This is a genomic window from Ruegeria sp. AB6, from assembly GCF_056542685.1.
The window spans coordinates 286,647-342,596 of the sequence record NZ_JBQGAD010000004.1 but is presented as its reverse complement, the minus strand read 5'-3'; the positions used below and the strand labels follow the sequence as shown (position 1 = coordinate 342,596).

General features: G+C 58.4%; 58 protein-coding genes (2 of these 58 running past the window's edge). 19 read left to right on the top strand and 39 right to left on the bottom strand.

Annotated elements, in window-relative coordinates; all coding sequences use genetic code 11:
• The 12 genes from ACR0DB_RS11605 to ACR0DB_RS11550 form a co-directional block, all read right to left on the bottom strand.
• On the bottom strand, positions 1–615 hold the 5' portion of the coding sequence (locus ACR0DB_RS11605; RefSeq protein ID WP_480550995.1) for a helix-turn-helix transcriptional regulator. Its footprint begins 306 nt before the window's first position; 615 of the gene's 921 nt are visible here — the first part of the coding sequence; the start codon lies at positions 613–615; its stop codon lies off the left edge, out of view.
• A 64-nt stretch (positions 616–679) separates the two neighbouring features.
• Positions 680–1,126, bottom strand: coding sequence for an acyl-CoA thioesterase (locus ACR0DB_RS11600; protein ID WP_480504021.1), 447 nt, complete (start codon positions 1,124–1,126; stop codon positions 680–682).
• Positions 1,126–2,316 carry a benzoyl-CoA 2,3-epoxidase subunit BoxA gene (boxA, locus tag ACR0DB_RS11595; RefSeq protein WP_480550993.1) on the bottom strand — a complete coding sequence of 397 codons (1,191 nt, stop codon included), beginning with the start codon at positions 2,314–2,316 and terminating at the stop codon, positions 1,126–1,128. Before boxA ends, ACR0DB_RS11600 begins: the two co-directional genes overlap by 1 nt.
• On the bottom strand, positions 2,313–2,480 hold the full coding sequence (locus tag ACR0DB_RS11590; protein WP_170783010.1) for a hypothetical protein: 168 nt from the start codon (positions 2,478–2,480) through the stop codon (positions 2,313–2,315). The genes boxA and ACR0DB_RS11590 overlap by 4 nt, the downstream gene beginning before the upstream one ends.
• Positions 2,481–2,560: 80 nt before the next feature.
• On the bottom strand, positions 2,561–4,012 hold the full coding sequence (gene boxB / locus ACR0DB_RS11585) for a benzoyl-CoA 2,3-epoxidase subunit BoxB (RefSeq protein WP_480550991.1): 1,452 nt from the start codon (positions 4,010–4,012) through the stop codon (positions 2,561–2,563).
• A gap of 33 nt (positions 4,013–4,045) precedes the next feature.
• Positions 4,046–5,704, bottom strand: coding sequence for a 2,3-epoxybenzoyl-CoA dihydrolase (gene boxC, locus ACR0DB_RS11580; protein ID WP_480550989.1), 1,659 nt, complete (start codon positions 5,702–5,704; stop codon positions 4,046–4,048).
• Between the two features lie 80 nt (positions 5,705–5,784).
• Positions 5,785–6,237 (bottom strand): DUF309 domain-containing protein, encoded by a 453-nt coding sequence (locus ACR0DB_RS11575; RefSeq protein ID WP_480550987.1) that lies wholly within the window; start codon positions 6,235–6,237, stop codon positions 5,785–5,787.
• Positions 6,234–7,052, bottom strand: a complete 819-nt coding sequence (locus ACR0DB_RS11570) for an alpha/beta fold hydrolase (RefSeq protein ID WP_480550985.1) — start codon at positions 7,050–7,052, stop codon at positions 6,234–6,236. The genes ACR0DB_RS11575 and ACR0DB_RS11570 overlap by 4 nt, the downstream gene beginning before the upstream one ends.
• Positions 7,049–8,587: a benzoate-CoA ligase family protein gene (locus ACR0DB_RS11565; protein WP_170771677.1), complete on the bottom strand. Its 1,539-nt coding sequence runs from the start codon at positions 8,585–8,587 to the stop codon at positions 7,049–7,051. The genes ACR0DB_RS11570 and ACR0DB_RS11565 overlap by 4 nt, the downstream gene beginning before the upstream one ends.
• A gap of 228 nt (positions 8,588–8,815) precedes the next feature.
• Complete coding sequence (locus tag ACR0DB_RS11560; protein WP_480550983.1) at positions 8,816–10,312, bottom strand: TRAP transporter large permease; 1,497 nt, start codon at positions 10,310–10,312, stop codon at positions 8,816–8,818.
• Positions 10,309–10,869, bottom strand: a complete 561-nt coding sequence (locus tag ACR0DB_RS11555) for a TRAP transporter small permease (protein WP_480550981.1) — start codon at positions 10,867–10,869, stop codon at positions 10,309–10,311. Before ACR0DB_RS11555 ends, ACR0DB_RS11560 begins: the two co-directional genes overlap by 4 nt.
• A gap of 82 nt (positions 10,870–10,951) precedes the next feature.
• A complete protein-coding gene (locus tag ACR0DB_RS11550; protein WP_480550979.1) occupies positions 10,952–11,980 on the bottom strand; it encodes a TRAP transporter substrate-binding protein in 1,029 nt (342 codons plus the stop codon).
• A gap of 247 nt (positions 11,981–12,227) precedes the next feature.
• Between ACR0DB_RS11550 and pobA the strand changes: the two genes are divergently transcribed.
• The 6 genes from pobA to ACR0DB_RS11520 are packed head-to-tail and all read left to right on the top strand — an operon-like array spanning position 12,228 to position 17,061.
• Positions 12,228–13,397 (top strand): 4-hydroxybenzoate 3-monooxygenase, encoded by a 1,170-nt coding sequence (pobA, locus tag ACR0DB_RS11545; RefSeq protein WP_480550977.1) that lies wholly within the window; start codon positions 12,228–12,230, stop codon positions 13,395–13,397.
• A 26-nt stretch (positions 13,398–13,423) separates the two neighbouring features.
• Positions 13,424–13,804 (top strand): 4-carboxymuconolactone decarboxylase, encoded by a 381-nt coding sequence (pcaC, locus tag ACR0DB_RS11540; protein ID WP_480550975.1) that lies wholly within the window; start codon positions 13,424–13,426, stop codon positions 13,802–13,804.
• Positions 13,801–14,517 carry a protocatechuate 3,4-dioxygenase subunit beta gene (gene pcaH, locus ACR0DB_RS11535; protein WP_480550973.1) on the top strand — a complete coding sequence of 239 codons (717 nt, stop codon included), beginning with the start codon at positions 13,801–13,803 and terminating at the stop codon, positions 14,515–14,517. Before pcaC ends, pcaH begins: the two co-directional genes overlap by 4 nt.
• Before the next feature lie 2 nt (positions 14,518–14,519).
• Positions 14,520–15,119, top strand: coding sequence for a protocatechuate 3,4-dioxygenase subunit alpha (pcaG, locus tag ACR0DB_RS11530; RefSeq protein WP_480550971.1), 600 nt, complete (start codon positions 14,520–14,522; stop codon positions 15,117–15,119).
• The gene (locus ACR0DB_RS11525; RefSeq protein ID WP_480550969.1) at positions 15,112–15,963 is read left to right on the top strand and encodes a 3-oxoadipate:acetyl-CoA acetyltransferase; all 852 of its coding nucleotides are present in this window, start codon (positions 15,112–15,114) and stop codon (positions 15,961–15,963) included. The genes pcaG and ACR0DB_RS11525 overlap by 8 nt, the downstream gene beginning before the upstream one ends.
• A 36-nt stretch (positions 15,964–15,999) precedes the next feature.
• Positions 16,000–17,061 (top strand): 3-carboxy-cis,cis-muconate cycloisomerase, encoded by a 1,062-nt coding sequence (locus tag ACR0DB_RS11520; protein ID WP_480550967.1) that lies wholly within the window; start codon positions 16,000–16,002, stop codon positions 17,059–17,061.
• Positions 17,062–17,550: 489 nt separating this feature from the next.
• Here the strand turns inward: ACR0DB_RS11520 and ACR0DB_RS11515 are convergent, their stop codons facing one another.
• From ACR0DB_RS11515 to ACR0DB_RS11500, 4 genes are read right to left on the bottom strand one after another with little or no spacing between them, the layout of a single operon-like run.
• Positions 17,551–18,336 (bottom strand): arginine deiminase family protein, encoded by a 786-nt coding sequence (locus tag ACR0DB_RS11515; RefSeq protein WP_170771697.1) that lies wholly within the window; start codon positions 18,334–18,336, stop codon positions 17,551–17,553.
• 3 nt (positions 18,337–18,339) lie between these two features.
• On the bottom strand, positions 18,340–19,944 hold the full coding sequence (locus ACR0DB_RS11510; protein ID WP_480550965.1) for a 5-guanidino-2-oxopentanoate decarboxylase: 1,605 nt from the start codon (positions 19,942–19,944) through the stop codon (positions 18,340–18,342).
• Complete coding sequence (locus ACR0DB_RS11505) at positions 19,941–21,125, bottom strand: pyridoxal phosphate-dependent aminotransferase (protein WP_480550963.1); 1,185 nt, start codon at positions 21,123–21,125, stop codon at positions 19,941–19,943. The genes ACR0DB_RS11510 and ACR0DB_RS11505 overlap by 4 nt, the downstream gene beginning before the upstream one ends.
• Positions 21,122–21,778: a TetR/AcrR family transcriptional regulator gene (locus ACR0DB_RS11500; RefSeq protein ID WP_480550961.1), complete on the bottom strand. Its 657-nt coding sequence runs from the start codon at positions 21,776–21,778 to the stop codon at positions 21,122–21,124. Before ACR0DB_RS11500 ends, ACR0DB_RS11505 begins: the two co-directional genes overlap by 4 nt.
• Positions 21,779–21,855: 77 nt before the next feature.
• Here ACR0DB_RS11500 and ACR0DB_RS11495 point away from each other — a divergent pair, with 77 nt between their 5' ends.
• From ACR0DB_RS11495 to ACR0DB_RS11480, 4 genes are read left to right on the top strand one after another with little or no spacing between them, the layout of a single operon-like run.
• A complete protein-coding gene (locus ACR0DB_RS11495) occupies positions 21,856–22,653 on the top strand; it encodes an ABC transporter ATP-binding protein (protein WP_480504004.1) in 798 nt (265 codons plus the stop codon).
• Between the two features lie 33 nt (positions 22,654–22,686).
• Positions 22,687–23,451, top strand: a complete 765-nt coding sequence (locus ACR0DB_RS11490; RefSeq protein ID WP_480550959.1) for a transporter substrate-binding domain-containing protein — start codon at positions 22,687–22,689, stop codon at positions 23,449–23,451.
• A gap of 9 nt (positions 23,452–23,460) precedes the next feature.
• Positions 23,461–24,213 carry an ABC transporter permease gene (locus ACR0DB_RS11485; RefSeq protein ID WP_480550957.1) on the top strand — a complete coding sequence of 251 codons (753 nt, stop codon included), beginning with the start codon at positions 23,461–23,463 and terminating at the stop codon, positions 24,211–24,213.
• Positions 24,210–24,998, top strand: coding sequence for an ABC transporter permease (locus ACR0DB_RS11480; RefSeq protein ID WP_480504003.1), 789 nt, complete (start codon positions 24,210–24,212; stop codon positions 24,996–24,998). The genes ACR0DB_RS11485 and ACR0DB_RS11480 overlap by 4 nt, the downstream gene beginning before the upstream one ends.
• A 215-nt stretch (positions 24,999–25,213) precedes the next feature.
• On the opposite strand, the gene ACR0DB_RS11475 is transcribed toward ACR0DB_RS11480, so the two are convergent.
• Genes ACR0DB_RS11475 through ACR0DB_RS11440 form a run of 8 tightly spaced genes read right to left on the bottom strand, consistent with a single transcriptional unit; the run spans position 25,214 to position 32,320 of the window.
• Positions 25,214–25,612 (bottom strand): cupin domain-containing protein, encoded by a 399-nt coding sequence (locus ACR0DB_RS11475; RefSeq protein ID WP_170783197.1) that lies wholly within the window; start codon positions 25,610–25,612, stop codon positions 25,214–25,216.
• A gap of 58 nt (positions 25,613–25,670) precedes the next feature.
• A complete protein-coding gene (locus ACR0DB_RS11470; RefSeq protein ID WP_480550955.1) occupies positions 25,671–26,531 on the bottom strand; it encodes a phosphoenolpyruvate hydrolase family protein in 861 nt (286 codons plus the stop codon).
• A 1-nt stretch (position 26,532) separates the two neighbouring features.
• Positions 26,533–27,741: a Tm-1-like ATP-binding domain-containing protein gene (locus ACR0DB_RS11465; protein WP_480550953.1), complete on the bottom strand. Its 1,209-nt coding sequence runs from the start codon at positions 27,739–27,741 to the stop codon at positions 26,533–26,535.
• Positions 27,742–27,752: 11 nt separating this feature from the next.
• Entirely contained in the window at positions 27,753–28,469 is a 717-nt protein-coding gene (locus tag ACR0DB_RS11460) for an ABC transporter ATP-binding protein (RefSeq protein WP_480550951.1), read from the bottom strand.
• Positions 28,459–29,232, bottom strand: coding sequence for an ABC transporter ATP-binding protein (locus ACR0DB_RS11455; RefSeq protein ID WP_480550949.1), 774 nt, complete (start codon positions 29,230–29,232; stop codon positions 28,459–28,461). Before ACR0DB_RS11455 ends, ACR0DB_RS11460 begins: the two co-directional genes overlap by 11 nt.
• A complete protein-coding gene (locus ACR0DB_RS11450) occupies positions 29,223–30,461 on the bottom strand; it encodes an ABC transporter substrate-binding protein (protein ID WP_480550947.1) in 1,239 nt (412 codons plus the stop codon). Before ACR0DB_RS11450 ends, ACR0DB_RS11455 begins: the two co-directional genes overlap by 10 nt.
• Before the next feature lie 27 nt (positions 30,462–30,488).
• On the bottom strand, positions 30,489–31,457 hold the full coding sequence (locus ACR0DB_RS11445; protein WP_480550945.1) for a branched-chain amino acid ABC transporter permease: 969 nt from the start codon (positions 31,455–31,457) through the stop codon (positions 30,489–30,491).
• Complete coding sequence (locus ACR0DB_RS11440; RefSeq protein ID WP_480550943.1) at positions 31,454–32,320, bottom strand: branched-chain amino acid ABC transporter permease; 867 nt, start codon at positions 32,318–32,320, stop codon at positions 31,454–31,456. Before ACR0DB_RS11440 ends, ACR0DB_RS11445 begins: the two co-directional genes overlap by 4 nt.
• A 189-nt stretch (positions 32,321–32,509) precedes the next feature.
• On the opposite strand from ACR0DB_RS11440, the gene ACR0DB_RS11435 reads away from it, so the two are divergent.
• From ACR0DB_RS11435 to ACR0DB_RS11410, 6 genes are all read left to right on the top strand, one after another.
• Positions 32,510–33,151, top strand: a complete 642-nt coding sequence (locus tag ACR0DB_RS11435) for a phosphoenolpyruvate hydrolase family protein (protein ID WP_170783205.1) — start codon at positions 32,510–32,512, stop codon at positions 33,149–33,151.
• On the top strand, positions 33,148–34,872 hold the full coding sequence (locus ACR0DB_RS11430) for a phosphoenolpyruvate hydrolase family protein (RefSeq protein WP_480550941.1): 1,725 nt from the start codon (positions 33,148–33,150) through the stop codon (positions 34,870–34,872). The genes ACR0DB_RS11435 and ACR0DB_RS11430 overlap by 4 nt, the downstream gene beginning before the upstream one ends.
• A 484-nt stretch (positions 34,873–35,356) precedes the next feature.
• Entirely contained in the window at positions 35,357–36,355 is a 999-nt protein-coding gene (locus tag ACR0DB_RS11425) for a TRAP transporter substrate-binding protein (protein ID WP_480550939.1), read from the top strand.
• A 4-nt stretch (positions 36,356–36,359) separates the two neighbouring features.
• Positions 36,360–36,833, top strand: a complete 474-nt coding sequence (locus ACR0DB_RS11420) for a TRAP transporter small permease (protein WP_480550937.1) — start codon at positions 36,360–36,362, stop codon at positions 36,831–36,833.
• Position 36,834: 1 nt separating this feature from the next.
• On the top strand, positions 36,835–38,094 hold the full coding sequence (locus ACR0DB_RS11415) for a TRAP transporter large permease (RefSeq protein WP_170783209.1): 1,260 nt from the start codon (positions 36,835–36,837) through the stop codon (positions 38,092–38,094).
• 668 nt (positions 38,095–38,762) lie between these two features.
• Entirely contained in the window at positions 38,763–39,971 is a 1,209-nt protein-coding gene (locus tag ACR0DB_RS11410; RefSeq protein WP_480550934.1) for an iron-containing alcohol dehydrogenase, read from the top strand.
• Between the two features lie 185 nt (positions 39,972–40,156).
• On the opposite strand, the gene ACR0DB_RS11405 is transcribed toward ACR0DB_RS11410, so the two are convergent.
• The 9 genes from ACR0DB_RS11405 to ACR0DB_RS11365 form a co-directional block, all read right to left on the bottom strand.
• Positions 40,157–40,531 carry a nitrile hydratase accessory protein gene (locus ACR0DB_RS11405; RefSeq protein WP_170771717.1) on the bottom strand — a complete coding sequence of 125 codons (375 nt, stop codon included), beginning with the start codon at positions 40,529–40,531 and terminating at the stop codon, positions 40,157–40,159.
• Positions 40,518–41,180, bottom strand: coding sequence for a nitrile hydratase subunit beta (nthB, locus tag ACR0DB_RS11400; RefSeq protein ID WP_480550932.1), 663 nt, complete (start codon positions 41,178–41,180; stop codon positions 40,518–40,520). The genes ACR0DB_RS11405 and nthB overlap by 14 nt, the downstream gene beginning before the upstream one ends.
• Positions 41,181–41,189: 9 nt before the next feature.
• The gene (gene nthA, locus ACR0DB_RS11395) at positions 41,190–41,777 is read right to left on the bottom strand and encodes a nitrile hydratase subunit alpha (protein WP_480550930.1); all 588 of its coding nucleotides are present in this window, start codon (positions 41,775–41,777) and stop codon (positions 41,190–41,192) included.
• Positions 41,778–41,784: 7 nt separating this feature from the next.
• Entirely contained in the window at positions 41,785–42,570 is a 786-nt protein-coding gene (locus ACR0DB_RS11390) for an ABC transporter permease (RefSeq protein WP_170771721.1), read from the bottom strand.
• On the bottom strand, positions 42,567–43,406 hold the full coding sequence (locus ACR0DB_RS11385; RefSeq protein ID WP_170755831.1) for an ABC transporter permease: 840 nt from the start codon (positions 43,404–43,406) through the stop codon (positions 42,567–42,569). Before ACR0DB_RS11385 ends, ACR0DB_RS11390 begins: the two co-directional genes overlap by 4 nt.
• A 10-nt stretch (positions 43,407–43,416) precedes the next feature.
• Positions 43,417–44,475, bottom strand: a complete 1,059-nt coding sequence (locus ACR0DB_RS11380) for an ABC transporter ATP-binding protein (protein WP_480550928.1) — start codon at positions 44,473–44,475, stop codon at positions 43,417–43,419.
• 72 nt (positions 44,476–44,547) lie between these two features.
• Positions 44,548–45,624, bottom strand: coding sequence for an ABC transporter substrate-binding protein (locus tag ACR0DB_RS11375; protein WP_480550926.1), 1,077 nt, complete (start codon positions 45,622–45,624; stop codon positions 44,548–44,550).
• Between the two features lie 22 nt (positions 45,625–45,646).
• A complete protein-coding gene (gene speB, locus ACR0DB_RS11370) occupies positions 45,647–46,609 on the bottom strand; it encodes an agmatinase (RefSeq protein WP_480550924.1) in 963 nt (320 codons plus the stop codon).
• A 93-nt stretch (positions 46,610–46,702) separates the two neighbouring features.
• Entirely contained in the window at positions 46,703–47,581 is an 879-nt protein-coding gene (locus tag ACR0DB_RS11365; RefSeq protein WP_480550922.1) for a LysR family transcriptional regulator, read from the bottom strand.
• 159 nt (positions 47,582–47,740) lie between these two features.
• On the opposite strand from ACR0DB_RS11365, the gene ACR0DB_RS11360 reads away from it, so the two are divergent.
• Entirely contained in the window at positions 47,741–48,523 is a 783-nt protein-coding gene (locus ACR0DB_RS11360) for a carbon-nitrogen hydrolase family protein (RefSeq protein ID WP_480550920.1), read from the top strand.
• Positions 48,524–48,538: 15 nt separating this feature from the next.
• Positions 48,539–50,197, top strand: coding sequence for an amidohydrolase (locus ACR0DB_RS11355; RefSeq protein ID WP_480550918.1), 1,659 nt, complete (start codon positions 48,539–48,541; stop codon positions 50,195–50,197).
• Here the strand turns inward: ACR0DB_RS11355 and ACR0DB_RS11350 are convergent.
• The 6 genes from ACR0DB_RS11350 to ACR0DB_RS11325 are packed head-to-tail and all read right to left on the bottom strand — an operon-like array spanning position 50,187 to position 55,665.
• On the bottom strand, positions 50,187–51,218 hold the full coding sequence (locus tag ACR0DB_RS11350) for an alcohol dehydrogenase catalytic domain-containing protein (RefSeq protein ID WP_480550916.1): 1,032 nt from the start codon (positions 51,216–51,218) through the stop codon (positions 50,187–50,189). The two genes, ACR0DB_RS11355 and ACR0DB_RS11350, sit on opposite strands and share 11 nt — an antisense overlap.
• Complete coding sequence (locus ACR0DB_RS11345; RefSeq protein WP_170783220.1) at positions 51,215–51,949, bottom strand: MBL fold metallo-hydrolase; 735 nt, start codon at positions 51,947–51,949, stop codon at positions 51,215–51,217. Before ACR0DB_RS11345 ends, ACR0DB_RS11350 begins: the two co-directional genes overlap by 4 nt.
• Positions 51,949–52,998 carry an ABC transporter ATP-binding protein gene (locus ACR0DB_RS11340; RefSeq protein WP_480550913.1) on the bottom strand — a complete coding sequence of 350 codons (1,050 nt, stop codon included), beginning with the start codon at positions 52,996–52,998 and terminating at the stop codon, positions 51,949–51,951. The genes ACR0DB_RS11345 and ACR0DB_RS11340 overlap by 1 nt, the downstream gene beginning before the upstream one ends.
• Positions 52,995–53,768: an ABC transporter permease gene (locus tag ACR0DB_RS11335; protein WP_480550911.1), complete on the bottom strand. Its 774-nt coding sequence runs from the start codon at positions 53,766–53,768 to the stop codon at positions 52,995–52,997. The genes ACR0DB_RS11340 and ACR0DB_RS11335 overlap by 4 nt, the downstream gene beginning before the upstream one ends.
• The gene (locus tag ACR0DB_RS11330; RefSeq protein ID WP_480550909.1) at positions 53,765–54,610 is read right to left on the bottom strand and encodes an ABC transporter permease; all 846 of its coding nucleotides are present in this window, start codon (positions 54,608–54,610) and stop codon (positions 53,765–53,767) included. The genes ACR0DB_RS11335 and ACR0DB_RS11330 overlap by 4 nt, the downstream gene beginning before the upstream one ends.
• 2 nt (positions 54,611–54,612) lie before the next feature.
• Entirely contained in the window at positions 54,613–55,665 is a 1,053-nt protein-coding gene (locus tag ACR0DB_RS11325) for an extracellular solute-binding protein (protein WP_480550907.1), read from the bottom strand.
• 126 nt (positions 55,666–55,791) lie between these two features.
• Between ACR0DB_RS11325 and ACR0DB_RS11320 the strand changes: the two genes are divergently transcribed.
• Positions 55,792–55,950: the 5' end (the start) of a TetR/AcrR family transcriptional regulator gene (locus ACR0DB_RS11320; RefSeq protein ID WP_480550905.1), read on the top strand. 474 nt of this gene lie beyond the right edge of the window; 159 of the gene's 633 nt are visible here — the first part of the coding sequence; the start codon lies at positions 55,792–55,794; its stop codon lies off the right edge, out of view.

The window sequence follows — 55,950 nt, the reverse complement described above, 5'->3', positions numbered from 1 at the left end:
CACGCGGTCATAGTTTTCGATCACTCGGTCCAGCGATCCAGCCTCAAGCTTGCGGTACCCTTCTTGCCCGTAAAGGGCGAGGATTTCATCAATCGGCATTCCGCCGTGCAGGGCGATTTCCTTGTTCAGCTCCAGAAACGGCGCATCCAGTTGTTCAGCGGCCCGTTTGCCCAGCGTCGATTTCCCGGCACCACGCAACCCGATCAGACAGACGCGCTGTGCCCGACCCGCCTGATCGCTGTCGGGTGAAAGGGCCTGCAACACCTGATCACGCGTTTCGCTGTCGGCGGCAGAGAACAATTCGGCCACGCGCAGGCTGGTGGAGTTCCACGGGTCTTCGGCACCCACGAACCACTCGATCCGGTGATCCAACGAATGCGCCACACGTTGCAGCAACCCGATCGATATATTCCCCGTCCCGGATTCAAGCTGCGCCAGATAGCGCTGTGACACGCCCGAGCTTTCGGACAGAACCCGACGAGAAATGCCCTTGCGTTCACGCGCGCTCCGGACCCGTTCGCCCACCTGCACCATCAGCGCCGAGATGCTGCGTTCGATCTCGGATTCCGTGTCGATCTGGGTCGACACCCCGCTGAAGGTTGTAATTTCCGCCATGTTCCGCAATTCCGAATGTGTATAATAATGCACAATACGTTCGCCGGACCAAAAAGGAAAACGGTTATGTCCCGGTCTGCCCGGCGTCATGCAAAAACGGAGCCAACAGGTCTTGGATATCCTGCGGCGGTTGGCGTTTTTCAAACGCGTCCGCCACGATGAAGACGCTGACCGTTTGGGCCGAAAAGCATATTTGGCTGTCCTGTTCGCCATCGACGCGAAACGTGATGGAGGATGTGCCCAACCGACTGGGCCATACGTGACAGGCCAGCGTGTGCCGGGGCGTGACCGGCGCTTTGAAGTCCATCTCAAGTCGGACGAAGGGCGTGCCGACATTGCGGTCCAGTTCCAGCTGGTACCAGCCCTGACCCAGATGCTCTTCCCACCAGGCGTTGATCGCATCCAGCGTGAACCATGGCAGGCGCCCGGTATAAGCGATGCGGGCTGGGTCGCAATCGCCCCATGTCACCCGTATATCATGTCGATAGGCCGAGGCTGGCCGGGCCGACATCAATACGTCTCCACGTGGTACCGACCGGCGTCGCGCATCTGGTCCCGTAGCGCGGTCCAGTCCTGCCCTACGCCCGCCGCAATTTCGGTCAGGGCCTGCTCAACCCCGTCCTCCATATCCCTAAGGCCGCAGATATAGACATAGCTGTTGGAGTCTTGCAGTAAGTCGGCGACGATGTCCCGTTTGGCCAGCATCCTGTCCTGAACATATTCCTTGTCCTGACCCTCTTGCCGGCTGAATACCAGGTGCTGAACCAACAGCGTCTTGGGCACTTTCTGCAACGGCCCGAAATAGGGCAAACTGTCGGGCGCTCTCGCCCCGAAGAACATCGTCATGCCACCGTGGATCGTGCCCACCTTGCGCTGACGGCGCATGGTAAAGGCGCGCATCGGGGCCGAGCCGGTGCCGGTACAAATCATCAAGATACGTGCGTCGGGATCATCAGGCAGCAGAAAGGTCGACCCGAATGGACCTGTGACATTGACCGCATCACCCTTTTTCAGATCACAGACATAGTTCGAGCAAACGCCGCCCTCTTCGCGTTTGACGGTCAGTGAGACATTGTTGAAACCGGGCCGTTCGCCATCCCGCGGGCTGGACACGGAATAGAGCCGCGGCAGATGCGGTTGCCCCTCGCCTGTGGTTCCGGGCGGAATGATCCCGATCGACTGGCCTTCCAGAACCGGCATAGGGTGACCTTGAAAATCCAGAATGATATGGCGCACATCACTGTCCGAGGACGCCTCGGTCAGGCGGTAATTACCCTGCACAACGGCCTGAACAGGTTTACCCAAATTGTACAGGTTGATCGTGGGTTTCGATGCCGTGGCCGGGGCCTTGGACTTGCCACCAGCACCCTTATGGGCATCGGCCAGCAACGCGGCCATCGCATCATCCAGCGCCTCTATCCCGGTGTCGGCGTCATCCGAGCCCAGATCCTCCTGTTCCGGCAACTCCTCCCACTCATATTGCTGTTCCAGGCTGTAAGGTTCGGTCACCACGCGCCATTCGTCGATTGAGCCGGTCGGACAGACCGGGATGCAATCCATGCAGAAATTGCACAGGTCGGCGTTTACAACCACGTTGTTGTCGTCATGTTCGATGGCCTGTTCGGGGCAGGTCATCTCGCACGTGTAACAACGGATACAGATTTCCGGGTCGATCAGGTGCTGTTTGATGGGTTTGTTCATGATTTATGCCGTCGCTGGATAAGGGCGGGAAGGGTCATGGCGTCGATAAGTGCAGCGCAGATTCCGGTGCAGGTGTCACAGCCAAGACAACGCCCCCGGATCACCGAGTGATTGGGCTGTATCTCGGCCTTGTCTGCGCTGAGTGCGGAACGTTCCGCTGCCATCATCCATGTCCTTCCCGCGTTGGCTGGCAAGATGCGGCGGGCAGAGGGGGTCCCCACTACCCTGCCAAACAGGCCCAAGATCAAGCCATGTGCAGTTTCACATATTCGAAATCGCCGGGCTTATTGTCGATCCCGACCTTCGGGGCCGAGATCCAGCCTGCGTATTTGCCGGGCTCATAGCACGGCACCATAAGCGACTGGATATAGGCCCCATCTTCCTTGGACGGCAGCCATTTGTCGGCATTCGCGGCCCATTCCGCTTCAGAGATGATATCACCTTCGGGATTGGCCTTGATCGCGGCAAAGACGCCGATCTGACGGTGGAACGCCTCGTCTGGCAGGGCCAGATTGAACTCGATCCCGGCTTTCTGAATGATCTTGTTCCAACGCCCGACGCCGCCCGAGGCATCGCGGACATAGTCGTCGCGCAACCGCATGTTGATCGCCGTCAGCGCGGGCACATCCTGCGTCACGATCGCCCCATCAACAATGGATTTCACTGTATAAGTGTCGCTTTGCAGCATGTGGTCGTCGTCGATACGGTTCTCCATATACCGGCCCTTGATACCCGCGTTGAAGGCGTTCGCGGCATTGGTCGAGACCTCCTGTCCGAATAGGTCCAGCGACAGCGAGTAGTGCAGGTTCAGTTTTTTCTGGATCGTCGGCAGGTCGATCACGCCCAGATCGCGTACTTTGCCGATATCGTAGGGGTCGGTCAAACCGGCCTCGTTCATCGCCTCGCAGGTGCGTTGCACGATACGGCTGACACCGGTTTCGCCCACGAACATATGGTGGGCCTCTTCGGTCAGCATAAAGCGACAGGTCCGGCTGAGCGGGTCAAACCCAGATTGCGCAAGGCTTTCCAGCTGCATCTTGCCGTCTCGGTCAGTGAAATAGGTGAACATAAAGAAGGATAGCCAATCGGGTGTTTCTTCGTTAAAGGCGCCCAGCATCCGCGGCGCTTCTTCGGAGCCCGAGGACCGGATTAGCAGGTCATCTGCCTCTTCCCGGCCATCCTTGCCAAAGTATTTCTGCAGCAGATAGACCATCGCCCACAGGTGACGGCCTTCTTCCACGTTGACCTGAAACAGGTTCCGCATGTCATAAAGCGATGGCGCGGTCAGACCTAAGAACCGCTGCTGTTCGACCGAGCCCGGCTCGGTATCGCCCTGAATGACAATCAAACGTTTAAGCATGTTGCGGTATTCGCCCGGCACCTCTTGCCACGCTTTTTCGCCCTTGTGCTCACCCATAGGAATGATGCGCTCTTCAACCTGCGGGGCCAGCAAAACGCCCCAGCGGTATTCCGGCATTTTCACATAGTCGAACTTGGCCCAGCCTTTGGGGTCAACACTGACGGCGGTCCGCAGGTAAACCATCGAGTCCTGAAAATTCTGCGGGATCAGCTTGTTCCACCAGTCGATATAGCCGGGATGCCATTTCTCAAGCGCTTTCAGAACCTTGCGGTCCTGGCTCAGGCCGACATTGTTGGGGATCTGAGTGTCGTAACTTACGTTGATGACGTCTAGCATGTCTTTCTCCTGATGAAGCTCGGGGGGAACCTGTCACACACGTTCCATGTCATATTCGCCGCGCAACCCGGTGCCGTACCGTTGCAACGCGCCATCGGGACCCACCGCATTGGGACGGTTGAAAATCCAGTTCTGCCACGCGGTCAGGCGGCCAAAGATGCGAGTTTCCATGGTTTCGGGACCGGCGAAACGCAGGTTCGCCTCCATCCCGGTCATCGCATCAGGGCTGAACGAGGCGCGCTCTTCCTCGAAGATGCGGATCTCGTCTTCCCAGTCGATGTCATCCAGGATCATCGTCACAAGGCCCAACTCGTCGGCGGCTTCGGCATCCAGCGCGGTGTTTTTATGGTCTTCCATCTGGCCAGCCGCATCGGGCGTGCCATAGAACCGGGTTTCAAGCCGGGTCAGATCATTGCCCATAGGCAAAGGTCCGAAATTGGCATCGGTCAAAGTGACCGTCGCCAAGGGACGATTGTCGCCCTCGAACTCGTCTTCCATCATATACGTACGATCCACCGCCCACAGGATTTCGGCCAGAACACCCGTAAAGCACGAGCCATGTTCGACCAGCGCGGACATCGACCGCGAAGTGACGTCGATCCGTTTCAGTAGGCGCTTCCAATATTGCAGCACCTCATTAGCCAACCAGTGATCGCGATTGGCCAGCAACAGCGCCTCATGCGCCTGAAACAGCTCGGGGTCGCCTTGGGTGCGGAAGACCAGCAGGCCCAACTCCATTTCGTTCAGGCGCAGATGCAAGATGGCATCGTCCAGTTCGCGTGCCAGCCGCAACAGATAGGCCTGATCCCCTTGCGCCGTGAACGCGGCCATGTCCTGCGGCGCGTCGGCATCCGGGCCGCTGATCGTTACGGTCGCCTTGCGGACATCCCGATCAACAGCCACTTCAATCAGGCTATACGTGACCGAGCCATCTTCGCCGACCGTCTTGTCCATCGGACCCAGAACAACCCCGGCAGCATCCGGCTTGGACATCGCAGCGGCGAATTCGCGGGCACGTTCTTGCACGGTGGCGTCGAACTTGGAGTTCGGCACGACCTCATCCACCAGACGCCAATCCAGTGCCCGCTTACCTTTGACCCCTTCTTCGGTCGAGCAGAACACATCGGCCAGATCGCGCCGCACCTTGCGTTTGTCCGTCACCCGCGTCAGCCCACCCGTGCCGGGCAGAACCGCTAGCAGCGGCACCTCGGGCAGTGCGACCGAGGAGGTGCTGTCATCGGTCAGCATGATGTGGTTGCAGGCCAGCGCCAGCTCATAACCACCCCCGGCGCAGGCGCCTTTGACGGCAGCAATATATTTCTGGCCACTGTCTTTTTCGGCGGCTTCGTAGGTGTTGCGCGTCTCATTGGTGAATTTGCAGAAGTTCACCTTGTGGCTGTGGGCAGCCCCCCCGAGCATGCGGATATTCGCGCCCGCGCAGAACACCCGGTCCTTACCGGATTGCATGACAACCACTTTCACCTCGGGGTGCTCAAAGCGCATCCGTTGCACGATATCGGCCAGTTCGATATCGACGCCCAGATCGTAAGAGTTCAGCTTGAGTTGATACCCCTCGAACAATCCCTGATCCTCGTCGACATCCATAAACAGGTTCGCAACCGGCCCATCATATTCCACCCGCCAGTGGCGATATTGCGATGGATCGGTCTGAAAATTGATGACCTTGGTCATGTGCAACTCCTAAGTTCAGTCATGCAGAATAGTGCGCTGCATGTATCGAGTAAAGGAATGAGTGCAAAATAACGCATCTTCTAGATACATTTTTTGCCCTTCTCATCCCCCAATTCTACTATTCTGTGCATTATCTTGCACATTTCACCATGCAAACCCAGAACAGCCCCTCCTGCCCGGTCCATCGCCTCGCGAGCCAGATCGTCGGATAAGGTCATTAGACGCGCCATCGCGCGAGGCTGCCCCATCCGGCCTTTCAGACAGGCGTTTGCGTATTGAATAACCGCCTGCACCATCAGACGTTCTGGCGAATTGGGCGGGCAGGCCAGCCAGACGGCCTCGAGCACCTCATGCGCCTCCCAAAAATACCCTTCGCTCAGAAAGGCCAAGCCGCTGGTCCAGGCAGATGTACCCACCAGATCAGACGGCGCAACATCCGACAGGCCGGTTTTCAGAGGGTCAAACAGACCTTCGGGGTGACGCTCTGTCTGACCCGGTACGTAAGCGTGTGGTGGCCAACAGTCGCTGATCATGCCATTTCAGGCATTGCCTGTTCCAACCGCTCAAGCCGGGCGGTGAACTCTGCGATTGCTGTCAGGGTTGCTGTGGGTTGATCAAATTGAGGGGCGTGTCGACAATTGTCCAGTATGGCTGTTTCGACCGGGGCATAGCTGCGGGTTTCAACCTCGGCAATCTGAGCCAGTGTGCCATACTGATCATCACGCCCCTGAATCGCAAGCGTCGGAATGCGCAGGTAGTCGATGACATCCGCCACGTTCCAGTTGCGGAAACCGGGGTCCAGCCACGCATCACACCAGCCATTAAACATCGCCGCCGGGTCGCGGTGATAAGACGCCAGCCGCCCTGCTAGGTCGCCGGTATCAAACGCCTCCCGCGCGGCGGCAATCGAAGCCAACCCCATCTCTTCGGTAAAGAAATGCGGCGCCATCAGGATTAGCCCCCGCACCCGCTGGTCCGAAACCGAACCCGCATAGATCGCCGCAATCGTCGCACCGTCGGAATGGCCCAGCAGAACCGCCCGCTGAATGCCAGCCTGATCCAGAACGGGACCTAGAACCTGCTGCGCTTCGACGGTCATGTAGTCCAGCGGGCGCGGCAATTCTGCTGGATCGGATTGGCCATAGCCAGCACGGGAATAGGCCAGAACACCAAAACCGGTTGCCGCCGAAATCTCGGCCGGGAAATCCCGCCACATCGCTAAACACCCCAGCCCTTCGTGCAGCATCACGATGGTCGGCGCATCCTGTGGCGCAGGGCCCCAGATGCCGTATTCCAATTCCCTGCCGTTCACATCCATGCGGCCCGAGCCGCCATCCTGCCAGATCATGCGGTTTCCCTCAGTTTGAAACGTTGGATTTTGCCGGTTGCGGTTTTGGGCAGATCGTCCACCACCTCGACCCAGCGCGGATATTTCCACTTGCCGATCCGGTCTTTGACAAAGTCCTTCAGATCCCCGATCGCATCCGCGCTTTGACCATCTTTCAGAACGACAAAGGCGCGGGGCTTGTCCAAGCCTTGCTCGTCGGCATGGGCCACAATCGCGGCCTCCAGAATGGCGGGATGTTCGATCAGCGTCTGTTCAATCTCGAACGGGCTGACCCATATGCCGGACACCTTGAACATGTCATCCGTGCGCCCGCAATAGATATAGCGACCCTCGGCTGTGCGCTCATACTTGTCGCCGGTCCGGGTCCAATGCCCTTCGAAAGTCGCGCGCGATTTCTCGCGCCGGTTCCAATAGCTTTCGGCAGAGGAAGGACCCCGCACCAGCAACTCGCCCACTTCGCCATCGCCCACCTCGTGATCGGCTTCGTCGACCAGACGCACGTCATAGCCCGGCACTGCCGTGCCGGAGGTTCCATAGACAATGTCGCCGGGCCGGTTTGACAGGAAGATATGCAGCATCTCGGTAGAGCCCACGCCATCTACGATCTGCGCGCCCATATTCTTCTCCCATGCTTCGCCCACCTCACGCGGCAGCGCCTCGCCAGCCGATGTACACAGGCGCAGATTTGGTTCGCTTTGTAGATCGCCCGCCTCGAACCGCGCATTCATCGCGGCAAAGAAGGTGGGCACGCCGCAAAACAGCGTCGGCTTGTGCGCGGCGATGATCTGAAACGCCACATCCGGCGTTGGGCGGCCACCCAGCAGGATCGTCGTTGCCCCAACCGACAGCGGAAAGGTCAGCCCGTTGCCCAACCCATAAGCAAAGAACAGCTTGGCGACCGAGAACACCACGTCCTCTTCCCGGATACCCAGCACCTGCGCCCCGAATGTGTCGGCGGTAGCCCGAAGGCTGGACTGCACATGGCGCACACCTTTGGGCAAACCCGTCGAGCCCGAGGAATAGAGCCAGAACGCGGCCTCATCACTTTCCGACGTAACGGTTTCCACTGGCGTGGCCCCATCCATGAACGCCTCAAGGCTGGTGGTGCCATCGGGCGCGTCGCCTATGACAATCACCTGCCGCAGATTTGTGTTGCCTTGGATCGCAGGTGCGACCGTGTCCCACATCTTGGCCGATACGATCAGGACCGTCGCGCGGCTATCGTTCAGGGTCGCGGCGTAAACCGGCGCGGATAGCAATGTGTTGATCGGCACGGGAATGGCCCCGGCCTTTATCGCGCCCCAGAACAGGATCGGAAATTCGATCTGATCCAGCACGACCATCGCGACGCGCTCTTCCCGGCGCACGTCATGGCGCGCCAGCGCGCCCGCAAACCGTGCGCTTTCCTCGGCCAAGGCGCGATAGGTCAGGGTGCGTTGCTGTCCGTCGGCCTCGTGAAATGCCACTTTGTCACCGCGCCCTTCGCGCAGGTGACGATCCACAAACCAAAGGGCTGCATTCTGGTTTTCTGACACGGGTTCCTCCTCCCCTCGACAGGCCAGCGGCTGCTTGCCGGAAAAACAATCACCCTGCTGCGCGACCCATCTCCCCTATGGGTCGCCTCGTTCGGGGATCATTCGAATCGAGGTTTTTGGAAAATTCCGCCTCGACGCCTGAAATATGCGTTATAATGCACATCTCCCGGATATGTTTGCAACAGTGTTTTTTGCGTTTGTGCATTTTCTTGCACAACTCAGCAAAGGTCAGCCAAATGGGATCAGGAATAGGGTGATCGCCGGGAACAGCACCAAAAGGACAACACGCAGGATGTCAGATCCGACAAAGAACAGCACGGCCTTGTAGGTCTCGGTCATGCGGGTTTCACGGTCCATCGTGTTGATCACAAACAGATTCATCCCGACCGGCGGCGTGATCAACCCTACCTCTACTACGATCAGCACGAGGATACCGAACCAGATGGCTGTGCGCTCTTCGGCGATGCGGTCCGCCATGCCTTGTGTGATGCGGATATCGATCTCTTTCTGCAAATCGCGACTAATCTCGGCCCCCGAAGCCATCAGGGCTTCGACTTCAGCAAGAATCTCAGGAGCGATGTCGGCAGCTCCGGCCATCGCAGCACGGGCTGCATCATGTTGCATCGCGATCAGGTCGACCAAGCCGAAATCCAGCACAGATATGACCGGGTAAAAGATGGGAATCGTCAACAGGATCATGCTGAGGCTATCCATTACGCAGCCCAGGATCAGGTAAAACACTAGGATCAGAGCCAGAATTGCCCAGGGGCTGAAGCCCTGGCTCAACACGAAATTCGCCAGTTCCTGCGGCACATTCGTCAGCGCCAGAAACCCGTTATAAAACCCCGCGCCCAGAATGATGAAAAAGATCATCGCGGTGGATTTGGCTGTGGTGGTGAAACTGTCTTTCAGCGTCGACCATGTCAGCCCCCCATTCGCAAGCGCGATCAAGCCAGTTCCAGCCGCCCCTACAGCGGCGCCTTCCGTGGGCGTGAACCACCCCGCATAAATGCCACCAACAACGCCGCCAAAGACAACGAGCACGGGCCAAACGTCCAGCAACAACCGAAACCGTTCACGGTAGGGCACGGCAGGACGGGTTCCGGCGCTGTCTGGGTAAAGGCGCACATAGACCGAGACGGCAATCACATAACCCAAAGCCGCCAGAACGCCGGGGATAAATGCGGCCAGAAACAGCTTGGCGATATTCTGTTCGGTCAGGATCGCGTAGATCACCAACACGACCGAAGGCGGGATTAGAATACCCAACGTCCCCCCTGCGGCCAGCGTGGCGGTAGAAAAGCCACCGGCATAGCCATACCGACGTAACTCAGGCAGCGCCACGCGCCCCATCGTGGCCGCCGTTGCAAGCGACGATCCGCAGATCGCCCCGAACCCCGCGCAAGCTCCGATCGCGGCCATGGCCACGCCGCCCCTGCGGTGACCCAGAAAGCCCTCGGCAGCCTTAAACAAGGCCGTAGACATCCCGCCCAGTGTGGCAAAATACCCCATCAGCAGGAACATCGGCACAATCGACAGCGAGTAGCTGGAGAAGGTCGTGTAGGTCTCGGATTTCAACCGGCCCAACGGAATGTTCAGGTTTCCGGTGACGGTCACGATGCCGACCAGACCGGTGACGAACATTGCCAACCCAATCGGCACGCGGGCGAAAATCAACAAAAGCAGAGCGGGAAAGGACAGCAACCCGATGGCGAGATCGCTCACGGCAGGAGTTCCTTTCCTGTCGCGCATTCGCGGATGCGGATGCCCGCCATATAAAGACCAACGACCGCCGCCACTACGGCTGCGCAAAAGCTGGCGGCGTAACCCCACCAGACGGGGAATTGCAGGATAAACGTATTCTCGCCAAACCGTAGCTTCGCCATCATGCCCCCAAACAACTGCACCGCTATCAGTAACAAAACGGCGGCAAAGACCACCTCGGCCAACATCCGCAAGATACGGTCAACCCGAGGCGATAGTTTCGAGGTAAAAATATCCACGACCGCATGACCCGAATTCAACTGGCAGAGCGGCAGAAAAGCAAAGATAGCAAAGGCCACACCCGCCTCGACAATCTCAAAATCGCCATTGATGGGCCCGACGCCCAACCCTAGCGCCCATTCGGAAAAGCCCGGTGCAACCTGCCCGAGCCACCCATGCAGCAATGTATTGAGGGACCGGCCCAGAACCGAGATACAGATCAACAAGATCAAAGCCGTCAGAACCGCCCCGCCCAGCAATGCCATGCCGCGCGCCAGCTTTTCTATCGTTTGGTGCATATCCCCTCCACCAACGGTGCCGATGCAGATTTTGGTGTAAATACCGCGCGGCGCTCAGACTGCGCCGCGCGGAAGGTCCGGCTTAGCTGCCGTACTCGTTCATCAACGCTTTGGCCCGATCGATCAGGGCCTGACCGTCAATGCCCTTTTCGTTCATCTCGGACAGCCAGGTGTCATAGACAGGCTGTGCGGCCTCGGCCCAGGCGGCGGATTGTTCGGCGTCCAGAGTCACCACGTTATTGCCGCGATCCAGCGCGATTTCACGTGCGGGCTCATCATAGGCCTGCTGGACTTCGCCTGCGAACATGGAAAACTTCAAACCCGAGTTGTCGTCGATGACAGCTTTTAGGTCATCCGGCAGTGCGGCGTATTTATCCTTGTTCATGGCCAGAACGAAGGTCACGGTATACATCATCGGCCCGGTGAATTCGGTGTGATTTTCCACCAGTTCCGGCACTTTCAGCGCCTTGGTCACTTCCCACGGAATGGTCGTGCCGTCGATCACACCCTTGGACAGCGCCTCGGGCACCGCGGGCACAGGCATACCCACCGGGGTCGCGCCCAATGTGCTGAGCAAGGCATTGACCTGACGCGAGGCGCCACGGATTTTCATGCCGTTGAAATCGTCTGGTGTCAGAACCTCTTTGTTGGCGTGGATCATGCCGGGGCCGTGGACCCAGCCACCCAGAACCTTAACGTCCGAGAATTCACGCGCGGCGATGTCTTCTTCCAGCAAGGTCCAGAACGCGGCCGAAGCGGGCTTGGCGTCATTCACCAGGAAGGGCAACTCAAACACTTCGGTCGACGGGAAGCGGCCCGGCGTATAACCGATGACGTTCCAGGTCATGTCAATCACGCCGTCGATCACCTGATCCAGAAGTTCCGGCGGCTTGCCGCCCAGTTGCATCGAGGGATAGCGGGTGATTTCGATGCGTCCGCCCGAATCCTCTTCGATCTTGTCGGCCCAGACGTCGATGATTTTCGATGGAATCGTCGCCTGCGCAGGCAAGAAGCTTTGCAGGTTGAATTCATACTCGGCCGCGTTTGCCGCCGTTCCCATGCCAAGGGTCAAAGCCCCCAACGCCCCGATGAGCGTGCGTTTGATCTTCATTGGTTCCTCCTCCTCTGCGCGGTGCGCCATGATGCAGTTTAATGCATAACATGCATAATATCGCAACTTTTTTGTCGCTGTTTTTGTCGCAAGGTCAAAGCCTTTGAACCTGCACGGTCCGTATCCGGCAATCGCATAGGGTCATGTATGGCCCCCTTATGCTTTAATCGCAACGGTATGCTGGCATCCATGCGTTGCGAAACCCTGTCTGCAATGCAATCCTGCGCAGCGGGGACAGGAGGATCAGATGCGGACACAAGTTCTTGTGATCGGCGGCGGGCCGTCAGGTTTGCTGTTGTCACAGCTTCTCGCAACGCAGGGAATCGACAGCATCGTTCTGGAACGTCGAACAAAGGACTATGTGCTGGGACGCATCCGCGCCGGTGTGCTGGAACAGGGCTTTGTCGACCTGATGGATCAGGCAGGCGTCAGCGCGCGCCTGCACGCTGAGGCAATTGAACATAGCGGCACATTGATCGCGGTCGAAGAGGATTGCTTCCGAGTCGACTTCCAGCACCATACCGGCACCCCGGTTCTGGTTTACGGCCAGACCGAAGTGACCCGCGACCTCTATGACGCGCGCGAAGCCGCAGGTGGCGCGCTGATCTTCAACACCGAAAACGTCACCATTCATGACGCCGAAACCGACGCCCCCTATGTGACCTTCACCGCCGATGGGCAAGATCAGCGCATCGATGCGGATTTCGTCGCGGGTTGCGACGGATTTCACGGGGTCAGCCGCCAAACCATTCCGCTGTCGATCCGGCGTGAATACGAAAAGATCTATCCTTTTGGTTGGCTGGGCATTCTGTCCGAAACCCCGCCTGTGCATCACGAATTGATCTATGCCTCGTCCCATCGTGGCTTTGCGCTGTGCTCCATGCGCAACGAGGCGCTCAGCCGTTACTACATCCAATGCTCCCTGTCCGATCACCCCGAAGATTGGACCGATGCCGCCTTTTGGGCCGAGCTGAAACGCCGCATTCCACAGGAATATGCCGATCGCCTTGTAACCGGTCCGTCGATCGAAAAATCCATCGCGCCACTGCGTTCCTTCGTGACCGAGCCGATGCGCTGGGGGCGGCTGTTTCTGTGCGGGGATGCGGCGCACATCGTGCCCCCGACCGGGGCCAAGGGGCTGAATACGGCAGCCTCGGACGTGCACTACCTTTTTCAAGGTTTGAAGGACTATTACCGCGACGGGTCTGAAGCCGGGATCGACGCTTATTCACAAAACGCTCTGGCGCGGGTTTGGAAGGCCGAGCGGTTCAGTTGGTGGTTTTCATCACTTCTGCACCGCTTTCCCGACCAATCCGAATTTGACCTCAAAATGCAACGGGCCGAGATTGACTTTCTGCGCAGCAACGAAGCCGCGCAAAAGGCGATGGCCGAAAACTATGTAGGGTTGCCCTATTGAAGATGACCGACGAAAAGGGGAACGCGATGGATCGCCATGCAACCGGCATGTCCGTGCGCCGCAAGGTTCTGGGCGACGCCCATGTGGATCGCGCCGAAGCGCGCAAAACCGCCTTTGACACGCCGTTTCAGGACATGATCACCGAAACTGCGTGGGGCACGCTGTGGGCGGACGACACGATCACCCCGCGCGAACGGTCTATGATCACGCTGGCGCTGCTGGCCGCGACGCGGAACTTTGACGAGATCCCCATGCATGTGCGCGCCTGCGCCAATACCGGGGCTTCGAAAGACGATATCCTTCAGGCTTTCCTGCACGCCGCCGTCTATGCAGGCGTTCCCTGTGCCAATCGGGCCATTGCCCTTGCCAAACAAACCTTTTCCGAGATGGAGGACATGGCGGAATGACCCAGCTTTTCCCACGCGACCGGGCCTGGCATCCGCAAGCCTTGGACCCCAACTATAAAACCAGCGTGACACGGTCTCCGAAACAGCCACTCTTGTCACTGGAAGGGACCGCAAGCGAGCTGTCCGGCCCGACCTTTGGCCATAGTGACATCGACCCGCTGGACAATGACTTGCTGCGCAATTTCGCAACAACCGGTGATCCGGTGGGTGAACGTATACTGCTGCACGGACGGGTGCTGGATGAAAACGCCCGCCCGGTGCCCAATACTCTGGTCGAGATCTGGCAGGCCAATGCAGGCGGGCGGTATCGTCACAAGAAAGATACCTATCTGGCCGCCATCGACCCGAATTTCGGCGGCTGCGGTCGAACGCTGACCGATGATCAGGGTTACTACCAGTTTCGCACCGTCAAACCCGGCGCTTATCCTTGGCGCAACTGGGTCAGCAGCTGGCGGCCTGCGCATATTCACGTGTCAGTCTTCGGAACCAGCTTTGCTCAGCGCCTGATCACGCAGCTTTACTTTGAAGGCGACCCGCTGATTGCCAAGTGCCCGATCATCAACACGATCCCCGACCCGCGCGCGATTGACCAACTGGTGGCCGCGCTGGATATCTACGCCTCCGTTCCCTTCGACTGTCTTGCCTATAAATTCGACATCGTGCTGCGCGGGCTGCGGTCGACCTATTTTGAAAACCGGCCCGAGGGGAACTAACCATGGTGCAAAAGCTGGACTATCTCAAGGAAACGCCCTCACAGACCGCGGGGCCCTATGTGCATATCGGGCTGGCCCCCGGAGACGCCGGGTTTGATATCTACCGGCACGAGTTGGGCCGTGACATCGCGGGTCCAGATGCGTCAGGGACGAAGATCACTGTGCGCGGTGTGGTGCGCGACGGAACCGGCGCGCCGGTCAAGGATGTACTGATTGAAACATGGCAGGCGGATGCAAATGGCGTCTATCCCAGTCAGGGCTCTGTTGATCCGGGCTTTCGTGGCTGGGGCCGTGTAATACCGGATTTCGACACGGGGGAATGGGCGTTCGACACAATCAAACCGGGCCCCGTGACAGACCAAACCGGTACAGTGATGGCCCCGCATATCAACTTGTGGCTCGTTGCACGCGGGATCAACGTAGGCCTCAACACCCGGCTTTATTTCCCCGATGAAATGGCGGCAAATGCGTCAGACCCAGTACTGAACCTGATTGAGCAGCCCGTGCGCGGGCAAACTCTGATCGCGGAACAGGTGGAAGGCGGCTACCGGTTCGATATTCAATTACAAGGCCCCTCAGAAACGGTGTTTTTCGATGTCTGATCCTGTCTCACAAACCCCCTGCATCATCTGTGTGGCGATCACCGGATCGGTGCCGACCAAGGCCGATAACCCGGCCGTTCCCATCAGCGTGCCGGAGCAGATCGAAAGCACTCATGAAGCTTTCGAGGCCGGAGCCTCCATCGCTCATTGCCATGTGCGCGACGCCGAGGGCAAACCCACCTCGGACCCCGACCTGTTTGCGGCGCTGAAGGACGGGATCGAAACGCACTGCCCCGGCATGATAGTGCAGCTTTCCACCGGAGGTCGTTCGGGTGCGGGCAAGGCGCGCGGGGGTATGCTGCCGCTGTCCCCGGACATGGCCTCGCTTTCGGTGGGATCGAACAACTTTCCGACGCGCGTTTATGAAAACCCGCCCGATCTGGTGAACTGGCTGGCCAGCGAGATGGTAAAATACGGCGTCAAACCTGAGATCGAAGCCTTTGACCTGTCGCATATCCTGCAAGCGGCCCGGATGCACCGCGAGGGACAATTGCCTGATACACCCTATATTCAATTCGTCATGGGCGTCCGCAATGCTATGCCCGTGGATCGAGATGTATTCGACTTCTACGTCAAAACCGTGCACCGACTGTTCGGAGACGTCCCGTGGTGCGCCGCCGGGATCGGGGCTGGGCAGATTCAATTGAACGAATGGTCCATCGCGGCGGGCGGGCATGTGCGCACGGGGCTGGAGGACAACGTGCGTCTGGATCGCGAAACGCTTGCCCCGTCCAATGCAGCGCTGGTGCAGAGAGCCGTCGATCTATGCCACGCCCACGACCGCCCAGTTGCGAGTGTAGACCAGGCGCGCGCCATTCTGGGTCTGCGCTCGGCTGCGGCCTAACGCTAGGCCGGACGACCCAAGATAAGGACGTAGACTATGACCGATCTGTTCTCGCACCCCTGGTTTTCGGGCCTGTTCGGAGATGCCGCGGCACAAGAGATCTGGTCGGCGGAGCGGTCACTTACCCATATGTTGGCCTTCGAGGCCGCGTATTCGCGCGGCTTGGGCGCAACCGGCAAAATCCCCGCCGACCAAGCAGACGCTGCTGCCGCATGGATTGAACAAGCCGTGCCCGGTATGGATACCTTGCGCGCTGGCACCATGGCGGATGGGCTGCCTGTACCAGCACTGGTTCAGGCCCTTAGATCGGATGCAGGACCACTGGCCAAAGCCATTCACACCGGGACGACCTCGCAAGACGTGATGGACACGGCCTTAGCGTTGACCTTGCGCGAGACCACGAACCTGTTGCAAGCGCGCCTGTCGCAGCTGTCGGACGTGCTGGGCGATCTAAGTGAACAGTTTGGCGGACGCAAAATCATGGGACGCACGCGAATGCAGGCTGCCCTGCCCGTTTCGGTCGGTCACCGGATCGAAACCTGGCGCGATCCGCTGCGCAGCTATCGCCAAAGCCTATCCAACCTGCGCCCGCGCGTGGAATGCGTGCAAATGGCCGGACCCGTCGGGGATGGTCAGACCATTGGGCTTGCGCAGCACGATTTTGCGAAGCATATCGCCGATGCCCTTGGGCTGCATGTGGCAGATCAAAGCTGGCACACCACCCGCGACAGACTGGTGGCGTATGCCGATCTGCTGTCGCGCATCTCGGGGTCACTGGGAAAGATGGGGCAGGATGTTTGCCTGATGGCCCAACAAGGTGTGGACGAGATCAGGCTGTCCGGTGGCGGAACATCCTCGGCCATGCCACATAAACAGAACCCCATTCTGGCTGAGCTGCTGGTGACACTGGCGCGGTTCAACGCCGTACAGGTGTCCGGGATGCACCATGCTATGGTGCATGAACAGGAACGATCCGGCAGCGCGTGGGCATTGGAATGGATGATCCTGCCGACCATGGCCCAGACCACGGCTCGGTCACTTGCTGCGGCCACCACATTGTGCACGCAGATCATTTCAATCGGCGCAACGCCCGACTAACGCTTCAACAAATCCAATGTGGATCTGCTCAATTCGGATGCCCGTTGTGTGACTTCAACTCGGGCAAACTGTTCCGTCAGTTGGCGCGGGCCACGAGCTGATAACCTGGCTTGGCAATGGCTCGAACCTTGGTAATCGGCGCACTATTAATCCAAGTCATGCCCTTCATTCTGATCCAGATCTTTGCAGTCGTCGTCATATGATTCTTGCCCACGATCGCAACTTTTCTACCAAAGCTTCTTTTCTTGGCACGTTTTGGAGAAGGTCCGGCGCGACGGCGGCATCCTCTCACCGAACCTAGGGCGGAACGCCGCCGGGACCGATTCAGATGGCTTGCCGGTTTACCCCCGCCGGAAGATGCCGCAGGGAAATGGCCGGTCGGCTTAGACACAAATTCGCAACGCATCTTCTGGGTCGACAGACGTTACTTTAGACGCAAGCCCAATACATATAGGCCAGAGTTTGCGACAGAACTACTTGGCGATACCTCTAGGGAAGCCTTAGAGACAGGCATGACATACCACCGTCCAACTTGGCACAATCGGTATTGTCTATCTCGACAACTTCATAGCCTGCGCGGTCCAGCATATCGGCCGTTCGAGGGAAGCCCGCGGCCATCAGCACCAGATTGTTGAAACGGATGGCATTGGCAGCGGCTTCTTCTCCTTCGGCGACATGTAACACACGGTAGCCGTCAAAACAGCCTGATGCGTCCAGTCGGTGGGTGGACAGGATGGTCTCGGCATCCATCAGCGAACAATCTGTTTTGAAGTGCAGCACACCTTTGGGCGTGAAGACTTCCCGCAGCTTGTGTCCCCAATCAGAAGTTATCCTTGCCAGTTCAGCGACACCTTCCGCGTCGGTACGATCTGATCGGCCCACCAGAATTTCCCGACCGGTTACAATAATATCACCGCCTTCGATATGACCAGGGCCTTCGATCGCACGTACCGTATCGTAGCAGTCATGAAGGGTCGGAGCCATTTCGGCGACTTCGCCCATGCGCGATGGCGCACCAGGCCGCATCAGAACCACGCCTTGAGGGAGGCAAAGAGCAGTGTCTTCGACAAATTGTGCGTCTGGAAAGGTATCGAGCGGACCAAGCTCGATCACCTCTGCACCCGTGCTCTTTAGGGTGGCTACATATGCCTGATGCGCTGCCAACATCCCATCAAGATCTGGATCGCCGACATCCTCAGCGCGCAGCCCGTTTGCGATTGTGGATGCAGGGCGACGGGTGATGGCGCGTGAAAACTCGAAAGTGGGGTCTGTCATGGGTCAGTCTTTCGTGGGTGCAAGTTTTGCGGCAGTGATTTCGATCATGGACGGTCCTTTCACGGCGACAGCGTCGCGTAACTTTCGCGCGACCACTTGTGGTTCCGCACGAGCTTCAAAATACGGAATGCCAAAAGACTTTGCGGTTGCCGCAAAATCGGGAGGCGTAGGATTGCAACCGATCACTGTTACACCGACGTCCCTCATCGACGTTGCAATTTCTCCGTACCCGCTATTGTTCCAAATCACGAAGATGACAGGCAGGTTTTCGTCGACGGCGGCCATGATTTCAGGAAGGGAAAACTGGGCGCCACCATCCCCGACAATACACACCACAGGGGTGGAAGGGGCGGCGATTGCAGCTCCGACCGCCGCAGGAATTCCGTAGCCAAGCGCACCATATCCGGTTGCAGCATTGAACCAGCCACCCGCACGGTCGTGGTCATAGTACAGGTTACCCGCATAAATCGGTTGGGTTGAGTCCCCGATCACAAGCGCATTGGGCACCGCATCGCGGATCGCATTGAGAATATCAACTATTTCGCGATAGTCCGGGCCAATTTCGTCCAACGCAGCGGTGCGTGCAAGCTTGGCCCGCATTTCACCTTCGCCCTTTTTTGCCGTTTTTGGCAATGACGCGGCCAGCACAGGTGCGACCAGTTCGACATCTCCGTGAATCGCAACCTTGGCTGTATGGCGGGCCAGTTGATCACGGCATCGGTCCACCCGGATCAGACCGTGCATCTCTGCCATCTGGCCGGTTGCATACATGTCGAAATCGGTGGGGCCAAGTTCGGTTCCCAATGCCAGCACGCAATCTGCGTCTTCAATCAAGTTGCGCACGGCCGGCAAGCTGGGGCTGGCAGGCACAGTCAGCGGATGACCATGCATTAGGCCTCGGGCGTTGACGGTTTGCACAACCGGCGCGTCAAGCGCTTCGGCCAACGCTTGCAAAGCACCCTCTGCGCGCTTTGCACCACCACCGGCGACAATTACGACGCGCCCAGCCTCGGCCAGTCGGCTTGCAGCGTCACTGATCAGATCAGTACCTGCCTGACACTCGGTGTGGGAAAGGGCAATGGGCGCCGCGACATAGGGATGGGCAGCCACATCCAAGGGAACCTCGATATGCACAGGCCCGGGCCGCTCGGTGGTCAAGCGCTGAAAGGCGCGTTCTACGACCGGGTCCAGCTGATCGGCGTCGGAAACCTGTTCAGAAAGCAACGCGACTGTTTGCGCAAGTTTCAGTTGATCGGGCAGCTCGTGCAGATGCCCCATGCCCTTTCCAAGCGATGCCGTCGGGTTAACACCGGACACCACCAACAAGGGCACTGAATCCGACCGTGCCTGGGCCATAGGGGTCAGCGTATTCGTCAAACCCGGCCCGGTTATCACAAAAGCTACGCCCGGCTTACCCGATACACGTGCATGGCCATCCGCCATAAACCCTGCGCCCTGTTCGTGCCGAGGGGTAACATGTCGAATGCCAGATGCCGCAAGACCGCGGTACAGCTCGATGGTATGGACACCCGGAATACCGAACACACAGGCCACCTCTCGGCGCCGAAGCTCTGCGACCAAAGCTTCCCCAACTGTCAGAGCGCTCATGCGACCTCACGCGGTATGTTGTTGGCATGATCAACAATGCGGGTGATGGCGGTGGCGAAATCATCGTCACTGATCGTCAATGCCACACGCACCCAGTTCTTCAGGCTGTCGCCGAAGGCCGAGCCCGGCATGACAGCAACTCCGGCTTGCAACAAGCGCCATGCGTAGGCCTCACCATCAAGACCGGTGTTCGCAACATCAATGAGTGCGAACATCCCAGCCTCGGGACGGTGCACAACAAGTTCAGTGTCGGCCCCCAAGCGATCCGCCAGCAAACTGGCCCGGCGCGCGAACCGTTTGGCCATGCCAGAGGCAACCTCTGACCCGTCACGGATCGCCTTCTCGGTCATATCCGCGATGAAGGGCTGATTTCCGAACAGCAAGGTTTCAGAATAAGGCAGCAGTGCCTCGCAGAAGTCGGATGGACCGACACACCAGCCACTGCGGAAGCCGGGCGCAGCGTGTGACTTCGAAATGGATGAAACTCCGATGACGCGATCCGCAAATTCCGTATACGCAAGGGGCGAGACAAATTGTGACCCTTCAAAGACCAGGTCTTCGTAAACCTCGTCCGTTATGATCCACAAATCATGCGCGATTGCCAATTGCCCGATCTCCGCAATTTCTTGCGCAGTCAGGATCGCACCGGTTGGGTTGTGCGGCGTCGTCAGCAAGATCGCACGGCTGCGCGGCGTGATCCGTTTGGCGATGTCTTCAGCCTGAAGGCGAAATCCATGCTCGGGTCGCAAGGGAACGGGCACCATGTCTGCTCCTGACGCGCGCACGACACCTTCGTAGGTGGCATACATCGGATCGCCGACCAGAACCTCGTCGCCAGCCTCAGCAACCCCGGCCATAACCGCGAAAAGGGCGGTTTGCGTGCCGGGAAAACAGAGGATGTTTTCAGATTTAAAACTGCGTCCCCGGCGGAGCGAATATCGCTCGGCCAACGCATCCAACAGGCCCTCTTCTCCACGACCATTGGAATATCCCGTCCGCGCTGCATGCAGCGAATGTACCGTAGTCTCGATCAGAGAGGCGGGCACAGGAACATCCGGCTCACCTATCGCCATCTCGACGATATCAGCACCTGCTTTGACAAGTTCGCGGGCTTTCAGGTGTACGCTCCATTTGGCGCCACCCAAACCCGCCAACCGAGCTGTTACTGCTGAGGTTCTCATGACTCTGCTGCCTCATTGTTCAACGTGATACCTAGAATTGCGCCGACCGAGTCTAGGCCGATCTGGGGCAACTGGCCTTCGGCAAACGCATCCGGAAGCGCACCGCCCTCCAGCCAGAGGCCGTCGATCACCGCGTTGCACGCGATCGCCAACTGTTTCGCCTCGAAGGGTTCCACATCGCGCCGGGTTTCCTTGAGCGCAGCGACGATGAGCGCTTCGAGATGGTCTCGGAAGTAGTCATAAGTGCGCTGGTGGACATGTTGCATTTTGGGGTCCGTCTGGACCTTGTTCAGAAATCCGGCCCAAAGGGCGACGACCTTGGGATCGACAATTGGTGGCCGCAAAGACGCATCGACAAAGTTCGACAACCGAGACACCGCCGTCCCTTCCCCGGTATAGGCGGCCGTTTTGACGGTCAGCGTATTCATATGATGCTCGTAGGCCGCGTGCACCAATTCGTCTTTCGAGGTGAAATAGTGTCGGATCAAACCTTGGGTCACGTTTGCACGCGCCGCGATCTCACGCACAGTTGCGCCACGCACCCCCATCTCGGCGATCAGGTCCAGAGTTGCCAATATCAATGCCTCGCGCCGATGCTCGGCGGACTCACGCGTAAATTTTCGGCTATCGTCCTGCACCGCGGGCATATCCATGACATGAAGTTATTATACACTTGCATAATCACGAGATTCGGGGCTTACTGCAAGCTGAAATCAGAAGATGCCTGGATATGGACGCAGCCAAAGCCGCTACACCCGTAAATCATACGACAGAGAATGACGAAGCGATTAAGGTTGAAGACCTGCACAAGTCCTTCGGCCCGCTAGAGGTTTTGAAAGGCGTGTCCTTGACGGCGCATAAAGGCGATGTCGTCGCAATCATCGGGGGGTCGGGATCTGGCAAGTCGACAATGTTGCGCTGCATCAACTTTCTGGAAACTCCGAGTTCGGGCAAGATCACGATAGGTGGCGAGCAGGTCGAGATGCACGACGATGGCAGCCCGTCCAATCGTCGACAGATCGAGCGTATACGCACCCGTCTGGCGATGGTTTTCCAGCAGTTCAATTTGTGGACCCATCGTACGCTTCTGGAGAACGTGATCGAAGTGCCGGTGCACGTACTCAAGGTTCCTAAAGCTCAGGCCATCGCGCGTGCGCATGAGTTGCTAGAGCGCGTGGGGCTGGGCGACCGGGCCGACACTTACCCTGCATATCTATCCGGCGGACAGCAGCAGCGCGCGGCAATTGCGCGAGCGCTGGCCGTAGATCCTTCGGTCATGTTGTTTGACGAGCCGACCTCGGCGCTGGATCCCGAACTGGTCGGTGAAGTGCTGACCGTGATCCGCGATCTTGCGTCCGAAGGGCGGACGATGCTGCTGGTGACCCATGAGATGAAGTTTGCGCGCGAAGTCGCCAATCACGTCGTCTATCTGTATCAAGGCCGAATTGAAGAGCAGGGACCACCTGCCGAGGTTTTCGGTAACCCCAAGTCTGAACGATTGAAGCAGTTTCTAAGTTCGGTCGCATAGTCCAACAAAACAAAGCCAACAGGGAGTAACATAATGAAAATCAGTAAAATATTTGCATCCAGCCTTGCTGCTGCATTTCTTTCAGCTGGCGTCGCCAGTGCCGAAGAGGTCAAGATTGGCATCGCTGCCGAACCCTATCCGCCATTCGCGTCGCTTGACAGCTCCGGCACCTGGGTCGGCTGGGAGATCGACGTGATCAACGCTGTTTGCGCGGCGGCCGAACTTGATTGCGTCATCACTCCGGTTGCGTGGGACGGTATCATCCCGTCGCTGACGGGTCAGCAGATCGACGCCATCATGGCCTCGATGTCGATCACCGAGGAACGTCTGAAAACCATTGATTTCAGCGATCCCTACTACAACACTCCTGCGGTCATCGTCGCAGATAAGTCGATCGATATCGATGCAACTCCGGAATCCTTAGCGGGCAAAGTTGTTGGCGTGCAGGCTTCGACCATCCACCAGGCCTATGCACAAGAATACTTCAAAGATGCGGAACTGCGCGTCTATCAAACTCAGGACGAAGCTAATCAGGACCTGTTTGCGGGCCGGATCGACGCCACACAGGCCGACAGCATCGCAATGGCGGACTTTGTGAATTCCGACGCTGGTGCCTGCTGTGAAATCAAAGGGGCCGTTAAAGATGATCCTGCCATTCTGGGGCGCGGCGTTGGGGCCGGTGTCCGCAAAGGGCAAGATGATCTGCGAGAGGCGTTGAACAGGGGTATCGCTGCCATCCTGGCGGACGGAACACATGAAAAGATCACCTCGAACTACTTCTCCGCCAGCATCTACTAAGCCATTAACGTGACCGGGCTACTGGAATCGCTAGGTTTGGCGCAGAGCGCAGATCTGCTGTCGCTCTCGCCTCCGGGATGGGGCGGCAATCTGCTGCGCGGTTTGTCCAATTCATTGCAAATCGCCTTTGGTGCTTATGCGCTCGGCCTAGTGATCGGACTGTTCGGAGCTTATGGCAAACTATACGGCGGGAAGGTCACACGCGATCTTCTTGCCATTTACACGACCGTTATCCGGGCTGTGCCGGAATTGGTCCTGATCCTGATCCTGTATTATGTAGGGTCGGATATTATTAACAAGATATCCGCAGCCATAGGTGGCGGACGGGTCGAGATCAACGGAGTGGCCGCTGGCATCTGGGTGCTGGGCGTTGTTCAGGGGGCTTATGCCACCGAAATTCTGCGCGGGGCCATTCAGGCCGTACCGCCCGGCCAGATCGAAGCTGCCAAGTCCTATGGCATGCCAGCCTTCATGACCATGCGCCGCGTAACGATACCAGCGATGATGAGCTTTGCCGTGCCCGGTCTGGCCAATCTATGGCTGATCGCCACCAAGGACACCGCGCTGCTTGCAGTCGTTGGCTTCAACGAACTGACCCTTGAAACCCGACAAGCCGCCAGCAGCACCCGCGCCTATTTTACCTTCTTCTTGTCTGCCGGGTTTCTGTACCTCATGGTCACCCTGTGCTCGGGCGTCATTTTCGGCCGGATTGAAAAATGGGCCCGCCGTGGCCAGCCCTCTCTGACAGGGGGTAGTAAATGATCAGTCTTAGATCTCTGATGCAACCGCATCGCGTCGTAATGATGCTGATTTTCGCAGGGATCGTCATCTGGTGTGCCGTCTCGCTGCAATGGGACTGGCTGCCGAAATACGCTCCGCTGGCCTTGCAAGGTATTTGGACGACAATTTGGCTGCTGGTCGTCACGGTCGTACTTGGGTTCTGTCTTGCGGTGCCTCTTGGGTTGGCGCAGGCTGTTGGACCTTGGTATCTTGCTGCCCCGGCCAAAGCGTTTTGCACCATCATTCGCGGCACGCCCTTGCTGCTTCAACTTTGGCTTTTGTACTACGGTCTCGGGTCACTGTTCCCTCAGTTCCCGTGGATACGCTCGTCTGAACTCTGGCCGTATCTGCGGCAGGCCTGGCCCTATGCGGTTTTGGCGTTGACCCTGTCCTATGCAGGCTACGAGGGCGAGGTTATGCGCGGGGCCTTCAAAGGTGTTGCCAAGGGGCAGCTAGAGGCCGCCAAGTCGTTCGGCATGCCCAGACTGACGATGTTCCGCCGCATCTGGTTGCCACAGGCAATCCGCAATGTGTTGCCGACTTTGGGCGGCGAAACCATATTGCAGATGAAGGCGACACCTCTGGTGGCGACCATCACTGTTGTCGACATTTATGCAGTTTCATCGCGGGTGCGTTCGGACACGTTCATCATCTATGAACCACTGCTGTTGCTGGCGGTATTCTACATTCTGGTCGCTGGCCTGATCGCAGTTGCCTTCCACTGGCTGGAGGTCAAGGTGCTTGGGACCGGGCAGGAACGACGCTAGGCTCAGGGCTCACAGTCAACAGACGATCAAAGCGTCGAGGGCAGTTGCTGTGAGGAAAACGTCGTACCGCTTCGCGACAGGTGCCAGCCGCTAACGCAGCCAAACATGATCTCGCATTGTGGGCCTTCACCATCCAGCGTCTGGACCTGCTCACCAAGTCCAGAAGTGATAAGGCTGCACTCTTGTGCGAAAATCCTAGGCGCTTTTTCTGCAATCTAACGCAGACCGTTCCAAGGCACCTTGTCCGCGACATCTTCGATCTCGTACCCCATATCTCCGACACATGGTCCCAGAATTGCCAGAAGAGTCGCTTCGTGATCGCCAATGTTAAACGTGGCGTGGACCACATCCGCGCCAATAAAGACGGAGTCCCCTGGTCCCATCACCCGCTTTTCCTTGCCAAGCCACTGTTCGACCTCACCCGCGACGCAGTAGATAACTTCCTCCTGATCGGGGTGTTTGTGAAAATTGTGGCCGTGGCCCGGAGCCAGGCTGACCTCAATCACCGTAAGCTGTCCGGCGCCTGTAGCGGGCGGACTGCTCATCCACTTCAACTTACCCCAATCAAGCGTTTCCTGCGGCGTATCCGCCGAAAGCATGAATTTTCCGATCATCCCTATTCTCCGGTCGTGTTTTGATTGCGCACTAGTTCTGCAAGTTGGTGTTTTGTCGTCATGCGACCCCTTTAGAGCGTTCAACCCCCCGCCGCAGCTTTCCGAATTCTGCAGTCTGAGCTGTAATCGCCCTTTCGGTGGGCAGACGCTCCATCGATGATGCTCCGTAAAAGCCATGACAGTCCGGGCAGAGGTCCAGGAACTTCTGTGCATCCTCGGGTTCTGCTAATGGGCCGCCATGGCAGATAAAGATCAGGTCGTCGCGATAAGCGCGCGCCGCTGCGGCCCATTCGTCGTAAAGCCGTGCGCATTCGGCTATATCCGGTGCGCTGTCCCCGGCTCCGATGGTTCCGCCCGTGGTCAGACCGAAATGTGCGACGATGACATCCGCGCCCGCCTTCGCCATTTCGGCAGCGTTGTCAGCACTGAAAACGTATGGCGTGGTCAGAAGGTTGCGCTCATGGGCCTTGGCGATCATTTCGACCTCCATGTCATAGGACATGCCGGTGGCCTCAAGTTCGCGCCGGAAGCGGCCGTCGATGATGCCCACCGTGGGAAAATTCTGCACGCCTGCGAAACCCATTGCCCCCAAATCATCCAGAAACTTGTCCATTAGACAGAATGGGTCGGTGGCGTTTACCCCTGCCAGAACAGGGGTGTCCTTGACGACCGGCAGAACTTCGCGCCCCATATCGACAACGATCTCATTCGCGTTGCCGTAAGACATGTAGCCCGCCAGAGATCCGCGCCCGGCCATGCGATAGCGACCCGAGTTGTAGATGACGATCAGGTCGATGCCGCCGGCCTCTTCGCATTTGGCGGACAGGCCGGTGCCTGCACCGCCACCTATGATGACTTGGCCAGCGGCTATCTTTGCCCGCAAGCGGCTGAGGATGTCTGCGCGTCCCGTGACTGCCATATCAGGTATCCTTCTTGGTGTAGATTTCTTTGAAATTGGCGATCGCCGCCTCGGCAAAGTCGGGATCGTTGATGTGCATGTCCAACTCGATCAGTTGTCGGTCGGGGGTCTGTGTCACCGTATCGCGCAGCGCCTGAAACAGTGCGTCATTGGCTGCCGGGTCGTGGAAGGCTCCACCTTCGATATCCAGCGCCGAGACGCCCCGCAGGGGCAGCAGGAAGCGCACCGGACCGTCACAAGCGTTCAGCTTGTTGCCGATCCACGCGCCTATCTGTGCGCATTCTTCCGCTGTGGACCGCATCAGCGTGACCTGCGCGTTGTGGTGATAGAAATTGCGCCCTTTGAACTGTGCGGGCACCGTATCGGGTGCCCAGAAATTCGCCATATCCAACGCGCCGCACGAGCCAACATAAGGGAGTTTGCTGCGGGCAATGCTGTCGAGCCGCTCTTCACCTGCACTGAGCATCCCACCCACGATCAGGTCGCAGATTTCGGTGGTGGTGATGTCCAGCACCCCGGCAACGTCACCCTGATCGACCAGTTGCTCCATCGACCGGCCCCCGCTGCCGGTGGCATGAAAGACCAGGCAGTCGTAGTCATCGGCCAGTCCTTCGGTGATGGCCTGGACGGCGGGGGTGGTGACACCGAACATCGACAGAACCAACGCGGGGCGATCATCGGTGTTTTCGGGGACTTCATTCGCCATCATCCCTGCCAGCGCGTGCGCCGCATTGCCCAGCAATCGGCGCGAGACGCGGTTCAACCCCGATACATCTGTTACAGGATGGAACATGTTCACATCCGATGCACCAACATAGGCCGAGACGTCACCCGACGCGAGGGTGGAAACCAGCACCTTGGGTACCCCAATCGGCAAAGCCTGCATGGCCGGAGCAATGATCCCCGAGCCGCCCGAACCGCCCAGCCCGATGATGCCGCCCAGATCGTCGCGGCCCAGGACAAAGGCGGTCAGTGCCCGCGACATCTCGGTCACGGCCTGCCCGCGATCATTCACGAACACCGCCGCCGGCCCGTCGGGATGGCAGGCGGCGACACTGGCAGCAGTCACTTCCATGCCGGTCTCGCCGCCCTTGGTGCCAACGTTGACCAACACGGTTTCCATCCCCGCTGCGTCGATCAGATCGCGCACGTATCGCAATTCCGGCCCTTTGGTGTCGGCGGTTCCGATCACGTAAGCTCTTTTTGTCATCCTTCCCTCCCTTAGCCCGACTGCCCGGGTTCCAGCCCCAGATGGCGCTTTTGCATCGCCGGATCGTTTTCCAGAGCCTCTGCCGTCATCCGCTCGACCACTTCTCCGCCGACCATGATGGCCACATCCTGCACGGCGGCCAAAGCCGCGTGCATGTTCTGTTCGACCAGCAACACCGCAATGCCTTCGCCTGCGATCAACTCGATCAGATCAATCACGTCCGAGACGATGGCGGGGGCCAGCCCCTCGGTCGGCTCATCCAGCACCATCAGGCGCGGGTTCAGCAGCAGCGCACGGCCAATCGCCAGCATCTGCTGTTCGCCCCCAGATAGACGGTCGCCCAAATTGCGGCGGCGTTCTTTCAGGCGCGGGAACGTCTGGTAAACCCGTTCAATCGACCACGCAACGCCCTTGCGTTCGACGATCCGCAGATGTTCCTCGACCGTCAGAGACCGGAAGACGCGCCGCCCCTGCGGCACATAGCCGATCCCCATCTGCGCACGTTTTTCGGGCGGCAGTCCGGTCATATCGACGCCATCAAAGCGGATTTCCCCCGCCGAATGCGGATGCAGACCCATGATCGCGTTGCACAGGCTGGTCTTGCCCATGCCGTTGCGCCCCAAAATACCCAGCGGGCGGTCCGAGACGTTCAGGCCGACGCCATGCAAGACGTGGCTTGAGCCATAGCGCAGGTCCAGCCCGCGGATTTCCAGCAGATCAGTGGCCATGGGCGCCTCCGATATAGACGCGATGCACATCCTCGTTGCGCATGATGTCGTCGGGCGACCCTTCGGCCAACGTCCGCCCGTTATAGAGAACCGAGACACTCTCCGAAGTCTGCAGCGCGATATCCATATCGTGTTCGATCAGCACCACGGTCACATCCTTGGGCAGTGACATCAGCAAGGCGCTAAGCTTGGGCCGCTCGGCTGGCGACAACCCCGCCGCCGGTTCGTCCAGCAGCAAAATCTTCGGGTTTTCGGCCAGCGCGATCCCAATCTCAAGCTGTCGCCGCTGACCGTGGCTCAGTTCCGAGGTCTCGCGGTCCAGCACATCCGCCACGCCTGCGGTTTCGGCCAGATGTTCGGCCTCGGCCAGACGGGCATCGCTGGCGCGCAGGGGCAGCACCTGCCGCCAACTACCGCGCAATCCGGCAACGGCCAGAAACAGCGTGTCACGCACGGTCAGGCCGTTGAACAGATGGGCGTGCTGATACGTCCGGCGCAGCCCACGTTGAATTCTCTTGTTGATCGGCTCACGGGTCACACTGTCGCCAAACAGGGTGATCTGGCCGGTCGTGGCACTGGTATCTCCGGTCAGCACGTTGAACAGGCTGGTCTTGCCCGCCCCGTTCGGCCCAAGGATCGCCCGCCGCTCGCCGGGGCGGACGGTCAGGTCGATATCCTGCACCGCCCAGAACCCGCCAAAGCGTTTGCCAATGCCCCGGACCTCCAGGGCATTGGCGGTGTTATGTGAGTGGTTTACGGGCACGAGGGGTTGTCCCGGCTGACCGGACCCGAGGCCAGAAACGCCTCTTCGTCCTGTCCCAGCAGCTGATCCACATCGCGCACAACCTTGACCACGCGGTTGCCAAGCGTGCCATCCTCACGCTCGTAGACCTCGGTGACAAAGTTGTCGATCACGCCATTGCGGTTCTTATCCAGCCGCATGGTGCCGCCGGTGGGGGTGGTGAAAGTCAGATCGTTCAGCGCCGCGCGGAAGGCCGCCTGATTGTCGGACAAGTCGCCATCAACCTCATCCAGCGCCAGCATCGCAGCCTTTGCGCTCATGTAATAGTGATGCGCAAAGATCGAGGGGGCCGAGAAGCCATCGGGGAAGGCTTCGGTGTAGCTGGCGGTAAAGGCTTTCCATTCGTCGCCGTCATAATCGCCAACGGTCGGGGTGCCCGCAGGCGCACCCACCAGCAGCTTTTTGAACGGGCCTTTGCTGTCCAGAATGGACTGGTCGATGGTGATCGAGCCGCCGATGATCGGCTTGTCGCCGCCCGCCTGGCTGTATTGCGTCAGGAAGTTGACCGCATCCGCGCCACCCAGCGCCACGAACAGAGCATCAATATCCTGCGGGATCGAATAGACGACCGAGGAGTAATCCTTGTTGCCAATCGGCGTCCAGAACTTCTCGGGCACTTTGCCGCCCGCCTCGCAGAACTCTGTCATGAAACCCAGAACCTGAGTGTAGGGGAAAGAGTAATCCTCGGCGATCACAGCCACGGATTTGTAGCCCAGGTCGTTAAAGGCATAGTCGCCCACGCCCACCATCCATTGCGCCCCGTCGCCGCCAAAGCGGTAGAAGTTGTCAGAGCTGTCGCGCAGGGTTGTATCCTGTGCCGCCGACGATCCGTTCAGGAAGGTCACGCCAGGATAGGATTTCGACAGATCGCGCAGGGCCAGACCCTCGGACCCCGACAGCGGGCCAACGATGATATCCACGCCGTCCTGCTCGATCAGTTTGCGGGCTGCGTTCACAGCACTGTCGGGGCTGGCGTCGGACGACATTGTGATGACTTCGATCTTATTGCCGTCGACCTCTCCACCGGTTTCCAGCACCGCCAGTTCCGCACCGCGGATCCCATCCTGACCCAAAGCAGCAAACGCGCCTTCGAGAATTGAGATCACGCCGATCTTGACGTCTTCGGCAGATGCAGGCACCGCCATTGCGCAGAGCGCCAGCGCGGATGCAGCCATTTTGAGCTTTTTCATTTTTCAGGTTCCTCCCTATGAGTTTGCTCAGACAGTTGATTTCTTTGGGGCCTCGGGACGGCGCAGCCGCGCCATCCAGTCGCTTGCCAGTTGTTGAAGCCCACCGGGGGCTACGATCACGATGAGCAGCAGCACGACGCCGATCAGTGTGTTGAACCGCTCGCGGTCGATCAGGTCGACGGCAAAGGTGTCCAGCAGGACAAAGACCACCGCACCCACAAACGCCCCGCCCGGATGGCGCAAGCCGCCGATGACCGAGATGATGAGGATGTCGATGATGGGCCCAAGGCCGACTGAAAAGGATGAGATGCGTTCCTGATACCAGACGTTCAGGATGCCCCCTGCTCCGGCCAGCAGGCCCGAGAAGGCAAAAGCCGCAACGATGGGTGTGGTAACGGAAATCCCCAGCGCCAGCACCCGTCCCGGCGCGTCACGCACCGCTTGAATGGTCAGGCCCAGCGGCGAACGGACAAAGCCGCTGACCAGTGCAAGCGCCAGCGCAGCGACGCCTACAGACAATAAGTACAAGGGCAGCGGATCGCGCAGACTGAGGCCAGCAATCTGCGGCGCGCGGACGCCGGAGAAGCCGGTCCAGCCATTGAAAAGCGTATAGTTCTGGCGGGTAAAGTAGAAGAACGCCACCCCAATCGCCAACGTGATCATGATGGCATAGATCCCCCGCGACCGGCGCGCGATCAGACCAATCAGCCCCCCGGACACCACGGCCAGCGTCAGCGCCAGCGGGATCGAGACCCAGAACGGTAACTGCACGCCGATCCCCACGCTGTTCGGTCCGAAAAAGGCGATGGTATAGCCCGCCATCCCGGCCATTGTGGCCTGCGCAAAGGACACGACGCCCAAATAGGTGGCCAGAAAGCTCAGGCTTAGCGCCATGATGCCCAGGATCAGTGATCGTGTGGCCACCTGCGTCAGCCAAAAGTCGTTCAACACGAAGGGCAGGATCAGCAGTGGGACAAGGATCAGCGCCTGTTTCATTGCTCGGCCTTTCCCAGCAAGCCCTGCGGCCGCACCGCCAACACCAGCACCATGATCGCAAAGGTAAACACCACGCCGTAGGTGGGTGCGTAGGCTAGACCGTATTGTTCGGCCAGACCGACCAGCAGCGCACCGAGCGCAGCCCCGCCGATCGAGCCCATACCGCCAACGATAACCACCACCAGCGAAGACAGCAGGAATTGCAGGTCCGTGCCCGGCGCAATCGACAGCGCGCTGGCGGCGACGACCCCGGCCATTCCGGCCAACATGCCGCCCAAGGCAAACACAACGACAAAGATGCGGTTGATCGGATAGCCAAGCGCCCGCAGCATGTCCTGATCATCCACGCCCGCGCGGATCACAGCACCAAAACGTGTCCGCTGGATGAGGAACCACAGGCCAATCCCGACCACCAGCGCAAAGCCCATCAGCGCCAGACGAATATTGGCGTACCCAACGCCCAGAACCGGCAGGCGCTGCCCCCCGGCCAAGGCATCCGGCGGCTCTACTTGATAGGTTAGCCCGCCCCAGTACCACAGCATCAGATCGGCCATGATGATTGAAATCGCAATCGAGGCTAGAGTCTGACGCAGCTCATCCCCCTGCATCCAACCCAGAATCCCCGCTTGCACGATGGCACCGGCCAGACCTGCGGCCAAACCACCGCCGATGACACCCAGTCCCCACGACCCGGTAACATCGACAATGCTGTATCCGACATAGCCGCCCAGCAGCAGCAATGCCCCATGAGCCATGTTCACAGTGCGCATCAGCCCGAAGATCAGGCTGAAGCCACTGGCCGCCAAAAAGTAGAGCGCTGCTAGCGTCAACCCGTTCAAGGTGACGATCAGAAATAGTGTCATGGTTCCTCCCGTTGAGGGGCAGCATGGCGCAGAAAACGGGGCAAAAACAGAAACGAGAGGTTTTGGAGATCAATTTTTAAATGTTAGTTTTCAATATGTTATTCCAAATTCTCATTTTTTGTTTTGGGAAATATCAGAAAACGTGAGAAATTACTTCTCAATAAGGGAAATTCTTTCCTAAATAGGTTCATGACAACTCTCACGCTCACCGGTACGCAGTCTACCGCTGCCCCTTCGGATAACCGAATCTATTGCCCTGCTCTGAACGGCCTGACCGCCGTGCAAGCTGATCTGGCATTTGTGATGCCGCGGCTGGATCATAACAGGGCCGTCCGCGAAACCCCCTGTCAGGGCGGTTGGGCCGCACTGCTGGCCAGCGACCCGTTCGGGTCCGAGGCGGCTTTGTTTGCTCAGTTGTATGAGCTGGGCTATCGCGGCATCACCAACTGGCCATCTTCTATCCTGCTGGACGGGTCGTTGAGGCAATCCATGTCGACCATCCCGGCCTCGCCCGAGTTCGAATATGACTTTCTGGCCCGTGCCCAACGGGCCGGGTTCCAAACTTTGGCGTTCTTCCTTTCGCTCGCGCAAGCCCGCGCGGCTCTGAAGGCAGGGCTGGAAAGTCTGGTGCTACATCCCGGACTGCTTGAGGTGGAAACCGCGGAAAGCGGCGCGCTAGTGCTTGGGTCGCTGCAGCGCATCATCGACACGATCCGGGCTGAGGTTCCGCAAGTAGCTATCTATGCCTATACCTCGGACTGGCATGAACGATCGGTCCCCCTTGGTACACTGAACGTGGACGGGCTGGTCCGGCACGAGGCCGCAGCATGAGCGCGCGCGACAAGAACTTTCTGTTCGCCGCCGTGGTCGGGTCTGGCCTGACCGCAAAGGCAGCGGACAAGGCGGGGGCCGATTACCTGCTGGCCCTAAATGCTGGACGGTTTCGGGTTCAAGGGGCATCCTCCCTGACCAGCTTCCTTCCGGTCCGCGCGGCCAATGACTGGGTAATTGAATTTGCCGAACGCGAAATGCTGGGGCGGTGTACCGCGCCGATCTATGCCGGGTTTTCGGTCAGCGATCCTAATCTCGACATTGCGGAACTGGTGCGGCGCACCAAAGCGCTGGGGTTTTCCGGCATCTGCAACTTCCCGTCGACAACTTTGATCGACGGACGTCTGGGCGCCGCGATCGAGCGGGAAGGCTTGGGGCTGGACCGGGAAATCACAATGGTCAAGAAAGCAACAAATATTGGGTTAGGTGTGTTCGCTTACGTCCAGACTAACGCTCAAGCCCGTAAAATGGTCGACGCCGGGGCGACGGCAATCTGCGTAAATATCGGATTCACAAGCGGTGGCACCGGGGTCAACACACACCTGACGTTAGAGAAAGCTGCCGCCCAAATTGACCGCGTTCTCGAAGGAGTTCCCACCTCGGTGGACAAGCTTTGCCATGGCGGACCCATCACTTCGCCCGAAGAAGCATTGGCTATTACGCGACTTTGCGGTGTGCAGGGTTTCGTGGCCGGCTCGACGCTGGACCGGCTGCCAGTGGAACAGACATTGAATGAGGTGACAAAGGGGTTCACCGCCATTCCCAGCTTGTCACGGATCGAAACCGGTGCGCCAACCAATGAACATGAACTGGTTGGATCTTCCTACTCCATGCAGTTGATCCGCGAAGAGCTTGATGATCTTGCCTATGAGGATATCCCGATCCTGTTGATCGGCGAAACGGGAACCGGCAAAAGCCGCGCTGCCCTCAAATTGCACGAGGCAGGGCCCGCAGCGCGGCGTCAGCCCGTTGTTGTGGATTGCCCCGCCTTGGACAACGAAGAAGGCGGTGTGCATCTTTTGGGCAAGGCCCCCGGCGCATTGGGAACGACGGGCACTCAGCGTGGCGCTTTGGAGCTGGCGTCTGGAGGCACGCTCATCTTTGACGAAATTTCCGCCTTGCAGCCTGCGCATCAGGGCAAAATCCTGAAATTCACCGACGAGAAGTCCGTGCAGAGGATTGGGGATCATACACTCCGGCGGGCCGAAGCGCGGATCATTTCGACAACCACTCAAGACCTCCCTGGCCTGATTGAGATGGGCGCGTTTCGTCAGGATCTTTACTATCGAGTCTCCGGTCACGAAATCACCCTGCCGCCCTTGCGCGAGAGGGTGGATGATATCCCTGAACTGGCCATATATCTGGGGCGGCAATTGAGCGGCGAGCCTCCGAAGTTTTCAAACGCTGCGCTGCGGTTGATGCTCGAACACGATTGGCCCGGGAATGTGCGCGAGCTTCAGCACGCGGTCCAGCGTGCAATTCGCAAATCCGGAGGGTCCACGATTGACCTCAAGGCTATCGACTTCCTTCGCCAAAAAACGACGGGGATTTCGAAAGCTCCGAGAGAGGAAACTCCGGTTCGGGCCGCGGTATCCGAGCGGGACTGGATTGCCGAGGCCCTAGCGCGAAATGGTTTCCGTCGCGCGCAGACCGCCGAAGAATTGGGTATGACCACGCGCACGCTTTACAACAAAATCAAGAAACACGGGCTGCAGGGATAGCTCGGAAGGTTGCTCTGCAACATCCAATTCTTTCATCAAAACGGATCGGAGATCCGTCTGAGTTTTGTCTCCCTAAGTTCAGGCATCATAGCCAGTGCATTACAATCGCTGCGAGTGCGGTTTTGGACGGAAGAATGCCACTACCTCCTTGGGGACAGGAGGGAGGTCCGTTTCAAAAATCATGAACACCTTAGGACGTACTTAATCCAATGTAGGCCGGACAAAGCCGGTGCTGCACAACAAGGCCATTCCTGCTCAGGTGAACTGGAGCAAAAGCAATTCAGCGTGAAACACACATTTCCCGAAATTACCTAGCGTCAAAAAACGAGATGTCCGCTTAGGACAACTATCTGGCCAGTCGCGACATTTTTTGAAAAAGCCAAATCTTTCATTAACGGAATTGGAAACGCCGGGGTCGGCTTGACGCGGAAACCCCGGTGTCGGTGGAAGACAACCGCCGCGACCAATACGTGAGGAGGAAAATATGAAACTCAAATCTTTTGTCGCCGGAATTGCACTGGCAGCCGGCCTGACCAGTACCGCCTCTCAGGCAGAAACAGTATTGAAACTTGGAACCGTTGCGCCACTGTCATCGCCTTGGGGCCAATGGGCGCAGGGTGTTGCGGATCAGATCGCCGAGATGTCAGGTGGCGAACTGAAAATCGAAGTCATTGGCGATGCGCAGCTGGGCGACGAACAGACAATCCTGCGGCAAGGTATGAAGGGTCGTGTGGATCTGGTGATGGTGTCCAACATTCCATTGTCCCTGATTGGACAGGAACTGGATCTTGTGTCTTCGCCGTTTCTCTATGACAGCACGGAACAGGGCAGCTGTGTCGCCTTCAATCATCTGAGCGAGATTTTGGGCCCAAGCCTGCAGGATTCGGGCCTTGAGCCGCTGACCTGGATGGAAGTTGGCAATTACCTGGTTTTCTCGCAGGAACCGGCCAGAACTCCTGATGCGTTGGAAGGTCAAAAAGTCCGCGTGGCTGCAACCACGGCGGATGAACTGTTTGCACGTAGACTTGGTGCGGTAGGTGTGCCGATGGGCACCTCTGACACGATCCCGGCCTTGCAGACCGGAAACGTCAAGGCGGCATTCCTACCCGGCGTGTTCGGCATCGCCATCGGGACCCACAAAGTGGCCCCTCATGTCACTGTCAGCAACCACACCCGTTTGATCGGCACTGTTGCTGTGTCGGGCCGAAGCTACAAGAAGCTGAGCGATCAAGAGAAAGATTGGCTGTCGGCTTTCACAGAGGGCGGCACCGGCCTGTCGGCCACGATCCTGGGTGCTGAAACCGCTCTGTTGGGTCAACTTGAAGGAGCTGGTGTTCCGGTTGCACACCTGACAGACGAAGAAGCCGCTGCTTGGCGCGCCGCATCCGATGGGCTGCGCGAGGAACTGGCTGAACAACTAGGCCCCAAAGCTGTGTCGATCCTTGAGCAGATCGAAGCCGCCAAGCAAGCCTGCGGGTCTTAATCCAATGGGTCTACTTCGGTTTCTGATGAGTGTCGAAGCCATTGTGGCAGCTTCAGCATATGCTGCCACAACCCTGCTTCTGCTGGCGGATGTGATCGCGCGCGAGTTTCTATCGCAAGCTCTGTGGGGCGCGCAGCAAACTGCGGTTCTGTGCAGCATTCTGGCGGCAATGGTCGGTCTGACCCTTGCCACCGGGCGCGGCGCCCATTTCCGACCCGAGTTTGCCGACGGCATCCTGAAATTCGCCTTTGTCGACCGGCTGGGTGATCTGATTTCGGGGATTTTGCTGCTCGTCTTCGCCTATTTCGCGGTCGAGTTCGTCATGGAATCGAAGGAATTCGCCGACCGTGTCCCGGTGGTCAACATCTTGCTCTGGCCGGTTCAGATCATTGTGCCATACGCGCTGGCGTCCTCGGCTTTGAAACATCTGATGTTTGCCTGGGACCCGATGGTGAAAACCGAACTGAGGAAGATCTGACATGGACGGCATCATTCTTCTGGGGATCGTCATCGCGATGCTGGCTCTGCGCCAGAACGTTGTGCTGATCCTGCTGATCGTCACGGCCTATATCCAGCTGGTCTGGGCCGGGGGAGACGTCCTTTATGTTATCGAGGACCTGTGGTCGTCGATGGACAATAAGGTTCTGCTGGCCATTCCCATGTATATCATTGCGGGAAAGCTGATGTCGCGCGGCTCGATTGCCCGTGACCTGATCGCCATGGTCCGCGCCGCGACCGACTGGATGCCAGGCGGTCTGGGCATGGCGTCGGTCCTGTCCTGCGCACTGTTTGCGGCTGTGTCCGGCTCCTCCGCTGCGACCTTGCTGGCCGTTGGTGTGGTGATGTACCCGGCCCTGAAAGAGGCAGGGTATTCCGAAAAATTCTCAATTGGGGCTGTCACTTCGGCGGGGACGCTGGGCATTCTGATCCCGCCGTCGATCCCGCTGATCATCTATGGCATCGTGACCGAGACCAATGTGGCCGACTTGTTTCTGGCCGGGATCATACCGGGTATTCTGCTGACCGCTATCTTCGCGCTGTATTCGATGGGCACAAACCTGAACAACGCGCGCGGGACGTTCTCGGTCAAGCGGCTGTGGGATGCTGTTCGTAAGGGCATCTTTGCACTGATGACCCCCGTGATCCTGCTCGGCGGGATTTACTCGGGCTATTTCTCACCAACCGAAGCTGCAGCCGTGGCCGTGGGCTACGCCATTCTCGTTGAACTCATCGTCTATCGCGAACTGTCATCCAAAGATTTCTTCGAAGAGTTTGTCTCGACCGCGGTAATGCTGGGTACTCTGTTCCCGATCGTCGCGGTCGCGCTTTCGCTGAAGTCAGTTCTGGCGATCGAGGGGGTTCCGGCGGCTTTTGCCGACTGGCTGCAAACCGTTTTCACCAGCAAGGTGACCTTCCTGTTGGCACTGAACGCAGCGCTGCTGCTGGTCGGCTGCCTGATCGATGTTGTTTCAGCCATTTTGCTGCTAGGTCCGGTTCTGCTGGCCGCTGCGGCGCATTTCGGGATCAACCCGGTTCAGCTGGGTATCATCATGATCATCAACCTGGAGATCGGCCTACTGACGCCGCCAATCGGGCTGAATCTTCTGGTCGCTTCAGGGGCATTCAAGAAACGGTTCGCAGAGGTAAGCCTGTCGGTCATCCCCTTCATCATCCTAATGTTGATCGCTTTGTTGCTTGTAACCTTCATTCCCGAATTGACGTTGTATTTCGTCTCGTAGACAGGTGTCACTATCAAAGGAATGCCCGACCCGCTGGCTGGGCATTTTCCGTTTCTTACCGTCTGTTCACGTTTGAAACACAGTGAATCGCATGTCCGAAATTGATAGAAACTTGTCCCCTTAGAACATGTTTTCAAGCCCGACCAATCCCGATGTTAGTAGCACGTTTCAAGCCAGTGCTTGTCCCATTAAGTCGTGAGTGAGAGACCCCCATGTCTGTTCGGAACGTCGTTGCACTTGACCATGCAGGTCCCGATCTCCCTGCCGAGCTGCAGGCGACCTACCGGAATGTTCCTGCCTCGTCCCACGAGACCCACTCGGGCGGTGTCTGCATCAACGACGTTGTCACCCAAGTGAACGTTGATGACATACCCTTTGGCGGCGTCAGGTCATCTGGGGTAGGGTATTGTCACGGCAAAGAGAAAGGCCCGAGCTTCTCAAATGCCAATGATTTTGTCCGCGAAGGCAAATTGGACGGCAACACGTTCGTTGGCACATCTTGGGACAGCAAGATCTTCAAACTGCTCGTCAAGTTTCACCTGCGTCGGTTCAGAAACCCTGAACCCGCAGAATTGGCTCCGATCCTCTGCGCATCCCTTCGCTCTCTCCCCAACTGTGCAGAGGGTCGGGCCACCCTAAAAGCCAATTGCTAACGGAAGATGATTGTCATGCTTCACGCTCCTATTCGTATCGCATTGCGGGCGCTGTCCACGTTCTACACGCCGCAAAAACCACTAACGTTTTCAGGCCCGGATGCAGCCCGCAAACTGGCCGACTTGATGGTGGTGAACGGGCAGAGGCGTCCTTTGATCGTTACGGACAGCTTTCTGTTGCAAAACGGAATGCTGGATGACCTGATCACCTTTCTGAAGGGCCGGAGTTGTCACGTGACAACCTTCGACGGCATCATCCCGAACCCCACATTTGCCGTAGTTGAAGCGGGGCTGAAAGCCAGCCTCGACAATAAATGCGATGCCGTCTTTGCTGTGGGTGGCGGTTCAGCCATCGACGCTGCAAAGGTGATTGCGGCCGCAAGCACCAGTCGTAAGTCGGTGAAAAAGCTGACCGGCACTTTGAAAGTCGACGCGCCGCTGCTGCCGTTCTATGTGGTGCCGACCACATCGGGCACCGGCTCCGAGGTGACAAACGCGGCGGTGATATCGGACACCGAAACGCACAAGAAAAAGTTCTTTGTTGATCCGAAATACATCCCGATTGCCGCCGCTTTTGACACCGGGTTGCTGAAATCTCTGCCAGCGCCCATGACTGCCGCCACCGGTATGGACGCATTGACCCACGCGATCGAGGCATATACCTCGCGCAATCGGTTTGACGACACCGACCGCGATGCGGCAATGGCGATCAAGCTGCTGTTTGAATATTTGCCGATTGCCTATGAAAATGGTCATGACGAACATGCGCGTGAGATGGTGGCACTGGCATCGTTCCTGGCTGGCTTTTCCTTTACCAAGGCCAGCCTAGGGTATGTGCATGCAATCTCACATCAGATCAGTGCGCACTATAATACGCCCCATGGGCTGGCCAACGCGGTCATTCTGCCGCGTGTGTTGCGGTTCAACAAAAAGACCTGCGCCGCGCGGTTTGCTCAGCTGGAACAAATACTGACTGCCAGCGCTTCAAACGACACAGACCTGTTGGCCGAGCAGTTCATTTCCCGTGTCGATGCCCTGGCGGACCGCGTTGGAATTCCCGCCAGCCTGACCGACCTCCAATCAAAGGACTTCGGTGTAATTTCCAGCGATGCGCTGGCCGAAGCGCGCTCATCCTATGCTGTTCCGCGTGTCATGCGGCGGTCACAAGTCACCCGGGTTCTACAGTCCGTGCTGGCCGGAAACCGTGACCTGACATTCAGTTGAAACCAATTGCGAAAAGATTTTCACTGATACCCGTGGTGCAGGAGGGGCAGATTTCGGCGGAACCCGAAGCTGCGCTTTAGCCCGGCATCAGTGACTTTACCAACCGGTCTTTTGAGGCGGGTACCGAAATCGACCGGTTTACCCCAGTACCCTCGATATTGAGCAGGTGAGGTTGTCTTGGTGCCTTAGGATCCAGATTGCGCAGCTCTGATTTCTTTGACGGTTTCACGCACTATTGCAATCCTTTGGTCGATGTCTCGGGCACTCAACATCCCCTGACTTTCCAGCGTTTCTTCAATCGCCTGCAGCCAGCAATTGAAATAGAGGCCTTCCACCGCCGCGGCCGAGGTTGCATGTTTCTGCTTTTCGGTCTTTGTCACCAACGCTGCCAATCGGGATTGAAAAGTGGCCCAGGAAAAGTGCCCCTGTTGGACCAGAGCCACAACAAGGGCGAAGACCCTTGTCTGCCAGGGAGCCCTGAACAACGGATCTTCACTTAGCCCCGGAATAGAGCTGCGTAGCTGGGCTGCTGCCTGTTGATGCGCGTCAAGCGGGTTCAAGGTAGTTCTCCCAAAGATCCAGGCAGACACGACCCTTCGGGTCCGCGTCATTGCCCCATAGGTCGGTCGCCAAGAACTCAACACAGTAGCAATGCTGCGGGCTAGGTCCCTGCCCTACGGCCATGGTGTCGGCAAACTGGAAAACTCCGGCATTCAAGGTGATCTGTCCCACGTGGTTGCGCACATAGCGCGGCACCCGCGTATGGCCGGCGGGGCTATTGGCTAGAACGCGCACCGACTGGCCAACGGTAAAGCGTGGCGCGGCGGTGGTTGCGGGAAATGTCATCTCAGCCCCTGCTTTGGTGGCCGCCAGTATGTCAGCCGGGCCAACCGCTGGGTGGTCGACCAATGCAATGTCGAACCGTTTGCGGCCCGATGCGACTTCCTGCGGATCAACCAGACCTGCCGCCTGTACCAGCGCGGTGGCGGCCACGGTCCATTTTTCGAAATAGTCCAGCCGCAGATAGTCCTCCGGCGCGATACGTTCGATTGCCGCGCGGTGTTCATCGGCGCAGAAGGGCACTGACCACGCCAAAGCCTCGGTCAGGGCGAAAGCGCGCTTTTGCCAGTCGTGGTCAAACGCCCGGTCCTGATCGCAGGGCACCGGGCCAAACCCGTGCATCCCACCCATATCATGAATGCCGTCCATCCCCTGCCCCTAAACCAAAGCCGTGCCGATCATGCCGTTGCGGGTGACACGATCAGCCAGTTCTGCGGTGGAAAGCCGCTCAGTCCCGTCGGGGCGGCGTGGCAGAACCAGATAGCGGATTTCGGCCGTGCTGTCCCAAACCTTGATCTGCACCTCATCGGGCAGGCTGACACCAAATTCCGCCAGAACCGCGCGGGGTTCACGCACCACACGCGACCGGTAGGCGGGGCTTTTGTACCATGTTGGTGGCAGGCCAAGCACCGGCCACGGATAGCACGAACACAAGGTACAAACGATGACGTTGTGAACCGCATCCGTATTTTCGACCACACGGATGTGTTCGCCCTGAAACCCGCTGAACCCCATTGCGTTGATCGCCGCAGTGCCATCGCTCAGCAGCCAGTCTTTGTATTCTGGGTCTGTCCACGCCCGCGCCACTACAGCCGCGCCATTGCGCGGGCCGGTTTCGCGCTCATAATATTCAACGATGCTGTCCAGCGTTTCGGGTTTGACCAACCCCTTGGCCACCATCAGCTCCTCCAGCGCGCGCACGCGCAGGGCGGGGCCTTCTTCCAGAGGATCGTGATCATGGGGCATGGGTCGGTTACTCCATCGCGCCGAGAATACGAGCCAAGTTTGAAAACCGCGCGATCAGGGCAAAAATCACGATATTTATCACCATGAAGATCACCGCAATCGACGCAATAACAGGCGTGTAGCCGTAGCGCAGGGCGTTGAAAATCTTGATCGGCAGTGTCTCGACCGAGAAGCCCACGGTCATAAGCGCGATGATGTATTCATTCAGGCTGAGGACAAAGCAGAACGCAAACCCCGCAAAGGCAAAGGGGGCGGCAATCGGCAGGATCACCGTGCGGAAGACTACGGCGTTTGAGGCGCCCATGGTCTGGCTGGCCTCGATCAGCGCGTGATCGACGCTTTCCAACCCCAGTGAGATCGTGACCAAAGGCAGCGCCAGCAGGAAGACCGCATGGGCAATGATGACGTTGATCATCAACCCGTTCAGCCCAATCCCGGTGAAAAACAGCAGGAAGGCCAGCGCCATGATCACAGGTGGCAGGATGAACGGTGCCACCCCAAGCGCCAGCAGCGCCTTGGCATAGCGCAGCCCATAGCGCCACGCGAAATATGCCACCGGCGTCGCGATCAGAACCGACAGACTGGCCGAGGCAAAGGCGATGAACAAAGAGTTTTTCAAAGCCGTGAACCAATCATTCGCCACGAAAACCTCGGCATACCAGCGGAAGGAAAAGCCGCGCGGCGGGAAGGCCAGGAACTTTTTGGCGTTGAACGAAACGGCCGCAATCACAAGGATCGGCCCGATCAGATACAGCGCGAACAGCGCCAGATAGATACTGCGCAGCGCCCTCATGTCTTTTTCCCCGAGAATTTCGTGACCAGCCAGATCACCGTCGCGCTGAGAACCAGCAACACCACCGCCAGCGCTGAGGCAAAGGGCATATTGAAATTGAATATCGCCTGATCCGTAATCAGCACTGACAGCGTCCAGTGTTCGGGCTTACCCAGAACCTGCGGCACAATGATGGCCCCCAGCGTCAGCACGAACACCGTCACCCCGCCCGAGATGATCGCAGGCCGCGTAACGGGAATGATCACCGTGAAAAACGTCCGCAAAGGCGAGGCCCCAAGCGTGCGCGATGCCTCGATCAAGCTTTTGTCCAACCGGCTGAGCGCGGGAAACAGCAGCAGGACTGAAAACGGCACGGTCAGATAGACCAGCGCGGCGACTACTGCGCCTGCCGAGGGGGTCATAGCAAAGCTTTTCTCAATCACCCCGATCCAGACAAGTATGTTGGCCACGCCTGCGGTGCGGGACAAAAGGATTTGCCAGCTGAAGGCGATCAGCACTTCGGACAGGGACAGCTGCGCCAGAATGTAGATCAACCAAAAGGTCTGCGAGCGCGGCGGGAACGTGGTCAGGAAATAGGTGAATGGATACGCGATCAGCAAGCTCAGCACCGCGATAAGCGCGCACAGACCTGCCGAGAACAGCGCCCGTTCGATGTAGAACCACGTCAGGAAGCGTTCAAAATGCTGCAGGTCAAAGCCGGTGGCATAGCCTCCGTCATCGGTTGGCGTGGACACGCTGGTCAGCAAGATCAGGACGAAAGGGATCACAAAAAACGCCCCGATCATCACCGAGGACGGGATCAGCCCGATATAGCGGGAAAGCGCGCTTGATTGCATCTTCTCCCTCCTAAACCGCCAGCACGCTGCAGGCCGCAGCGGGCATTTCAACATGGACCTGATCGCCCACTTTCACATTGGGCCAGTCCTTTGGCGTCAAGACCGAAATCACCTCATGCCCGGCGCAATCCACCAAAATCTCGATCGTGGCGCCGATATCACGCACGAATGTCACTGTGCCGGTGACCGAATTGGCCACATCCACATCTGAGGGGTGATACACGAACACCTCTTCCGGGCGGGTCATCAGAAGAACGTCATCGCCTAGGGCAAAATGACCTGTGTTGCCGCCCACGTTCAGAGCGGCCCCGTTCACATGCACGCTGTCAGGCCCTGACATCTTGGCAGGCAGCAGGTTGCTGGTGCCGATGAACCCGGCCACGAATTTGTCGACCGGAGTCTTGTAAATCTCCATCGGGGTGCCGGTCTGCAGCACCTGCGCCTTGCCCATGACCACTATCTGATCGGCCATCGTCATCGCCTCGGTCTGGTCATGGGTGACGACGACGGTAGTGATCCCTAGCTCTTGCTGCAGCTTGCGCAGCTCGATCTGCATAACCTCGCGCAGATTGGCATCCAGCGCTGACATCGGCTCATCCAGCAGGAACACCTGCGGGTTCAGTGCCAAGGCGCGCGCGATGGCCACGCGCTGACGTTGACCCCCCGACAATTGCGAGATCTTGCGATCCTCAAGCCCCGGAAGGTGAACCATATCCAGCAACTGCCGCGCGCGGTCTTCGCATTCCGACCGGGAATGACCCCGAATGCGCATCGCATAGCTGATGTTTTCGCCCACATTCAGATGCGGAAACAGCGCAAAAGACTGAAATACCATGCCGATATTGCGCTGATGTACGGGCACGCCGGTCAGGTCCTGATCCTCGAACCGGATCGTGCCTTGCGTGGGTTCGTCCAGCCCGGCGATCATCCGCAGCAGAGTGGTCTTGCCACAGCCAGAGGGGCCCAGAAAACAGATCATCTCGCCGGTATTGAACTGAAGGTTCACATCTTTGACGGCCGTCACGGTGCCGAATTTCTTGGTGACGTTTTCGATGCTTAAACCGGGCATAAGGGTCTATTCTTTCAACAAAGGAAGCGGCCCGCCCCACCTGCGCGGGACGGGCCAGTGTCGTGAGTGGTGTTATCCCGCGATCATCTGATTCCAGGTGTCGGAAATCCAGTCCGCGTGATCCTTGTAAATGTCGTAGCGCGGCACGATCGGCGCTTTGGGGCTGCTGACGGCCGCCAGTTCTTCTTCGGTCAAATCCGTCAGCGCAGGGTCGACGACCGGCGCGGTGCCCACGTTGCGCGACAACAGGGCCTGCGTTTCGGCCGCCGAGATAAAGTTGATGAACTCGTGAATCTCATCCACCGGCTGGGCGTGTTCGGGCACGATCCAATAGCCCGAGTCCACAACCGCGCCTTCTTTCGGGAAGGTCGAGACCACCGGGAACCCTTCGGCAGCGGCAAGACCCGCCACATCGTGATAGTACTGACCCATCGGAATCTCACCATCTTGTAGCGCCTGCTGGAACGCGCCTTCGTCCTTGTACCAAAGCCGCACATTAGGGACGAGTTCAGACAGCTTGTCGAACACCTGCTGGATACCGTCCTTGGTGTCCAGAATATCCGTACCACCAAAGAAAGTGGCCGCCGTTACCTCGAGCATATGCGAGTTCGACGCGAGTCCCAGCAGACCGATTTGATCCTTATAGGTCTCATCCCACAGCGCGGCCCAGCTGTCCGGAGCTTCGGGGATTTCGTCCGAATTCGTGCACAGCGTGATGTACCACGACACCGCGCCGACGCCGAACAGGGTACCGTCGTCATAGCGGTCCTTGAACCTGTCAGGCATGTTCGACAGGTTCGGGATTTTGGAGTCGTCCAGCGCCTTGAACACTTTCTGATCCGCCCCGTGGCTGCGCGGGATACCCGCCATCAGCGACACATCCGCAGGGGCGGTTTTGGCGCGGGCAGCGTTCTTGATCTGCACCAGCCATGTCTCGCCGGTAGGTACGGCGACCGAGTTCACCTCGATTCCGGTGGCCTTGGTGAATTCGGGGAAGATGAACTGCTTGAAGCTGTCTTCAAAGAACCCGCCATAGGTTCCAACCTTAAGTGACTGGGCGGCGTGCACGATGGCGGGTGCGGCCAGCGCGGCAGCCCCGGTTGCGGCAGCGGTACCTAAAAATCGGCGGCGTGAAAGGGTGGTTGGCATTGTGATCTCCTGTTGGTTTTGTTCAGTTGGCCCGGTTCTTGGGCAGGACGCAAAGCATTTCATAGGCCAAGTTGGCCCCGATCAGCGCAGTGCAGCCGCTGACATCATATTGCGGCGAGACCTCGACCAGATCGGTTCCGACAAGGTTCAGCCCGGCACAACCGCGCACGATTTCGAGCGCCTGAATATTGGTCAACCCGCCCATTTCGACCGTCCCGGTTCCGGGCGCATAGGCCGGGTCCAGACTGTCGATATCAAAGGTCAGGTAGGTCGGCACATCCGCGATCCGCGCGCGGATATCCTGCATTAGGGGGGTCAGGGATTTGTGCCAGCACTCCTCGGCCTGAATGACAGTAAAGCCCTGATTGCGGCCCCAGTCAAAATCGTCAGGCGCATAACCCGTCCCGCGCAGGCCAATCTGGAACACCTTGTCATTCTGCAGCAGCCCATCTTCGACCGCACGGCGGAACGGAGTGCCATGGGCAATTTTTTCGCCAAACATTTCGTCATTCGTATCTGAATGCGCGTCCACATGGATCAAGGCCACTGGGCCATGTTTGCGGGCGATCGCGCGCAGCACCGGGTAGGTCAGCGTGTGATCTCCGCCCAGTGTGACCGGAACGACATCGTGGCTGAGAATCTGATCATAGGCGCCGGTGATGATGTCCATGGTTTTCTTCAGATCAAACGTGTTGATCGCCACATCGCCAATATCGGCAACCTGCATGTTGGCAAAAGGAGCCGCGCCCGTGGCCATGTTGAAGGGCCGCAACATGCAGCTTTCGGCCCGGATCGCACGTGGCCCGTGACGCGTACCCGTCCGGTTCGAGGTGCCGATATCCATCGGAATACCCACGAAACAAGCGTCCAGCCCGGCGGCGGTTTCCTGCGCTGGCAGGCGCATCATTGTCGTGCCGCCTCCGAAACGGGGCATGTCGTTGCCACCCAAAGGCTGGTTGTAACGCGGCGCGGTCGTGTCTGGCATTATGGTTCCTGCGGCTGAGGTCATACGAAAGTCCTTCTGACCCTAATTGGCTCGGTTGGGCCAACAAATAGCGATGCGCAAACCCTTACATTGTCATTTAGCAATGTATTCCCCCTCATACATTTGCTGAAGGGTCTGGATGAACAGCCCATTTACCTTAGGTACCGCTCCGGACCGTGTGACGATCTGCATAGGGCAAGAATAATCACGGCTGCTGTTGGGCAAGCGCCGCAACCGCCCCTGCTTTTCCCAACCCGAGGCCAGATGCAGCGGCAACAACCCGATATATGCCCCACTGAGGATCAGGATCAGCTGCGCTTCAATTTCTTGCACAAAAAGGTCTCGATCCGAGGAATGCTGGGTCTTTTGCCTTTGCTGGTTCCAATACCCGCGATGAACCCAAGCGTGCTGAGAAATGGCATCGTCACCAAGGGCGTCCGCGGGTGCCGAGAACAACGGATGGGTGTCCGAGCAATAAAGTGCATGATGTTCGCAATACAGATCGGTTATATGCAAGCCATTGCTCACATTATCAAAACTTCCGAATCCGATATGGTACGTACCGTCCAATACGCCTTGCTGAATATCTTGCGGCTCGGAAATCGCAAGGTCGATACGCACGGCGGGAGCGGCCTCGGTGAACTGCTTGATTGCTTGGGGCAGTTTGAATGCCTCATCGGTTGTGGTGGCGTCCACGACGGCCAGTTTCAGCCGTCCGACCAGGTTGCCCTTTAACTCGGCCAGATGGGTCGAGTGCTGATCCAGAGAGTCCATCAGCGCAAGACCGATCTGATGCACCATCCGCCCTTTTTCAGTCAGCAAAAACCCGCGCCGTCCACGCTGGCACAGACGCACGCCCAGACGTTCCTCGAGCGCGGTGATGTGGTTCGAGATCGTGGGCTGGCTAAGGCCCAGCTCAACCTGCGCCGCCGAGAATCCCCGGTTCCGAACAACACTGTCAAAAACAGTCAAAAGATGGATATCTGAGCCTGTGATTTTCATCCTTGCATTGAGCCAGAGAAATGTATCGTTTTGCAACGCACTATTTGCAAATTCTGGCGTGCTGAATACCGTCACAGCTGTAGGCGCTGAAAATTTGATCGAACTGCGCCGGAACAAGGGACGCGTGACATGAAGATCGCCGCATATCAGATGCAAGCCGAAGGCAGCACCGAGGATCGGCTGACCCAAATCGAACAAGCCTTGCACGCTTCGGAAGCAGACCTGTTGGTTGCGCCTGAATTGGCCATCACCGGATACGGGCGCGGCGCGATCTTACGTGATCTGGCGCAACCGAAGGATGGGCTATGGGTGCAACGGTTGACCCAAGCCGTACGCGACAGCGGCGTCAGCCTAGTCGCCGGTTTCCCAGAGGCCGAGGGCGATGCCCGCTATATTAGCGCCATGATCATCGACCGTGATGACCCTGATAGTCCGCTGATCTATCGCAAAAACTGTCTGTATGGCCCCTATGAAAAAGGTATCTTCAAGACGCCCGAGCGGTCCTTGGTGATGACCACAATGGCCGGTCTGACCCTTGGTTTTCTGATTTGCTACGATATCGAATTTCCTGAAAACGTGCGTCGGTTGGCGCATGCCGGGGCGCAAGTGATCATTGTGCCAACAGCGATGGCCGAAGGCCCAGCCGGAGCGTTCATCACGCAACAGGTTGTACCGGTGCGCGCCTTCGAAAATCAGGTTTTTGTCGTCTATGCCAATCACGCAGGCTCTGACGAAAGCTATGCCTATCAGGGCATGTCCTCGATCGTGGCCCCAGACGGTCAGCAACTGGGTTTTGCCACTGAGGGCGGACAGGTGATCTCGGCCTCGATTGATCCAGATGCCTATGCCCAATCGCGCGACGAGAACCCCTATTTGTCAGACACCGTGGCACTGAATCTAGCCCACCCTTAGTCGAAAGCCGCGCGCATGACCTCTTCGCTTGCAATCGTGAATGCCGATCTGCGCACGATGGAGCCCGGTGGCCCGCGACAGCAGGCGATATTCGTGTCGGGGGATCGGGTCGCAGCGGTTGGATCAACGGAAGAGATCAAGGCATTATGTACCGTCGACACTCGGGTCGTCGACGCCGAGGGCGCAACGGTTCTGCCGGGCTTTGTCGAAAGCCATATGCATCTGTTTTTCGGCGCCTATTCCCTGAAGGTATTGCGGCTTGAGGCGATCACGGGCACTGCAGCCCTGACCCGCGCCATTCAGGAATTTGCCGCACAAAACCCTGATGACAACCTGCTTGTGGCACAGGGTCTGGCCTATGCGAGTTTTGACGGTGGCCAAAATCCGGACCGGCATATTCTTGACGCGATATGCCCCGATCGCCCGCTGTTGCTGCAAAGCGCGGATTTTCACAACGGCTGGGCAAATACCGCGGCGCTACAGGCTGCTGATGTGCTACGGGGGCGCGATCTGGGACCGGGTTCGCATATTGAATCGGACCCGGACGGGATCGCCACTGGCACGCTGATTGAGCCTCCGGCCGTTGCCACGATACAGGCGCTTGGCCGCCATGGTGGGCGCGAGGTTCTGGGGCTGGAGGGGGTCGAACCGGCCCAAGAAGTGACGCAAGCTCAGCGCGAGACCGACAAGGCATTGATGCGCGAAGGGCTGCAATACTGCGCCCAGCACGGTATCACGACGATCATCAATATGGACGGCAACCTTTATCAGGCCAGTCTTCTACAAGAGATCGAGGCCGAGGGCGATCTGTGTTGCCGGCTTGAGCTGCCCTATCACTTCACGCCCGGCGAACCCGTCGAAAACATCGAGATTGCCGAGCAGATGCGGCGTAAGCTGGACAGCCCGATGCTGTGGTGCAACCGGGTCAAATTTTTCATGGACGGCACGCTGGATGCGCACACCGGATACCGGGTGCGGGACTACCCCGATACACCCGGCCACAAAAGTGCGCCGCTGCATGACCCAGCCCGATTTTCCGATCTGGCGGTGGAACTGGACAAGCGCGGGTTCCAGATCGCGGTTCATGCCATTGGGGATGGGGCCGTACGCGCGGTGTTGGATGGTTATGAGGCCGCCCACTCTGCCAACGACCCGCAGGGCAATCGGCACCGGATAGAACATATCGAGTTGCTAGACCCTGCAGACCGGCCCCGCTTTGCCGCGCTTGATGTGGTCGCCTCGTTCATGCCGCCGCATCCGCCGGGATGCGGGGATTTCCCGCTGGAGCCTCTGGCCTCGATCATCGGCAGGGACCAATGGCCCGACGCCTACACGTGGCGGACTCTTAAAGAGACGGGCGCGCGTGTCTGTTTTTCAAGCGATTGGCCGATTGCAGCCCTGCCACCTTTGACCGGGATCGACATCGCCTTGACCCGGCAGGTCTGGGACGCCGATCAAAAGGACGAGCGTCTGAGTTTTGAAGACACCCTTGCCGCCTATACCAGCGAAGGGGCCTATGCCTGCCGCCGCGATGATCATTTTGGGCGTCTGGCGACCGGCTTGCTGGCTGATATAGTGGTGCTGGACCGGATGCTGACGGACAGCAACGCAGGCGACACTGCCATTGCGGCAACGATCTGCAACGGGGTCGTGACATACTTGGCTACAGACTGAAATCCACGCACAAACGGCCGGCTACATCCCCCGCTTGCAGCCGATCCAGCGCATGGTTTACCTGATCCAACGGTACAGTTTCAACATTCACTGCCAAAGGGTTTTGCGCCGCAAAGTTCAGAAAGTCCAACAAATCCTGCCGTGTCCCAACAGAGGAACCGTAAACCCTGTGCCCCCCGTCGATCAGCCACAGCATCGACAGATCAACCGGATCATCCACTAGAGCCACAGCCACAATATCGCTCAGCGGGTTCACAGCGTCCTTGATTGTCTGCCAGACCCGAGGGGTTGGCGCAAAGTTCAGCGTAACATCGGCACCTCCGGCCTGCCGTACAGCCGCGCCTGCTTCGGGACCGGCAAGGATACCCAAGTCCGACCCCAGGTTTTGCGCCGTCTGCAACTTGGCAGAGTCCTGATCCACGACGATCACACGCGCGCCACGGGCTTTGGCGATCAGGACAGCGTATTGCCCCAAACCCCCTGCCCCGATGATCAAAACATTTTGGCCTGCCTCAAGCTTGGAGCGTTTCAGCGCGCTCCATGCAGTAAGCCCTGCGCACAGCAGCGGTGCGCCTGTGATGGGGTCGATTTGATCGGGGATTTCGCAGGCAAAGCGGGCCTCAAGCACCGCATATTCTGCAAAAGCCCCATCCTGTTCAACGCCCCGCGCTTGTTGCGTTGGGCAATAGTTCTCAAGCCCGGATCGGCAAGGTTTGCAGGCAAGGCAGGTGTCGTAAAGCCATGGCAACCCGACACGCGCGCCAATAGTCGGAGCCTTGAAAGTACCTGCACCCACGGCCACAACGCGCCCTATCCCTTCATGCCCAAACACTCTGGGATAAGCGCCGTTGGGTAACGTTTCATCACGCAGATGCAGATCGCTGTGGCAAATCCCACAGCTTTCCAGTTTGACCAGAACCTGACCCTGACCTGCTATGGGCACTGGTACCTCGGTCACGACCAGCGGCGCACCCGGCCCCGTACTGATCGCCGCTTTCATCCTGGTGGGCAGGCCAGTCATGGCGCCGTGTTCTTTCCTTCCAACCACGCGCGAATGATTGCGCGGTGGCGATCCCGGCCATAGCTGGGAAAGTGACCCCCATGCACGGTTTCCACCGGCAAATCATACAAGCGCACCATCGAGCGGTAATAGTCCTGAGCATTGCTGTGATAGGTGTCTTCGATCAACTCGCCATCATAGACAATATCGCCCGAGAACAGGATGCCCGTCGCGGCCTCCCACAAGGCAATTCCGCCCGGTGAATGACCCGGTGTATGGATCACCTCGAAATGCCTGTCCCCAAGATCGACAATATCGCCATCGTCCAGCAGCCGCGTCGCCTGCGCGCCGCTGACCGCATACGTGTCGGATCGGTAGGGCAAGGGCGGCAGACTGTCGAAAATCTCGTCCGTCACATAAGGATCGGCCAGCGTCGCCACGCGCGTCGGATTGGCCAGAATATCGGCTTCGGCCCTGTGGACCGCGCGGTCCTCAAACTCATGATGACAGCCGATATGGTCGAAATGGGTGTGGCTTGCAACCGCCGTCAACGCACGTTCGGTCACCAGAGGCACCCATTTCCGCAGCGACACAACGCCCATGCCGCTGTCGACCAGCATATCGCGGTCGCGCCCACGTACATGCCACATGTTGCAGCGATAGAAAGGCGTGATGAAAGGCTCATCGATCAGGGTAACGTCTTCACCTTTGCGGGTTGTGCGGTACCAATCCTGCGGTTGCGCGCGTTGCATCAGGGGGTCTCCGGTTCGAACAGGCGAAAATTCTCGACATTTGCGGACACCGATACCACATCGCCCTGCGCCCAAGGGCGGTCAGGGGCCAGATAGGCCGTCAGGCTCAGGTCCGGGGCACAGGCCGGCGACAGGTGCGCCCGGCAATAGGTTCCGAAAAAAGCCGCCGCCGTCACCGTGGCCTGCCCCATCGGGAATGATCCTTGATCGTCGGCGCGGATATCCTCGGGACGCAGGCAGATTGCGGCTTTGGTCGAGGCCGGGGCGTTCAGGGTTGGCAATAGTCCAAACGGCGTTTCAAAACCCGTCCCGGATTTCACACCTGAAATGTGGTTATTTTCGCCCATGAAATCCGCCGTGAACAGGGTTGCCGGATGGCGGTAGACCCGATCTGGGGTGCCATGATCTTCGATCCGGCCACGGCTCATGACCACGATCCGGTCGGCAATCGCCATTGCTTCCTCCTGATCATGGGTGACGTGGACAAAGGTTGTACCGATCTGTTGCTGAATGCTTTTCAACTCATCCTGCATGGATCGCCGCAGCTTGAGGTCCAGCGCGCCCAGCGGTTCGTCCAGCAGCAGAACGTCCGGATTGACCGCCAGGGCCCGCGCTAGGGCGACGCGCTGTCGCTGCCCACCGGACAAGGCATGAGGAAGTTTGAGCGCCACATCCTTCAGACCAACCAGATCCAGCATCTGTTCGGCGCGTGCGTGGCGGTCTTTCCGACCCATACCGCTCATACGCAGGCCAAAGCCAACATTGTCGCGCAAGGACATGTGCGGAAACAGGGCATAATCCTGAAACACCGTGGTCGTGGGACGTTTGACCGGCGCTACACGGGTCATGTCCTGACCGCCGATCAGGACGCGGCCTTGGGTAGGCTCAAGAAACCCCCCTAGGATCGACAAAAGAGTGGTCTTACCGCAGCCGGACGGGCCCAGCAGAGTCACGTATTCACCGGCCTCGATCTGCAGGTCGATCCCGGACAGCGCCTGAAACTGACCGAACCAGTGATTGAGACCCGAAAACGTGACAGACGCGGTCATTGGCGGCCTTTCCGAAAGATGGTGAGTTCCAGCAGCAACACAACCGCAACTGAAATCAAGAAGACAAAGCTGCCGATTGCGTTCAGTTGCGGCGACAGGCCCGACCTGAGCAGCGACCAGATTTCAACCGGCAAGGTGACGTCAAATCGGGTTAGAAGGAAGGAGATAATAAACTCATCCCAGCTGAGCGTGACCGACAAGAAAAAGGCCGCCGCAATCGAGGGCAGCAACATCGGTACTGTCACCAACGCGATCACCTTGGGCTCGGACGCGCCCAGATCACGGGCGGCGCGTTCGGCGTTTTGCTGTTGTGCTCCCATCGAGGCATAGATGATGGCGAAGGCCAGCGGCAAGTTGATGACCACATGTCCGATGGCTGCGGTCCAAAGCGAAACGCCAAAACCCGAGCGCGTAAGAACGATCAGCAGGCCCAGCCCAACGATCAGGTAGCTGACCGTCAGGGGGGCGATCAGCAGCCCTCGGATAAGGGCCGATCCTGGCAGAACGTGCCGTGCAAGCCCGTATGCCGCCAGAAATCCCAGCGCCACGGCAACCGCAGAAGACCCGAACGCGACAAGGATCGAATTGCGCAGCGCTGCCATCAAATCCTCGTCCCCAAGAATGGTCTGGTACCATTGCATAGACGGCCCGTTGAACGGTGGCACAGGCAGCGATCCTTCCTGAAACGAGAACAGGACCAGCACGCCCACCGGAAGGTAGATAAATACAAAAGCGGCGATCAGGTAGGCCCAGGGCAGAAAGCGCATCATAGCCGGTCAAGCCTTAACCAGCGGGCGGATAGCAGATAGGCCAGCGCGACGATGCTCATCAAGACAATGGCCAGCGCCGAAGCCAGCGGGAAATCCGCACGCCGTCCCAGTTGCACCATGATGACCTGTGGCACGGTCAGTTCGGTGTTGCCGCCCAGAATCTGCGGCGTGACGTAGTCACCGATACATAGGACAAAGGTCAAGAATGCTCCGGTGACGATACCGGGCAGAGTCAGCGGCAAGATCACGTGCAGGAAGGTCTGAAACGCGTTGGCGCCAAGGTCCATTGCGGCCCGGCGATAGTTCGGGGACAGCTGGATCAGGTTGGCATAGATCGTCAGGGTCAGAAGCATCACAAAGAAATGCACAAAGCCAGTCACCGTAGCAAAGCGCGTATTGGCCAGCGTGATCGGCTCGGCGATGGCTCCGATCCACATCAGGGTCTCGTTCACTACGCCCTCACGCGCCAGAACCAGCAACCATGCATAGGAGCGCACCACATAGGAGGTCCAGAACGGCAGGATTGCCAGTAGCAGGGCCAGACGCTGCCAGCGTGGCGAAACACGAAAAGCAATGATCCAGGCCAGCGGATAAGCCAGCACGACTGAGATCACCGTCACCGTTAGCGTGATTTCAAGCGAAACCAGGATCGCCCGCCACAGATACTTCTTTTCAAGTAGCTCGGCATAGTTGGCCAGTGACAAGTCCCAAACAAGCGTTCGTCCTTCAAGTGAAGCAAGGCTCATCGCGCCCATTACAACGAAAGGCACGATGAAAAAGGCGATGGTCCACAGCAGGGCCGGGGTTACAAAGCCCCAGCCGCGGACCTGGTCCTTGGACATGTTCACTGCTGCAGAGTTTCCAGCCACAGATCCTGCATTTCGATGTCCAGATCTGCATCCGGTGCAGGGTAAAGCTGTGTCAGCGCCAGATAGTCAGGCTGCTGATCCCAGCGCAGAATGTCCTTCTGAGCGTCGGTTAGAACGTCTCCGGCCTTGGCATTTGCGGGCATTCCCCAAAAGCACGAAGATGTCGCCAGACGAGCCTGCCCTTCGGGGCTGGTAATGTATTTGATGAACTCAACTGCCAGATCGGGGTTGCTGGCCCCCTCGACCACGCCGATGGATTGCGCCCAGCGAACCGCGCCTTCCTTGGGGATGGTCCATGTCAGCTCCGGCTGTTCCGAGGCGAGTACGGCCGTCAGCCACTCACCCCCACCGACAACGATGTCTACCTCGCCTGTCGCCAGCGCCGTTTGCGCCGCAACCACCCCCGCGACCGAGGCAGCTCGGCTTCGCATAGTTGAAAGAACACCATCGATCTTTGCCAGATCTCCTGCGCCAATTGCGTCCGTTGAAATGCCTTCGGCAATGGCGGCCAGCCCTATCACGGGCAGGTAGTAGTCATAGATCGAAATCCGCCCGTCATATTTTTCGGACCAGACAGTGCTCAGGCTTTCCATATCCGCGGGATCGACCTTGGCCGAGTTGTACGAGATCGTGTTGTAGCCAAATTTTTCGGTCACGGCATAGGTCACGCCGTCAATTGTGTTGTTTTCGGCCATAACCACTTCGGGAAAGTAATCCGCAGTCGAGACCGCGCCCTCGGGCAGCGGGGCCAGAACACCGGCTTCGACCGCGCGAAACACGTCGATCCCATCGACCACAAGCACATCCCAATCGCCGGGTCTGGATTGCTCCAACAATGCCAGCGCTGCGCCCGTTCCTTCGTATTCGCGCAGGTTGACCTTGACGTTATGTTCCGCCTCAAACGGCGCGATTAGGTCGGGATCAGTATGGTCACACCACACCAGCGCATTTAATTCGCCTTCGGCCCAGGCATTGCCAGCCATCAGGGCCAGTGCCGACACACCAAGGATTTTTCGTCCGGTTTGCATTCCTCATCTCCTGTTGATTGTGGGTCGCCCGGTTTTTGAGTGGGTCTGTACGAAAAAACTTGAACAGCCTCATCTTTTTAGTCAACTCTAAATTTGGATTTGTGCTACACGAGGTCATTTTTCCAAATGGCAGGATTAAGAGAGCGGCAAAAAGCAGCGCGCGAGCGTCGCATCCTCGAAGCTGCATCCATAAAATTCCGGTCGCACGGGTATAGATCCGTGAAAATCGAAGATTTGGCAGAAATGGCCGAAGTGTCTGTCGGCACAGTTTACAACTACTATGAA

Bases quoted from the DNA above. Each gene is read 5' to 3' on its own strand.
- ACR0DB_RS11600 (WP_480504021.1), bottom strand. From the start codon at position 1,126: ATGTCGGCCCGGCCAGCCTCGGCCTATCGACATGATATACGGGTGACA.
- boxA (WP_480550993.1), bottom strand. From the start codon at position 2,316: ATGAACAAACCCATCAAACAGCACCTGATCGACCCGGAAATCTGTATC.
- ACR0DB_RS11590 (WP_170783010.1), bottom strand. From the start codon at position 2,480: ATGGCAGCGGAACGTTCCGCACTCAGCGCAGACAAGGCCGAGATACAG.
- boxB (WP_480550991.1), bottom strand. From the start codon at position 4,012: ATGCTAGACGTCATCAACGTAAGTTACGACACTCAGATCCCCAACAAT.
- boxC (WP_480550989.1), bottom strand. From the start codon at position 5,704: ATGACCAAGGTCATCAATTTTCAGACCGATCCATCGCAATATCGCCAC.
- ACR0DB_RS11575 (WP_480550987.1), bottom strand. From the start codon at position 6,237: ATGATCAGCGACTGTTGGCCACCACACGCTTACGTACCGGGTCAGACA.
- ACR0DB_RS11570 (WP_480550985.1), bottom strand. From the start codon at position 7,052: ATGATCTGGCAGGATGGCGGCTCGGGCCGCATGGATGTGAACGGCAGG.
- ACR0DB_RS11555 (WP_480550981.1), bottom strand. From the start codon at position 10,869: ATGCACCAAACGATAGAAAAGCTGGCGCGCGGCATGGCATTGCTGGGC.
- ACR0DB_RS11550 (WP_480550979.1), bottom strand. From the start codon at position 11,980: ATGAAGATCAAACGCACGCTCATCGGGGCGTTGGGGGCTTTGACCCTT.
- pobA (WP_480550977.1), top strand. From the start codon at position 12,228: ATGCGGACACAAGTTCTTGTGATCGGCGGCGGGCCGTCAGGTTTGCTG.
- pcaC (WP_480550975.1), top strand. From the start codon at position 13,424: ATGGATCGCCATGCAACCGGCATGTCCGTGCGCCGCAAGGTTCTGGGC.
- pcaH (WP_480550973.1), top strand. From the start codon at position 13,801: ATGACCCAGCTTTTCCCACGCGACCGGGCCTGGCATCCGCAAGCCTTG.
- pcaG (WP_480550971.1), top strand. From the start codon at position 14,520: ATGGTGCAAAAGCTGGACTATCTCAAGGAAACGCCCTCACAGACCGCG.
- ACR0DB_RS11525 (WP_480550969.1), top strand. From the start codon at position 15,112: ATGTCTGATCCTGTCTCACAAACCCCCTGCATCATCTGTGTGGCGATC.
- ACR0DB_RS11520 (WP_480550967.1), top strand. From the start codon at position 16,000: ATGACCGATCTGTTCTCGCACCCCTGGTTTTCGGGCCTGTTCGGAGAT.
- ACR0DB_RS11515 (WP_170771697.1), bottom strand. From the start codon at position 18,336: ATGACAGACCCCACTTTCGAGTTTTCACGCGCCATCACCCGTCGCCCT.
- ACR0DB_RS11510 (WP_480550965.1), bottom strand. From the start codon at position 19,944: ATGAGCGCTCTGACAGTTGGGGAAGCTTTGGTCGCAGAGCTTCGGCGC.
- ACR0DB_RS11505 (WP_480550963.1), bottom strand. From the start codon at position 21,125: ATGAGAACCTCAGCAGTAACAGCTCGGTTGGCGGGTTTGGGTGGCGCC.
- ACR0DB_RS11500 (WP_480550961.1), bottom strand. From the start codon at position 21,778: ATGGATATGCCCGCGGTGCAGGACGATAGCCGAAAATTTACGCGTGAG.
- ACR0DB_RS11495 (WP_480504004.1), top strand. From the start codon at position 21,856: ATGGACGCAGCCAAAGCCGCTACACCCGTAAATCATACGACAGAGAAT.
- ACR0DB_RS11490 (WP_480550959.1), top strand. From the start codon at position 22,687: ATGAAAATCAGTAAAATATTTGCATCCAGCCTTGCTGCTGCATTTCTT.
- ACR0DB_RS11480 (WP_480504003.1), top strand. From the start codon at position 24,210: ATGATCAGTCTTAGATCTCTGATGCAACCGCATCGCGTCGTAATGATG.
- ACR0DB_RS11475 (WP_170783197.1), bottom strand. From the start codon at position 25,612: ATGATCGGAAAATTCATGCTTTCGGCGGATACGCCGCAGGAAACGCTT.
- ACR0DB_RS11470 (WP_480550955.1), bottom strand. From the start codon at position 26,531: ATGGCAGTCACGGGACGCGCAGACATCCTCAGCCGCTTGCGGGCAAAG.
- ACR0DB_RS11465 (WP_480550953.1), bottom strand. From the start codon at position 27,741: ATGACAAAAAGAGCTTACGTGATCGGAACCGCCGACACCAAAGGGCCG.
- ACR0DB_RS11460 (WP_480550951.1), bottom strand. From the start codon at position 28,469: ATGGCCACTGATCTGCTGGAAATCCGCGGGCTGGACCTGCGCTATGGC.
- ACR0DB_RS11450 (WP_480550947.1), bottom strand. From the start codon at position 30,461: ATGAAAAAGCTCAAAATGGCTGCATCCGCGCTGGCGCTCTGCGCAATG.
- ACR0DB_RS11445 (WP_480550945.1), bottom strand. From the start codon at position 31,457: ATGAAACAGGCGCTGATCCTTGTCCCACTGCTGATCCTGCCCTTCGTG.
- ACR0DB_RS11440 (WP_480550943.1), bottom strand. From the start codon at position 32,320: ATGACACTATTTCTGATCGTCACCTTGAACGGGTTGACGCTAGCAGCG.
- ACR0DB_RS11435 (WP_170783205.1), top strand. From the start codon at position 32,510: ATGACAACTCTCACGCTCACCGGTACGCAGTCTACCGCTGCCCCTTCG.
- ACR0DB_RS11430 (WP_480550941.1), top strand. From the start codon at position 33,148: ATGAGCGCGCGCGACAAGAACTTTCTGTTCGCCGCCGTGGTCGGGTCT.
- ACR0DB_RS11425 (WP_480550939.1), top strand. From the start codon at position 35,357: ATGAAACTCAAATCTTTTGTCGCCGGAATTGCACTGGCAGCCGGCCTG.
- ACR0DB_RS11420 (WP_480550937.1), top strand. From the start codon at position 36,360: ATGGGTCTACTTCGGTTTCTGATGAGTGTCGAAGCCATTGTGGCAGCT.
- ACR0DB_RS11415 (WP_170783209.1), top strand. From the start codon at position 36,835: ATGGACGGCATCATTCTTCTGGGGATCGTCATCGCGATGCTGGCTCTG.
- ACR0DB_RS11410 (WP_480550934.1), top strand. From the start codon at position 38,763: ATGCTTCACGCTCCTATTCGTATCGCATTGCGGGCGCTGTCCACGTTC.
- nthB (WP_480550932.1), bottom strand. From the start codon at position 41,180: ATGGACGGCATTCATGATATGGGTGGGATGCACGGGTTTGGCCCGGTG.
- nthA (WP_480550930.1), bottom strand. From the start codon at position 41,777: ATGCCCCATGATCACGATCCTCTGGAAGAAGGCCCCGCCCTGCGCGTG.
- ACR0DB_RS11390 (WP_170771721.1), bottom strand. From the start codon at position 42,570: ATGAGGGCGCTGCGCAGTATCTATCTGGCGCTGTTCGCGCTGTATCTG.
- ACR0DB_RS11385 (WP_170755831.1), bottom strand. From the start codon at position 43,406: ATGCAATCAAGCGCGCTTTCCCGCTATATCGGGCTGATCCCGTCCTCG.
- ACR0DB_RS11380 (WP_480550928.1), bottom strand. From the start codon at position 44,475: ATGCCCGGTTTAAGCATCGAAAACGTCACCAAGAAATTCGGCACCGTG.
- ACR0DB_RS11375 (WP_480550926.1), bottom strand. From the start codon at position 45,624: ATGCCAACCACCCTTTCACGCCGCCGATTTTTAGGTACCGCTGCCGCA.
- speB (WP_480550924.1), bottom strand. From the start codon at position 46,609: ATGCCAGACACGACCGCGCCGCGTTACAACCAGCCTTTGGGTGGCAAC.
- ACR0DB_RS11360 (WP_480550920.1), top strand. From the start codon at position 47,741: ATGAAGATCGCCGCATATCAGATGCAAGCCGAAGGCAGCACCGAGGAT.
- ACR0DB_RS11355 (WP_480550918.1), top strand. From the start codon at position 48,539: ATGACCTCTTCGCTTGCAATCGTGAATGCCGATCTGCGCACGATGGAG.
- ACR0DB_RS11350 (WP_480550916.1), bottom strand. From the start codon at position 51,218: ATGACTGGCCTGCCCACCAGGATGAAAGCGGCGATCAGTACGGGGCCG.
- ACR0DB_RS11345 (WP_170783220.1), bottom strand. From the start codon at position 51,949: ATGCAACGCGCGCAACCGCAGGATTGGTACCGCACAACCCGCAAAGGT.
- ACR0DB_RS11340 (WP_480550913.1), bottom strand. From the start codon at position 52,998: ATGACCGCGTCTGTCACGTTTTCGGGTCTCAATCACTGGTTCGGTCAG.
- ACR0DB_RS11335 (WP_480550911.1), bottom strand. From the start codon at position 53,768: ATGATGCGCTTTCTGCCCTGGGCCTACCTGATCGCCGCTTTTGTATTT.
- ACR0DB_RS11330 (WP_480550909.1), bottom strand. From the start codon at position 54,610: ATGTCCAAGGACCAGGTCCGCGGCTGGGGCTTTGTAACCCCGGCCCTG.
- ACR0DB_RS11325 (WP_480550907.1), bottom strand. From the start codon at position 55,665: ATGCAAACCGGACGAAAAATCCTTGGTGTGTCGGCACTGGCCCTGATG.